This is a genomic window from Streptomyces sp. NPDC044063 (genome assembly GCF_056434285.1).
Genome location: NZ_JBWKFM010000024.1, coordinates 86149 through 138233, shown reverse-complemented (window position 1 = coordinate 138233; position 52085 = coordinate 86149). Strand labels below are relative to the sequence as shown.

The following is a 52085-nucleotide window of genomic DNA, read 5'->3' as shown; positions in this document are numbered from 1 at the left end:
CATCCATCGAGATGGACGGGGTGTCAACATATCTGGCGTTGACTTTTGGCACGCTGTTGAGTTCTCAAGGAACGGACGCTTCCTTTGTACTCACCCTCTCGGGCTTTCCTCCGGGCGCTTCCCTTCGTTGTTTCCAACCTTACCAGATCCGTTTTCCGCTCGTTTCCGATCGGAATTTCGTTTCCAGCGCCCTGTTGGACCGGGCTTCCCCGACTTTATCAGAAATCTTCGCGGCCGATTCACACCGGCTTTCCGATTCCAGAGGGAGTCGAGAGGCTTCGTCATTGAATTCTCTTCGCTGACCGAAGCAGGTCAGATACTAACCGTTGCTGTGGACCAGGTCCACCTCGTCGCAACCGTTCGAATCTACCTCCCCACCCATCCCGTGTCAACGGTCTGTGCGGGGCGAAGAGAACAGTACCAGGTTTACCGCCCCCCGAAGGACGACGGCGGGCTCTCCAGCTCCTCCAGTTCGATGCCGGGCGCCGAGAGCACCACGTCGCCGGCGATGTGGACCGCGTACCGCTCCCCCGTGTCCAGCTCGCTCACCTGGTACTCGTCCACCTCCAGCGGGCCGCTGTCCGTGGTGTGCGTCGTCCTGCCGGTCAGGGCCCAGGCCTGGTCGAGGGTGCGCGGGGCGAGGACGGGGGCCGTGAAGGAGACGAGGCGGACCCGGACCGCCGCGTCCCCGGGGTTCAGCCGGAGGAGGCGGGCGAGGGCCACGTAGAAGGCGGGGGACGTACCGGTGAAGGCGTGCGCGCGGACGTTGCCCTCCGTCGCGTGTTCGCCGGTGGGATCGGTGCGGACCCAGGTCATGCCGTCGATGGCCGCGCCGCGTACCTGCCAGTCCGCGCGCTGGAGCTGGAGGCGGATGGGGCGGCCCAGGTCGTCGACGGCGAGGTCGACCGAGCCGACGGGGCTCCCCGAGGGGCCGGTCAGCTGGGAGACGTAGCGCCAGCCGGAGGGTCCGGTGGCGCAGTGGAAGCGCTCGTCACCGAGGTGGGACCCGTCGTGGGTGTCGTGGAGCGAGTAGCGGCCGCGGGGCATGTGGAGTCCTTGACGCGAACGGGACAGGCCCCCGCCGTGGGGCGGGGGCCTGTCCACCGGTCACCGGGCGCGTGGCACCGGTGACCGCGGGAGCTGGCGCGGCCGTGGTGGCCGGCCGTGTCAGTAACGGTAGTGGTCGGGCTTGTACGGGCCCTCGACCGGGACGCCGATGTACGCCGCCTGCTCCGGACGGAGCACCGTGAGCTTGACGCCGAGGGCGTCGAGGTGGAGGCGGGCGACCTTCTCGTCCAGGTGCTTGGGCAGGACGTAGACGTCGGTCGGGTAGGCCTCCGGCTTGGTGAAGAGCTCGATCTGGGCCAGGGTCTGGTCCGCGAACGAGTTCGACATGACGAAGGACGGGTGGCCGGTGGCGTTGCCCAGGTTGAGCAGGCGGCCCTCGGACAGCACGATCAGGACCTTGCCGTCGGAGAAGGTCCAGGTGTGGACCTGGGGCTTGACCTCGTCCTTGACGATGCCGGGGATCTTCGCCAGGCCGGCCATGTCGATCTCGTTGTCGAAGTGGCCGATGTTCCCGACGATGGCCTGGTGCTTCATCCTGGCCATGTCCGAGGCCATGATGATGTCCTTGTTGCCCGTCGTGGTGACGAAGATGTCGGCGATCTCGACGACCTCGTCCAGCGTGGTGACCTGGTAGCCGTCCATGGCCGCCTGCAGGGCGTTGATCGGGTCGATCTCGGTGACGATGACCCGGGCGCCCTGGCCGCGCAGCGACTCGGCGCAGCCCTTGCCCACGTCGCCGTAGCCGCAGACGACGGCGACCTTGCCGCCGATCAGGACGTCGGTGGCGCGGTTGATGCCGTCGATGAGGGAGTGGCGGCAGCCGTACTTGTTGTCGAACTTCGACTTGGTCACCGCGTCATTGACGTTGATCGCGGGGAAGAGCAGCGTGCCGGCCTGCTGCATCTCGTAGAGGCGGTGGACGCCGGTGGTGGTCTCCTCGGTGACGCCGCGGATCTCGGACGCCAGCTGCGTCCACTTCTGCGGGTTCTCGGAGAGGGTGCGGTTGAGGAGGGTGAGGATCTGGGCGTACTCCTCACTGTCCGCGGTGGCCGGGTCCGGGGCCGCGCCGGCCTTCTCGAACTCGACGCCCTTGTGGACGAGGAGGGTGGCGTCGCCACCGTCGTCGAGGATCATGTTGGGGCCGCCGGTGGGGGTGTCCGACCAGGTCAGAGCCTGCTCGGTGCACCACCAGTACTCCTCCAGGGTCTCGCCCTTCCAGGCGAAGACCGGAACGCCCCGGGGGGCGTCGGGGGTGCCGTCGGGGCCCACGGCGATGGCGGCGGCCGCGTGGTCCTGGGTGGAGAAGATGTTGCAGGACGCCCAGCGGACCCGGGCGCCGAGCGCGACGAGGGTCTCGATGAGGACGGCCGTCTGGACGGTCATGTGCAGCGAACCGGTGATGCGGGCCCCGGCGAGGGGCTGGGCCGCGGCGTACTCCTTGCGGATCGCCATCAGGCCGGGCATCTCGTGCTCGGCGAGGGTGATCTCCTTACGACCGAAGGCCGCCAGCGACAGGTCCGCGACCTTGAAGTCCTGACCGGTGGTGGTAGTCATACGGGCTGCTCCTCCAGAGGGGCGAGCGGGCGTGGGTACGGCTGTGCACGCGGCCGGCCCCGCGCAGGCGCTGCCTCTGTGCCCACACAGATCCCCCGGCCGCAGCTCAGTCCGTCGGAGGCCCTCTCTCCCTCGGCCGGTCCGTCGTGCGAACCGCCCGACCGCCATCAGCAGCGACGTCTGGCTCTGGCACGAATCTACACCGGGGTGCCCGGCGAACCCCAGCCCCCTTGGCGCCCGTTCGGCCCCGTCGGTCCTGTGCCCCGGTCCCGCGTCTGTTGCAGGATGCGATGAGTGCCCCCTGCGGACGATCAGCGGGACGATCAGCAGTTGGTGAGGAGACCCCAGTGACACCCTCGGCCGATCCCGATCCCCCCGTTCCCGGTCCTCCCGTGGGCCCGGCGGCGAGCGGCCGGCGGCTCAGGCTGCTCGCCGTGACGGCCTGTCCGACCGGCATCGCGCACACCTATATGGCGGCGGAGAAGCTGGTGCAGGCGGCGGAGGCGCTCGGTCACGACATCAAGGTGGAGACCAGGGGGGCGATCGGGCCCGAGAACATCCTGTCGGACGACGACGTCAGGGATGCCGACGGGGTGATCATCGCCGCCGACACGGAGGTGGACCGGAACCGTTTCGCCGGTAAGCGGGTGCTGTCGGTGGGGGTGGCGGAGGGGATCCACCATCCCGAGCAGTTGATCGAGCGGGTGCGGGACGCGCCGGTGTACGAGCCGGTGGGCGGCGCGGGGGCCGGGGGGCACGTCACCGCCGCCGTCATGATCCCCGGCGGGGGCGGTCGGCGGGTCGTCTACCGGGCGCTGATGAACGGCGTCTCGTACATGATCCCGTTCGTCGTCGTCGGCGGTCTGCTGATCGCGGTGTCGCTGGCGCTGGGCGGTAGTCCGCAGCCGGACGGCGGGCTGGTGATTCCGGACGGGACGTTCTGGAAGCACGTCCACGACATCGGGAACATCGGCTTCACCCTGATGATCCCGATCCTGTCCGGCTACATCGCCTACGCCATCGCGGACCGTCCCGCTCTGGTGCCCGGCATGATCGGCGGCTGGATCGCCAATACCGGGGCGCTCTACGACTCGAGGTCGGGCGCCGGCTTCATCGGGGCGATCGTGACGGGCTTCCTCGCGGGGTACGTGGTCCTGTGGATCAAGCGGGTGCGGGTGCCGGGGTTCGTGCGGCCGGTCATGCCGATCATCGTGATCCCGGTCCTCGCGACCTCGGCCGTCGGGCTGTTCTTCATCTATGTGCTGGGCCGGCCGATCTCCTGGGTGTTCGAGCACCTCACGGACTGGCTCGCGGGGCTGACCGGTGCCGGTGTGGCGGGGCTCGGTGTGCTGCTGGGGCTGATGATCGCGTTCGACATGGGCGGGCCGGTCAACAAGACGGCGTTCCTCTTCGGCGCGGGGCTGGTCTCGAAGAACCCGGAGATCATGGGCATGTGCGCGGCCGCCATCCCGGTGCCGCCGCTGGGCCAGGGGCTGGCCACGCTGCTGCGGCGCGGGATGTTCGACGACGAGGAGCGGGAGGCCGGACTGGCCGCGCTGTTCATGGGCTTCTTCGGGCTCACGGAGGGCGCCATCCCGTTCGCGGCGGCGCGGCCGGCCCGGGTGATCCCGGCGAACATGGCGGGCGGCGCGGTGGCCGGTGCCCTGGCCGGCCTGGCGGGGGTCACCGACAGCGTCCCGTTCGGCGGTCCCATCGTGGCGGTGCTGGGCGCGGTGGGCGGGGTGCCGATGTTCCTGACCGCCATCGCCGTCGGGACGGTGGTGACCGCGCTGACGACGGTGAGCCTCATGGCGCTGGGCACCCCCGCGGCCCGCGCGCCGCTGCCCGTGCCCCGGCCCGCGGGCCGCGGGGCGGAGGTGCCGGGCGGGCCGGGCCCCGCCCCCGCGCCGGCCGGGCCTTCCTCCGGCGCCCTCTCCGGCTATCTCACCGAGCGGACCGTGCGTCAGGAGCTGGCCGCCGGGGGGAAGGAGGAGGCGATCCGGGAGATGGCCGGGCTGCTGGCCGCCTCCGGGGCGGTGCGGGACGTCGACGGGCTGGTGGACGCCGTCCTGGCCCGGGAGCGGCTCGGCACCACCGGCCTGGGCGAGGAGATCGCGATCCCCCATGCGAAGACGGACGCCGTGAGCGCCCCCGTCGTCGCCTTCGCGCGGTCGGCCGAGGGGATCGAGTGGGGGGCGCTGGACGGGACGCGGGCGCGGCTCGTGTTCCTGATCGCGGTGCCGGAGGACACGCCCGGGGAGGAGCATCTGCGCATCCTGGCGCTGCTGGCGCGCAGGCTGCTCGACTCCGGGTTCCGTGCGCGGCTGGCGGAGGCGGGGGACGTGCCCGCGGTCCTGCGGGTGCTGTCCGAGGTGGGCTAGCCGGGGTGGGCCGGCCGCGGCGGGCTAGCCGAGGTGGGCCGGCCGCGGCGGGCCGGCCGCGGCGGGCCGGCCGCGGCGGGCCGGTAAAAGGGCCGGGCCGCCGGTCAGGCCCCCGTACCGCCCGGGGTCGCCCTCGGGTCCTCGCCCGCGGCGGCCGCCTCCTCGCTGTAGATGTCCGGTTCGAGGTAGATCACCCGGGCGATGGGGACGGCGGCGCGGATGCGTTCCTCCGCCGCGTCGATCGCGCGGGCCACCTGCGCCGCGGTGTCGTCGTGGCGTACCGCGATCTTCGCGGCGACCAGCAGCTCCTCCGGGCCGAGGTGGAGGGTGCGCATGTGGATGACGCCGACGACGGTCTCGCCGTCGACGGCGGCGGCGCGGATCCTCGCCACCTGCTCGGGTCCGGCGGCCTCGCCCAGCAGGAGCGACTTGGTCTCGGCGGCCAGGACCAGCGCGATCAGCACCAGCAGCGCGCCGATGCACATCGTGCCGATGCCGTCCCAGACGGCGTCGCCCGTCAGCAGGGTGATGCCGACGCCGCCGAGGGCGAGGACGAGGCCGACGAGCGCGCCGAAGTCCTCCAGCAGGACCACCGGCAGCTCGGGCGCCTTGGCCGTGCGGACGAAGGAGGTCCAGGTCTGCTTGCCGCGCAGCTCGTTCGACTCGTTGACGGCCGTGCGGAAGGAGAAGCCCTCGGCGACGATGGCGAAGAAGAGCACGCCGACGGGCCAGTACCAGTTCTCGAGGGCGTGGGGGTGCTGGATCTTCTCGTAGCCCTCGTAGAGCGCGAAGACGCCGCCGATGGTGAACAGCACGATGGAGACGAGGAAGCCGTAGACGTAGCGCTCGCGGCCGTAGCCGAAGGGGTGTTCCTCGGTCGCCTTGCGCCGGGCCTTCCGGCCGCCGAGCAGCAGCAGCGCCTGGTTGCCGGAGTCGGCGACCGAGTGGACGCCCTCGGCGAGCATCGACGAGGAGCCGCTGAACGCGAAGGCGACGAACTTCGCCGCCGCGATGGCGAGGTTGGCGCCCAGCGCGGCGACGATGGCCTTGGTTCCGCCTGATGCACTCATGGTGCGGGGTGTCCCTTCCGCGACTCCGCGACTGCGGTCCGCCTGCTTTGCTGATCCTTTACCGCTTACGGCGGGTCATTGTGGCACCGAGGCACGGAAGAGGGTGCCCTGTCCGTCGGCCGTCACCCGCTCGCCGGCCGGTACGTAGGCGGACTCGCCGCGGGCGAGGGTCAGTTCGGTGCCGTCCGCGCCGCGCAGCCGGGCCGAGCCGGCGACGCAGAGCAGGATCTGCGGCGCTCCGGTGGCGAGCGGGTGGGGCGCGGAGCCGGCGGCGAGGGCGAGGCGGGAGAGGCGGAACTCCTCGGCGGGGGTCTCGTAGACCTCCGTGCCGTCGGGCTCGGCCTCGGGGCGCAGGACGTGGGGTTCGGTGGCCTCGAAGCGGACGACGCGGAGCAGTTCGGGGACGTCGACGTGTTTGGGGGTCAGGCCGCAGCGCAGGACGTTGTCGGAGTTGGCCATGATCTCGACGCCGAGGCCTTCGAGGTAGGCGTGGGGCACTCCGGCGCCGAGGTAGAGGGCCTCGCCGGGCTGGAGGCGGACGTGGTTGAGGAGCATGGCCGCGATGACGCCGGGGTCGCCGGGGTGGTGCCGGGCGAGGGAGGCGTAGGCGGCGTACGCGGCGCGGTGCGGGCCGGTGCCGGCGGCGAGCCGCTCGGCGGCGTGGGCGGCCTCGGTGACCGTCGCGGCGATGGCGTCGCGCTCGGCGCCGAGCACGGCGGTGAGCATCTCGCGGAGGGCGTCGGCCTCGGGGCGGGCGTGCAGCAGGTCGGCGTACGGCTTGAGGGAGTCGACGTCGAGGGCGGCGAGGAGCTCGGCGGTGGCGTCGGGGGCGCGGAAGCCGCACAGGCCGTCGAAGGGGGTGAGGGCGCAGATGAGCTCGGGCTTGTGGTGGGCGTCCTTGTAGGTGCGGTGCGGGGCGTCCAGCGGGATGCCGAGCAGCTCCTCGTCGGCGAAGCCGGCGGCGGCCCGTTCGCGGTCGGGGTGGACCTGGAGGGACAGCGGGTCGGCGGCGGCGAGGACCTTGAGCAGGAAGGGCAGGACCGGGCCGAAGCGGCCGGCGGTCGCGGCGCCGAGTTCGCCCATGGGGTCGGCGGCGATGACGTCGCCGAGCGGTACGGGGCCGGCGCCGCGGTCGACGCGGGAGGGGGCCGCGGGGTGGGCGCCCATCCAGAGTTCGGCCTGGGGCTCTCCGGTGGGCTGGGCGCCGAGCAGCTCGGGGATCGCGGTGGTGGAGCCCCAGGCGTAGGGGCGCACGGCGTTGACGAGGCGGTCCATGGGCTTTCCTGACTGTTGGTGCGAAGTCTCGGGTCGGCCGGTACTGCGGGTGGACTCGTACGTGCTGGCTCGGCCTGTTCCGCGGCCTGTTCTACGGGGTGGAGGCGAGCGCCAGGTACACGGCGGCGAAATCGGTGATGGCCAGGAGCTCAGCGGCGGTCTGGAGGGGGCTCTCGCCCTCGGACGCCTCCAGCTCGCTGACGGGGGTGTCGTGCTGGAGGGCCAGTTCGCGGGCGGCCGGGGAGGGCGAGGTGACGGCGGGCTCGCGCTCGCGCAGCAGGACGACGCGGGCGTGCAGCGCCTCGGGCTCCTCGACGCGGTCGCGGAAGAAGTCCTCGGGGTCGGCGCCGGCGGCGAGGGTCCCGGCGAGGACGGTGCCGTGGGCGGTGAGCGCCTCGGGGAGCTCGGCGGGGAGCGCGGGGCGGCCGGCGAGGGCGGCCAGGACGGTCGCGAAGCGGCGGCCGGCGGCGGCGGCGAGCTCGCCCTCGGTCCAGATGAGCGGGACGGTGTCGGCCAGCTCGGCGGCGAGGGTCTTGGCGGGGTTGCTGTACGTGGCGATGGCGGGGCCGCAGCGCTCGGCGATGTGGTCGAGGTGGTCGGCGAGGGCCTCCAGGGCCGCGGTCGGGGCGGTCAGCAGGCCGACCCGGTCGCCGAGGGCGAGCAGCGGGGTGATCAGCGACCACAGGGTGCCGGGGCCGGTGGGCAGGATGTTGTCGGAGGCGTCGCCCAGCATGCCGGTGCCGCTCTCGCCGCCCGCCACGGCGGCCTCGTACGGGGTGGCGGTCAGCGGGACGGCCAGGCCCCTGGCCTGGAGGGTGGCGTCGGCCAGCGGGGAGCCGGCGGGGGTGACGGTGACGACGGAGCAGCCGCGCCGGTAGGCCTGCTCGAGGAGGAGGGCGAGGCCGGGCTCGGTACCGTCCGGGCTGGCGACCAGCAGGAGGTCGAGCGGGCCGGTCCAGCCGGGCAGGGTCCAGCGCAGCGCGCCGGGCGCCGGGGCGACGCCGGAGGGGCGGATCAGGGTGACCGGGCAGGCGTCGCCGGCGAGGGCGGCGAGCAGGTCGGCGGTGGAACCGGCCGCGGGGCCGGGGCCGGCGACCAGGACGGTGCGCGGGCGGCCGTCGGGCCGCAGCTCCCCGACGCCCGCCTCGGCGGCGTTGCGCAGCGCCGTGCGGACCCGGGCGCCGGATTCGGCGGCGCCCCGGAGCAGGCCGTGGAGGTCGGCGCGGGAGAGGCCGTCGGGGTTATCGAGGAGTGACTCGTCGAACAACGTGGATCAGCCTCCGGTCGCCGTGCGGTACGGAATGCCCCCCGGCCGGGCGGCGGCCGGGGCGGGCGGGTCAGGCGGGGCGGCGCGCCTCGTCGACGAGCAGCACGGGGATGCCGTCGCGGACGGGGTAGGCCAGCCCGCAGCCCTCGCCCGCGCAGACCAGCTCGGGGGTCTCCTCGGAGGCGTTCTCCTCGCGGAGGGGGGCGTGGCACGCCGGGCAGGCGAGGATCTCCAGGAGGCCGGCTTCGAGCGGCATGGGGGTTCCCTTCGGGACGTACGGGCTCTTCGTGGTCAGCGTATAGCCCCGCGCGGGGCGGGGCCCGGGCGGACGTGCGAGGTCCCCCCGGGCGGGGGCGGGGTCAGGCCCGGACGATGGCCAGGACCTCGTCCCGGACCCGGGCGACGGTGGCGTCGTCGCGGGCCTCCACGTTGAGCCTCAGGAGCGGCTCGGTGTTGGAGGCGCGGAGGTTGAACCACCAGTCGGGGGTGCTGACGGTGAGGCCGTCGAGCTCGTCGAGGGTGGCGTCGGGCAGGTCCGCGTAGGCGGCCCTGACGGCGGCGGCGCGGCCGGCCTGGTCGGCGACCGTGGAGTTGATCTCGCCGGAGGCGGCGTAGCGGTCGTACTGGTGCACGAGCTCGGACAACGGGCCCGCCTGGCCGCCGAGGGCCGCGAGGACGTGGAGGGCCGCGAGCATGCCGGTGTCGGCGTTCCAGAAGTCGCGGAAGTAGTAGTGGGCGGAGTGCTCGCCGCCGAAGATCGCGCCGGTGCGGGCCATCTCCTGCTTGATGAAGGAGTGGCCGACGCGGGTGCGGACCGGGGTACCGCCGTGCTCACCGACGACCTCGGGGACCGACCAGGAGGTGATCAGGTTGTGGATGATCGTGCCGCCGGGGTGCTTGGCCAGCTCGCGGGCGGCGACCAGGGCGGTGATCGCGGACGGGGAGACGGGCTCGCCGCGCTCGTCGACGACGAAGCAGCGGTCGGCGTCGCCGTCGAAGGCGAGGCCGATGTCGGCGCCGGTCTCGCGGACCTTGGCCTGGAGGTCGACGAGGTTCTTGGGGTCGAGGGGGTTGGCCTCGTGGTTGGGGAAGGTGCCGTCCAGCTCGAAGTACATCGGCACGAGGTCGACCGGCAGGCCGTCGAGGACGGTGGGGACGGTGTGGCCGCCCATGCCGTTGCCGGCGTCCACCACGACCTTCAGGCGGCGGATGCCGCCGAGGTCGACGAGGGAGCGCAGGTGGGCGGCGTAGTCGGCGAGGACGTCCCGCTCGGTGACCGTTCCCGGTGTCGCGGCCGGAGCGGGGGCGCCGCTCGCGGACCACTCCTCGACGAGGGCGCGGATCTCGGTCAGGCCGGTGTCCTGGCCGACCGGTGCCGCGCCGGAGCGGCACATCTTGATGCCGTTGTACTGGGCCGGGTTGTGCGAGGCGGTGAACATGGCGCCGGGCAGGCCGAGTTGGCCGCTGGCGAAGTAGAGCTGGTCGGTGGAGCAGAGGCCGATCAGGGTGACGTCGACACCACGGGCGGCCGCGCCGCGCGCGAAGGCGGCCGACAGGCCGGGCGAGGAGGGGCGCATGTCATGGCCGACCACGATCGCGCGGGCGTCCGTGACCTGTGCGAAGGCGGCGCCGAAGAGCTCGGCCAGGGACTCGTCCCACTGGTCGGGCACCACGCCGCGCACGTCGTACGCCTTCACGATCTGCGACAGATCAGCCACAGCCAACCCCTCCTGGAGTCCGGTACGGGACAACAAACCTACCTGCCGTAACGGGCGCCGAGGACCGTGCCGAGGCCCGCACGGCCGTACGGGACGTCAGGAGTCGGGGGACCGCAGGACCCTGAGGTGGCCTCGGCGGGCGACCTCCATCGGATCGATCTGGCGTCCGCTGGGCGCGACGGCCCCGGGTGCGGGGGGCGGCGGTACCTGGCGCTCCTGCGGACGGGCGGCCTCGCGTACGGCATTGGCCAGTGCTTCGAGGTCGTCGCCGCTGGGGCGGGAGGGCCCGCTGTCCACGACGAGCCGGACCACGTCCCAGCCCCGGGGCGCGGTCAGGCGCTCGGAGTGCTCGGCGCACAGGTCGTAGCAGTGGGGCTCGGCGTAGGTGGCGAGCGGGCCGAGGACGGCGGTCGAATCGGCGTAGACGTACGTCAGCGTCGCGACGGCCGGGCGGCCGCACGCGGTGCGCGAACAGCGACGTACAGGGCTCACGAGGTGGGACGGTACCGCACTCTTGAGCGGGCCGCGACGACTCACCCCCGGCTCACCCCTCCGTGTCGTCCCGGTTCGTCCTGTGGACGCCGCCGCCGAAGTGCCCTGGTCGCCCTGCTCCGAGGCGGGCGGGGGCGGTTGTGACGGCGGAGGAAACTGTCACCACCAGGTACACATAGTGTCATTCGGCAGGCGAACGCCTCCTCAGGAGGTGACCTTAATTGATCGCATAGATGGCCGGAACGCTCATCGGGCGACATGCCGTGAGATGGGCGACTCCCGCGTGCGGACGGCCGCACGGCGGATACCCTCGGGAGTGATGGACAGCCCTGTACCTCCCCGACCGGACGGACCGCGACCGCGCCGCCGTGACCGCCACGGACGCGGCATGCGCGGACCGGTCGCACCCCCTCAGGTGCCCCTGTCGGTCAGCCGGGCCGAGGCGTTCGTCGACCTCGTCCAGGACTCCGCCGAGCGGCTCGAACGACGCTGGCCGCAGCTGGCGTCGGTGGAGTTCCTGGTGCTGGAGGTGCCCGTCAGCGGCGTCCCGGACGGGGCCACCGGGGCGGCCCTCCTCGACGGCGACTCCGTCCCCCTCGGCCGGTACGTCGCCGCGCGCGGTGACGAGCCCGACCGGATCGTCGTCTACCGCCGTCCGGTGGAGATCCGTACCAAAACGCGTGACGAACGCGCGCTGCTGGTTCACGAGGTCGTGGTGGAACAGGTCGCCGAACTCCTGGGACTCGCGCCCGAGTCGGTGGACCCGCGCTACGGGCAGGACTGACCCCGGCCGGTCCGCCTCACCCGGTCCGTCTCGCCCGGTCCGCCTCATTCCCCGAGCACCGACAGGTCCTCCTCCACCTCCGGCACCGCCACCGTGGAACGGTCGTCGGGCACGGGCTGGATCGTGAACATCGGCACACCGTCCCGCGGCAGCGCCAGCGTCCGCGCCGCGTACACCGGACCGCCCGAGACCCGCTCCACGGTCAGCGCGTACACGCCGCCCCCGCCACCGCGCGGCCGCGGCGGCCCCACCGCCAGCGTCCCGCCCGCCGGCACCGTGTACGTCCGCGACACCGGGGCCCCTCCCCCGCTCCCCGCCGACGCCGTGACCCTCACCCGCGCGGCCGCGCCGGGGGCGACGAGCGACAGGGTGCCGCCCTCGGGACGGTTGTCGGCGACAGTGCCGCGCGGCGCGAGGGCGGGAGTGGCGGGTACGAAGGCCGTCTCCCGCGCGTCGCCCTTGCCGCGGACCACCCGCAACGCGGCCACCACAGGGCCGCCGCCACGCTCCGCGGTCAGCAGCAGGGAGCCCGCCTCGCCCCGGGTGACGTCCCCCAGGTCCACCGCCTCCGTCGTGCCGCTGCGCACATGCAGCGCCTCGTGCCCCGCCGGGCTGATCGAGCCGCCGGGACCGGCCAGCCGCACCGCGACGTCGGCGTCCCGCGCGCCCGGCGCGAACGCGTAGAGCCGCACGGACGTGGCGTCCGCGGGGATGCCCGGCAGCACCACCGTCCGCGCCGGGTCGGCGGACGGCGGCAGCCAGTCGCCGCCCAGCCGCTCGTCCGACGACTGCACGGCCGCGCCCACCCGGCCGGAACGGGCGGCCACGTGGAGCGTGAGGTCCTCGCGGGGGGTGTCCGTCAGTGACGACAGCAGCACCGGCACGGTCGACCGGGGCGGGACGCTGACGCCATCCTCCGCCGGGGTGCCGATCCGGCCGTCCCCGTCGTAGAGCTCCAGGTCGACGACGGCCGCCGCGCCGTCCGGATTGGTGAGGTGGACGTAGTCCTGGCGGCCCTTGGCGGTGCTCGCGCCGGGGAACCAGAACGAGGTGTCGGGCGCCGCGCAGGCCAGACCATGGAGACCGCGTCCGCCGCCCGAGGCGACCACCGTGGTCTGCTGGGCCGCCCAGCCGGGGGCCAGCTCGCCGTCGGCGGTGCCGAGGAGGGCCGGGGCGTCGGAACGGTCCGTGGTGACGACGGCGGGCCGGCCGGGCTCCCGCAGGGACAGTACGGGCCGGTCCGCGCCCGCGCCGCTCGCGGCCCGCCGCGCCCGGGCGGCCCCGCCCGCGTCCTTCCCGGCGCCGTCGCGCCCCGGACCCGCCGCCGGCAGCAGCACCGCGGTCGCGCCGCCGGGGCCCGCGGTGGGGCCGGTCCGGGGCGTGAAGGCGGCGTACGTCGTCCCGCCCCCGTCGGAGGCCACCGGTGCCGGGCACACCAGCGTGGACCGCTGGACGGGCAGCCGGAGGGCGCTCGTCCGGCCCGTGCCGGACCCGCCGGACGGGGGGTCGAGCGCGGCGACGCCCGCCACGACGGCCAGCGCCGCCGTGGCGGCGAACAGGGACAGGGTGGTGCGCTTCACTGCCGCTCGCTCCCGTCGTGGCCGTAGGGGTCGTACGGATCGGGGGCGCCGCCCGCGCGGGGTTCCGCCGGGTGCGCCGCGTGCCGCCCGCGCCGGGCGGCCGGGCCCGTGGCGGCCCGGTCCCGCGGCACGACCGCGTACGGGTCGGCGGTGGGCGGAGGTGGTGTGCCGCCCCCGGCGGCGGCCCGCAGCCGGCGCGCCCGGCGCCCCTCGCCCGCCACGGCCTGCGCCGGTACGGTCCCGGCCGCCCGCTCGGGCAGGTCGTCGTCCACCGCGCGCCGGCGGCCCGGCAGCGCGAGCACGACCAGGACCGCCGCGAGCAGTCCCTGCGCCCATAGCCAGGCGGTGCGGGCGGCCGACGGCTCGTAGGACAGGGCGAGCCGGCCGCCACCGGTCGGCAGCGCGAAGCCCTGCGCCCAGCCGTCGAGCGTGCGCCGCTCCAGCGGCCTGCCGTCGAGCGTGGCGCGCCAGCCGGGGGCCGCCCGGTCCGCGACCCGCAGCGTCCGTCCGGCGGGGCCGGGCGGGAGCGCGGCCCGGGCCCCGACCGGGCCGGCGGCGACGGGCGCGGGACGGTCGGCGCCGCCGACCACGGTGACGCGGGCGACCTGCCGGTCGACCCGCCACAGCGCCCGGTGATCCTGCCGGCTGAGCCGGGTCAGGCCGGGGGTGGCGTCCAGGACGCGGGCGGTCGGGCGGCGGCCGCCGGCGGGGGCGGCGAGCGCGGCCGCGTCGTCGTGGAGGAGGACGTAGCCGACGGCGTAGTCGCCGAGGCGGTCCGCCTGGTCGGCGCCGGAGCCCGCCACGAGGTGGGCGACGACGGAGTCGAGGCGGGCGTCCCGCCCGGCGGCGGCCGCCGGTTCGGCGTCGCCCAGCCGGGCGCCCGAGCCGCGGACGAGCGCGTACGCGACGCGGTCGCCGCGCCCGCCGAGGACGAGGGTGCGGGCCCGGTCCCGGGTGCCCGCCTCCTCGGCCACGAAGGCCGGCACCTGCACCGGGTCGCGGCGCTGCAACGGCCCGCCGGCGCCGCCGGCCGTCCACAGCAGGGCCGCGGCGACGGGCGCCGCCCCCGCCCCCAGCGCGATCAGGCCCGCCAGCGGCTGGCGCCAGCCGAAGCCGTGGGCGGCGAGGCGCTCGCGCGCCCCCTCGGCGCCGACGACGGCCGCCGTGACGAGGGCCGCGCAGGCCACCAGGGTGGTGGGGCCCGGCCAATCCCGGCCGGCGGTCAGGGCGGCGCAGAGCAGTCCGGCCACGGCGACGGCCCAGGCGGTGCCGAGGGCGCGCCGCCGGTCCGGGCGCAGCAGCGCGGCGAGCGCGGCCAGGACGAGGCCGGCCGGCAGCGGCCAGCCGGGGGTGCCCGGGCCGCCGGGGTCGCCGGTCAGCAGCCCCAGCGGGGAGGCTCCGGCGCCGTGGCCGGCCGGCCCCGCCACCCCCGCCTCCGCGAGGAGGCGCCCGGGGTGGGCGAGGAGCCCGAGGGACCAGGGGGCGAGCACGACGAGGGGGGCCGCGGTCACGGCGAGCACGCGCGGGGCGAGCGCGGCCGCGCGGGCCGGGCCCCCGTCCGCCAGGGCGTGCGCCAGTGCGCCGAGCCCGAGGACGAGGGCGAGCGGCCACACCACGGGCGTGAAGGCGGTGGTGACGGTGAGCAGCAGGGCGTACGTCCAGCAGGCGCGCCAGGCGGTGGCGCCCCGGTCGCCGGGCGCCGGCGGCCGGCCCCAGGCGGCGACGGCGGCCCGGGCGGCCGGCGGGAGGAGGACGGCCAGTACGGCGGTGCCGAGCCTGCCGGTGGCCAGGGCGCCGGTGACGGCGGGCAGCAGGGCGTAGGTGGCGCTCCCCCAGGCGCGCAGCGGCCGGGAGTCGGTGAGCGGGCGGGAGGCGAGGTAGGCGCTGAGGCCGGCGAGGGGGACGCAGCAGATCAGCGGGAGGGTGACCGCGGCGTCGGGGGAGCCGAGGAGGAGCGTGGCCAGGGCGGCGAGGAGCGCGAGGTAGGGCGGGGCGCCGGCGGTGGTGCCCGTACCGACGGGGTGCCAGTCGGCGGTGTAGGCGTGCCACAGGTCCCCGGCGTGGGCGGGGGCGGGCAGCAGGGCGCCGCCCGCGAGCGAGCCGCCGCCGATCAGGTCGCGGCAGGCGAGGGCGGAGACGAGCGGCAGGAGGGCGAGGAGGACGGGGGCCGGCCGGCGCGTGACGCGGCGGAGCCGGGCGAACCGCTCGGCTCCGGGGTGGTCCGCCGTGCCGCCGGCGGGCCCCGCCTCGGCGGCGCCGTGGCGTCCGGCGCCGGCGTAGCGGTCGTCGGCGCGGCCGCCGATGTCGCCGAGGAGCTGTTCGACGGCGGCGCGGAGGGTGGCGCCGGGCGGCGGGAAGAGCGGCCGGAGGGCGCGGGGGTCGGCCTCGGGGTGCGCGCGGCGTTTACGGGCCGCGCGGACGCGCCCGGGGCGCAGGAGGACGCCGACGAGCCCGGCGGTCTCGTCGAGCGCCGGTCCGGGCGCCTTGCCGAGGAGGTAGCCGAGGGCGCGCAGCAGGGTGCCGAGGACGAGCCGGAGCAGGACGTAGGGCAGGAGCGGGCCGCGGGTGTTGGCGAGCAGGGTGTGGACGGAGCCCGCCTTGTCGACGCGGTGCGGGTTGACCCGGCGGCGGCCAGCGCAGTCGACGGGGCGGCGTTCGCGGGTGGCGGCCTCTGCGTGGCGCAGCACGGCGTCGGGGGCGACGAGGACCCGGTGGCCGGCGGCGTGGGCGCGCCAGCACAGGTCGACGTCGTCGCGCATGAGCGGCAGGCGGGGGTCGAAGCCGCCGAGCCGCCGGTAGACGTCGCGGCGGACGAGCATGCCGGCGGTGGAGACCGACAGCACCGGCCGGACCCGGTCGTGCTGGCCCTGGTCCTGTTCGCGGCGTTCCAGGCCGGTCCAGCGGCGGCCGCCGCGGGCGATGGAGACGCCGGCTTCGAGCAGGTGCCTGCGGTCGTACCAGCCGCGGATCTTGGGGCCGATGACGGCCGCGTCCGGTTCGGCCTCGGCGACGCGCAGCAGTTCGTGGAGGGCGGCGGGCTCGGGGGCGCAGTCGTCGTGGAGCAGCCACAGCCAGTGGACGGGTTCGAGGTCGGCGCGGTCGGTGCCGGGGGCGTCCTCGGTCCAGCCGCGGCTGACGGGGTCCCAGCCGCTGGAACGCCTGAGGTAGGGCAGGTCGTCGGCGGTGTGCTCGGGGGCGGTGCGGACGGCCTCCTCGACGGCCGTGCCGAAGCCGGAGCGGCGGGCGAGGTGGAGGACGTGGTCGGCGCCGAGGGCGTCGGCGAGGAGGCGGCGCGAGTCGTCGGTGCTGCCGGTGTCGGCGGCCACGGCGTGCTGCACCGGCCGCTCCTGGCCGAGCAGTCCGGCGAGGGCGTCGGGGAGCCAGCGGGCGCCGTCGTGGGCGACGAGTACGGCGGTGACGACGTGCCGGGGGAACGCGGGCGGGACGGTGGGGTCGAACAACGCGGGGAGGGTGGGGTCGAACATGGCAGGCGCGGGCCCCGGTTCGGTCGAGTCTGTGCGTGACGTCGGGCCCGGGGAGGCTACCGGCCGCGGGACGGGCGTCGCCGGGCGTTGGCGGGGGCCTCACCCTCGTGGTGGTAAAAACGACGATCCGCCTCTCGCCCGTGGAAGGCGGGAGACGGATCGTGGGCTATGGCGCGGGTGCGTGGACCGGAGGGTTGACGCCGGTTCCTCAAACCGCCGCCTTCTTCAGGCGACGGCGCTCACGCTCCGACAAACCGCCCCAGATGCCGAAGCGTTCGTCGTTCGCGAGAGCGTATTCAAGGCACTCGGAGCGGACTTCGCACGCCAGGCAGACCTTCTTGGCCTCGCGCGTGGATCCGCCCTTTTCGGGGAAGAAGGACTCGGGGTCGGTCTGAGCGCACAACGCGCGCTCCTGCCAGCCGAGCTCCTCGTCCGCCTCCTCGACCAGCAGTTGCTGGAACAGCTCGGTCATGTGCGCCCCTCGTCTGATCGCGTCCCCGTGTGCTGCCGCGCGTCGGGTGCGGCAGAACGACACGAGTGAAATTACAAGTGCGGCGATCCGGGCCAGTCAAGCCGGGATCTGCTATTGAGCCCCTTATTCACTCTGCGGAACCAAGGCCGAGCGGAAAGTTGCCAAACCGCCACAAGAGTGGACACATCCCTCAGTCGTCACAAGCGACCCGTCCTTCCCACTTGTATGAGGAAGACGCGGTCCGCGACGGAACCGTTGCCGTTCCGGAGGGGCACGAAACGATGTTTACGACCGCACCCGCCGCCCCACTGTCCGCACACACCGCAAGACAAACCTTTGACCCCACTCTCTAACCGCAGGAGTGAAAGAAGACACCAAAACGGACATGCGGTTGACAGGCGCACGGTCCGTTCGGTCTCCTTGGTGCCATGCCAGCGACTTCCGTCCCCCTGGCCACCGCCCTGGGGAACCTCAGCCTGACCCGTGCCTACGGGTCCCGCTGTGCTGTGCACGCGCGCTGTCGCTGTTCCAGCTGTTGATGCCTGATCGCTTCCGCTCCAGCTGATTCCTCCGGCCTTTCCGACGCCGTTCCCCCTTCGGGATCCCGGCTTTCGGCGTACGGCCGCACCCCGCCGCACAGCACATCCGTCTTAGGAACCCCATCCATGAACAGCGACGTCCAGATCGCCGGCGACCCGCTCGCCATCCCGCACCTGATGCCGCCGCCCCCCGCCCACCCCTCCACCGTCGCCGGATTCGCGGGCCTCGCCCGCACCATCGCCGCCGACACCGCCTCCTGGGCCCCGCTCGTCCGCTACGACGCCGTCACCCGCTGGTACCACCGGCTGCGCACCGGCCCCGGCTACGAGGTCTGGCTGCTCAGCTGGGTGCCCGGCCAGGGCAGCGGGCTGCACGACCACGGCCGCTCCTCCGGCGTGATGACCGTGCTGCGCGGTGAGCTGTCGGAGCACACCGGGGGCTCGCGCCGCGTGCTGGGCGCCGGGACGCAGCGGGTCTTCGCGCCCGGGTACGCCCACGAGGTGGTCAACGACGCGCTCGAGCCGGCCGTGAGCCTCCACGTCTACTTCCCCGGCCTCACCGAGATGCCGATGCACCGGGCCCCCGAGGTCCACTGCGGCCTGGCCCCGCGCCCGGACGCCCAGGCGGAGGCGGCCCGCGCGCGCTAGGCCCTCTCCAGGGGGCCGCCCTTCTTCAGCAGCGTGTTCCTCTGCTGACAGACTGCGGTCATGCGCATTGTGGTTCTGGCCGGCGGGATCGGGGGCGCCCGCTTCCTCCGCGGCCTCAAGTCAGCAGTCCCCGACGCGGAGATCACCGTCATCGGGAACACCGGCGACGACATTCATCTCTTCGGGCTCAAGGTCTGCCCCGACCTCGACACCGTCATGTACACGCTTGGCGGCGGCATCCACGAGGAGCAGGGCTGGGGGCGGACCGGCGAGACCTTCGCGGTGAAGGAGGAGCTGGCCGCCTACGGCGTCGGGCCCGAGTGGTTCGGGCTCGGTGACCGCGATTTCGCGACGCACATCGTGCGGACGCAGATGCTGGGCGCGGGCTATCCGCTGAGCGCCGTCACCGAGGCGCTCTGCGCGCGGTGGAAGCCGGGCGTACGCCTCCTGCCGATGAGCGACGACCGCGTCGAGACCCACGTCATGATCGACGACCCCGACGGCCCGGCGGGCGCCGAGGCCGGCCGCAAGGCCGTGCACTTCCAGGAGTACTGGGTGCGGCTGCGGGCCTCGGTCCCCGCCCACGCCGTCGTGCCCGTCGGCGCCGAGCGGGCCAAGCCGGCGCCCGGCGTGCTGGAGGCGATCGCCGCCGCCGACGTCATCCTCTTCCCGCCGTCCAACCCCGTCGTCAGCGTCGGCACGATCCTGTCCGTCCCCGGCATCCGGGAGGCCGTCGCCGACGCGGCGGCGCCCGTCGTCGGCCTCTCCCCCATCGTCGGCGACGCGCCCGTGCGGGGCATGGCCGACAAGGTCCTCGAAGCCGTCGGCGTCGAGTCCACCGCCACGGCCGTCGCCCGGCACTACGGCTCCGGGCTGCTCGACGGCTGGCTCGTCGACACCGTGGACGCCGGCGCCGTCGCCGACGTCGAGGCGGCCGGCATCCGCTGCCGGGCCGTGCCGCTGATGATGACCGACGTGGACGCCACGGCCGCCATGGCCCGCGCGGCGCTCGACCTGGCCGAGGAGGCCCGCCGGTGAACGACACCTCCGCGCCCGGCGCCCCCGCCTACCGCGTCTGGGCCCTCCCCGGCATCCCCGAGGTGCGCCCGGGCGACGACCTGGCGAAGGTCATCGCCGGCGCCGCCCTCGGCGAGGGCCTGCCGGGGCTGGCCGACGGCGACGTCCTCGTCGTCACCTCGAAGATCGTCAGCAAGGCGGAGGGCCGGCTCCGGCACGCCGCCGACCGCGAGGCCGCGATCGACGAGGAAACGGTACGGCTCGTGGCCCGGCGCGGCACGCTGCGCGTCGTCGAGAACCGGCTGGGCCTCGTGATGGCCGCGGCCGGCGTCGACGCCTCCAACACGGAGGCCGGGACCGTCCTGCTGCTGCCCGAGGACCCCGACGCGTCGGCCCGGCGCATCCGGGAGGGCCTGCGGGACGCGCTCGGCGTCGACGTCGGCGTCGTCGTCACCGACACCGCGGGGCGGCCCTGGCGCAAGGGCGTGACCGACTTCGCCATCGGCGCCGCCGGCGTCCGCGTCGCCGACGACCTGCGCGGCGGCGTCGACGCCTACGGCAACCCGCTCGTCGCGACCGTCGTGGCCACCGTGGACGAGCTCGCCGCCGCCGGCGACCTGGTCAAGGGCAAGGCCGGCGGCCTGCCGGTGGCCGTGGTGCGCGGCCTGCCGCACGTGGTCACCGAGGCCGGTGGTGCCGACGAGTACGAGGGCGCGCGGTGGCTCGTACGGTCCGCGGTCGACGACATGTTCCGGCTCGGGACCTCGGAGGCCGTCAAGGAGGCGGTGTCGCTGCGGCGGACCGTCCGGGAGTTCACCGACGACCCCGTGGACCCGGGAGCGGTACGGCGCGCCGTCGCCGCCGCCGTCACCGCGCCGGCCCCGCACCACACCACGCCCTGGCGGTTCGTGCTGCTGGAGAGCGAGGAGTCGCGCACCCGGCTGCTCGACGCCATGCGCGACGCCTGGATCGCCGACCTGCGGTCCGACGGCCTCTCCGAGGAGCGGATCGCCCGGCGCGTACGCCGCGGCGACGTCCTGCGGAAGGCGCCGTACCTGGTGGTCCCCTGCCTGGTCATGGACGGCTCCCACACCTACCCGGACGCCCGGCGCTCGACCGCCGAGCGGGAGATGTTCGTGGTGGCGATGGGCGCCGCCGTCCAGAACTTCCTGGTGACGCTGGCGAGCGAGCGGCTGGGGTCGGCGTGGGTGTCCTCGACGATGTTCTGCCGCGAGGTGGTGCGGGGGGTTCTGGACCTGCCGGAGGGGTGGGATCCGATGGGGGCGGTGGCGGTGGGCCGTCCGGCGGCCGAGCCCTCTGCGCGGCCGGGGCGCGACGCGGAAGCGTTCGTGACGGTCCGGTAGCCGGAACGACGGGCCGCGCCCGAACGGCTTCGTGCCTGGGTGCGGCCCGGTGGTCGGTTTGTGCCCACCCGTCCCGCCGTGCGGGACGATTGCCCACAAACAGGCCACCTACATGCGCGAGAAATCCGGCACCGTGAACCGCGGCCCCCGCCGCGGCGGGGTGACCCCGCTCAGCAGGATCAGGCGGCAGGCCCGGTGCCGCTGGCCCTCGTACGGGGCCAGCAGGTCGAGCATCGCCTCGTCGTCCGCTCCGCGGAACCCGGTCAGCGCGTAGCCCACGATCCGCGGCAGGTGGAGGTCGCCGAGCGTGACCGCGTCGGGGGCTCCGTTGCTGCGTTGGAGGGTCTCCGCCGCCGTCCAGGGGCCGATGCCGGGGAGGGCCTGGAGGCGGGTCGCCGCCCGGGAGGCTTCCATGGCCGCCGCCTCCTCCAGGCGGGCGGCGGCACGTGCCGCGCGGACGATCGTCGCCGAGCGTTTGGCGTCCACGCCGGCCCGGTGCCATTCCCAGGAGGGGATGAGGGCCCAGGCGCGGGGTTCCGGCATCACGCGCAGGCCGGCGGGGGCGGGGCCCGGCGCCGGTTCCCCGTGGCGGGTCAGCAGCAGGCGCCAGGCGCGGTAGGCCTCGTCGGCGGTGACCTTCTGTTCGAGGACCGACGGGATCAGGGATTCCAGGACCAGGCCGGTGCGGGCCAGCCTGAGGCCGGGGTGGCGGCGGTGCGCCGCGTGGACCAGGCGGTGGCGCGGGGTGAACGCCGCGGGGTCGTCCGTGGCGCCGAGGAGGGTGGGGAGCCGGTCGAGGAGCCAGTCGGCGCCGGGGCCCCAGGCCTCCGCCGCCACCTCGCCCGCGGACACGGTCAGCCGGAGCGTGCCGGGCCCTTCCGGGGTGCGGCTCGCCCGCCAGATCGCGCCGTCCGGGGCCACCCGGTAGGCGGGGTCGCCGGGGCCGCGCGCCAGGACGCACAGGGTGCGTTCCAGGTCGTACGGGCCGCCACCGGGCGGGGCCCACGTGCGGGTGGCCATTCGGCCAGCGTACGTCGTCCTGCGGGTCGGGGTCCTACTGGTCGGACGAGAAGCGGATCGCGCTGCGCGGGATGTCCGCGCCGCACCAGATGCGGGCGCCGTCGAGCAGCTCGTTGTCGGGGCCGATCCGGGCGTGGTCGCCGACGACCGCTCCGTTGAGGACCGTACGGGCGCCGATGCGGGCGCCGACGCCGATGAGGGAGTCGCGGACGACGGCGCCCTCCTCGATGACGGCGCCGTCCAGGATCGTGCTGCCGTCGACGCGGGCGCCGGACTCGACGCGGGCGCCGGCGCCGACGACCGTGCCGCCGGTGAGCTTGGCGTCGGGGGCCACGACGGCGCCGTCGAGGATCAGGCGGTCGCCGCGCCGGCCGGGGACGGCGGGGGACGGGGCGCGGCCCATGACGAGGTCGGCCGAGCCGCGGACGAAGGCCTGGGGGGTGCCCAGGTCGAGCCAGTAGGTCGAGTCGACCATGCCCTGGAGGTGGGCTCCGGAGGCGAGGAGTCCGGGGAACGTCTCCCGTTCCACGGAGACCGGTCGGCCGGCGGGGATCTCGTCGATCACCGAGCGGTTGAAGACGTAGGCGCCGGCGTTGATCTGGTCGGTGACGATCTCCTCGGGCGTCTGGGGCTTCTCCAGGAAGGCCTGCACCCGGCCGGTGGCGTCGGTGGGGACCAGGCCGAAGGCCCGGGGGTCCGCCACCCGGGTGAGGTGGAGGGAGACGTCCGCGCCCGTGGTGCGGTGGGTGTCGACCAGGGCCTCGATGTCGAGGCCGGTGAGGATGTCGCCGTTGAAGATCAGGACCGGGTCGTCGGGGCCGGAGCGCAGCCGGGAGGCCACGTTGCGGATGGCGCCGCCGGTGCCCAGGGGTTCCACCTCGGTGACGTACTCGAGGTGGAGGCCCAGGGACGAGCCGTCGCCGAAGTAGGGCTCGAAGACCTCGGCCAGGTAGGACGTGGCGAGGACGATGTGCTCGACGCCCGCCGCGCGGGCCCGGGCCAGCTGGTGGGTCAGGAAGGGCACGCCCGCCGCGGGGACCATCGGCTTGGGGGTGTGCACCGTCAGCGGGCGCAGACGGGTGCCCTTGCCACCGACCAGGAGGATCGCTTCTGTCACCTTGTCGTCTCTGCTTCCTGCTGGGGCCGGGCCGTGATCGGCGGCCAGTGTATGCAGAACGTACGGCTCCGGCCGCGCCCGGTCAGCGGCCCTGGAGGCGGGCGGCCTCCGCGCGGGCGGTGCCGAGCCGCTTGTAGAGGCGCTCTCCGGGGCATTCGGTGGAGTAGCCGTCGCGGTGTCCGGAGATCACCTTGAGCCTCACGGAGGTGCCCTTCTTGTAGAGGTTTCCGCCTCCGGAGACCAGCGTGGTGCTGCCCGCCGGATTGACGTCGTAGAGCCCCAGCTTCCACGCGGTGAGCATCGCCACGGCGTCGACGGAGGCCGCGGACGGATTGGCCTTCCCGAACGATCCGAGCACGGCGATCCCCATGCTGTTGGTGTTGAAACCGAGAGTATGGGCGCCTCTGACGGGTTTCGCCACACCGCCTGCCCGGCCTTCGTACACCGTGCCGCACTTGTCGATGAGGAAGTTGTAGCCGATGTCCCGCCATCCGCTGCTCACCACGTGGTAGCGGTAGATCCCCCGGATGACGGAGGCGGACTGCGAGCAGCTGGGGGTGTTTCCGGAGGCGGTGTGATGCACGAACGCGGCCCGCACGGTCTTGTTGTACAGGAAGCCGCGTTCGCGGATCGATTCGTCGGCGCCCCAGCCGGCCCGGGTGACGATGCGCGGACGCGGGCCGACGTAGTACCCGGGTACGGCGTCGGCCTCGTCCTCGCCCCCCTCGGGGGCGTCCGGGGGGTCGGGGGGCGCCGGGGGCGCGCCGGGCTGCTGTTCGCCGTCGTCGCCGTGGTCCTCGGGGTCGGTGCGCTTGGGGTCGGCGGCGGCCTCGGCCGCCGGGTCCACCTGGGTGGCCGTGATGTCGCGGGCGGATTCGGGCCGGGGCAGGGCGGGGATCTCGGTGGCGCCCAGCGGGGCCAGCGGCATGTTGGCCGCGGAGGCGGTGTTGTCCTCCTCGGCGGGCGCGGGGGCCGCGGCGCGGCGGGCGGGGCGGGCCGCCGGGTCCTTGCCGGGGTCGACGAGTTCGACGCGGAGGCCGGCGGGGAGCGGCGGGGCGGCGGTGGCGCGGCCGGCGGGGGCCTCCGGGCGGACCCTGACCTCCACGGCGTCGGAGGCGCCGACCCACAGGGGCGCGGTGGAGCCGCGCAGGGTGCCGCCGCGGGCCTCGGGCGAGCCGAGGTCGGGGCGGTCGTCGTCCTGGGTCTCGACGTCCTGCCAGCCGGTCCACTCCTTGCCGCCCACCGGGCGGGTGCGCACCTGGGCCTTCGCCTTGAGCTCCCGGGCGGCGTCGTCCCAGACGATGCCGACGAGGGAGAAGGGGTCCACCTCGCGGGGCGGCAGCCCCCGCTCGGCCCGGGTGCCGTCGGCGGTGCGGCGGGCGGGGGCCAGCGGCACGAGGGGCAGCGAGTGGGTGGAGCCCGGGACGGTGGTGGGGGCGGGGCCGGGCGTGGTGCCGGGTGCGCTGGCTCCGGAGGGGGTGGCGAGGAAGGGCAGGGTCAGGGCGGCGCAGGCGGCGACGGCCGAGGAGACAAGGATTCCGCGCATACCTGAAATCCTGGGCATATCCGTCTGAATCTGTCCATTCGTGAGCTGACGGCGAGTCGGCCCGGAGGGCTCCCCGGAGGCCCTCGGCCGACTGCCCGTCAGGGTGCGGGGCGCGTACGCTGACGGCGATGAACGCCACCGATCGCACCCCCGCCGACCTGCTGCGTTCCGCGCTCGCCGCGGACCCGGCCCGCCCGCTCGTGACCTTCTACGACGACGCCACCGGCGAGCGCGTGGAACTGTCCGTGGCCACCTTCGCCAATTGGGTGGCGAAGACCGCCAACCTGCTCCAGGGCGACCTCGCCGCCGCCCCCGGCGACCGGCTCGCCCTGCTGCTCCCCGCGCACTGGCAGACCGCCGTCTGGCTGCTCGCCTGCTCGTCCGTCGGCGTCGTCGCCGAGATCGGCGGCGACCCGGCCGGTGCCGACCTGGTGGTCAGCGGGCCGGACACGCTGGAGGAGGCGCGAGCCTGCTCCGGGGAGCGGGTGGCGCTGGCGCTGCGCCCCCTGGGGGGCCGTTTCCCCCAGCCGCCCGCGGGCTTCGCCGACTACGCGGTCGAGGTGCCGGGCCAGGGCGACCGCTTCGCCCCCTTCGTACCCGTGGACCCCGACGCCCCGGCGCTGGTCGTGGACGGCACGGAGCTGACGGGCGCGCAGGTCGTCGAGCGGGCCCGCGCCGAGGCCGGGCGGCTGGGCCTGGACGCGGGCGGGCGGCTGCTGTCGGGCCTGCCGTACGACGGCTGGGAGGGTCTCGCGGCGGGGCTGTTCGCGCCGCTGGCCGCGGGCGGCTCCGTGGTGCTCTGCCGCAACCTCGGCGAACTGGCCGAGGACGGCCTGGCCAAGCGGCTGGAGAGCGAGCGCGTCACCGTGACGGCCCTCTGACGCTGCCGTCGCGGCCGTCCCGGGCGATGATCGGCGGGTAGCCCGTACTCCGTCGAGGAGGGACGCAGCGCCGCCGTGAACCGCATCCCTGGCCCGCCCGCGTGGCCGGACGACTTCTTCGCCGAGGAGCCGCCCGGGCAGGAGCCCGCGCCCCCGCGGCGCGGGCGGCGCTGGCTGCGCCGGCTGGCCCTGGGCATGTCGTTCCTGGTGCTGGTGGTGGCCGGGGTGGGCTGGGTGCTCTACGAGCGCCTCAACGACAACATCACCACCGACACCGAGACCGCGGAGGAGCTGCGCCGCTGGGAGAAGGAGCGGCCCAGCGCGCTGGTCGCCGGCGCCCAGAACATCCTCATCATCGGCTCGGACACCCGCAGCGGGCCGGGCAACCGCTACGGCAGGGACAGCGGGACCCAGCGCTCGGACACCACGATCCTGCTGCACGTGGCCGCCGACCGGAGCCGCGCGACGGCCGTCAGCCTGCCCCGCGACCTGATGGCGACGATCCCCACCTGCCGGCGGCCGGACGGCACGTACACCCACGAGCGCTTCGCGCAGTTCAACTGGGCCTACTCGCTCGCGGGCACCGCCTGCACCATCCGTACCGTCGAGAACATCACCCACATCCGTATCGACCATCACATCGTGCTGGACTTCAACGGGTTCAAGGGCCTGGTGGACGCGATCGACGGGGTGGAGGTCTGCCTGAAGCGGCCGGTGGACGACCGCGAGGCGCGGCTGAGGCTGCCCGCGGGCCGTCAGGTCCTGCACGGGGAACAGGCGCTGGGCTACGTCCGGGCCCGCTACAGCCTCGGGGACGGCAGCGACACCGAGCGGATGGGGCGTCAGCAGGAGTTCATGGGCTCCCTGGTGCGGGAGATGCAGAGCGACGGCGTGCTGCTCAACCCGGCCCGGCTCTACCCCGTGCTGGACGCCGCCACCAAGTCCGTCACCACGGACTCCGGGCTCGACTCGATCAAGAAACTCTACGACCTGGTGCGCACGGTACGGAACATCCCCACCGAACGGGTGCAGTTCCTCACGGCGCCGCGCCGCCCCTACCCGTACAACAGCGCCCGCGACGAGCTCGTCCAGCCGGACGCGGACCAGCTCTTCCAGCAGCTGCGGATGGACCGTCCGGTGGCGGTGAGCGCGCACGTGCGGGCGACCGACGGCAAGCCGCGCCCGCCACGCCGGGAGCCGGGGCCGGGGCCGGGGCCGGAGGAGGACCCCGAGTTCACGGAGGGCGTGCAGCGGTCGGCCGCGCCCGTGTCGCCGGCGCCCGTGCCGTCCGCCGCGCCGTCCGCGGCACCCCCGTCCGCGCCCCCGGCCGCGCCGGCGCCGTCAGCGGCGTCCGTCGCGCCGTCGCCCTCCGTGCAGCCCACCACACCGCCGACGTACGAGGGCACCACCGCCGCCCGGGGGATCTGCGGCTGACACGGGGCGTACATCCACGAGAAACCCCCTAAAAGGTACGATCATCATTTCGCGCCGGTGTTCGTCATGACCTTCTCCCCGCGAAGGGATTGGGCAGATTGCCCAGTTGTAGGGGAGTGCAATTTGTCACGGGCGTCGCTTGACGCTGAACTGGGCGGATAGTGTGAGCGATCCGGTGCGCACGGCCGGGCTGACCGCGCACTGCAAGATGACATGATCGAGCGCCTCGGGGGGGTAGGCGCCGCGTGGCACCGACGGAGGATTCAAGCGACCGTGGACGCGCAAGGCCGTGGGCGAGCGGGCGATATCGACCCCGCCGACCAGTGGGTGTTCGACCCTGAGACCGGCAGCTATGAGCTGCGCCTGGACCAAACCGGGGAGCCGGTGACGGCGACCGGCCCCACCCCGGCCGCACCGCCCTCCCCCGCTCCCAGGAAGCAGGCCTCGGCCTCGGCCGCGCCGCGGCCCAAGCCGAAGACCGGTCCGGGCGGCGGCTCGGGCGGCGGCGGGCGGGCGGTGCCGGGCCAGCGCGGTGGCGCTGCCGGCGGCGGGCGGCGGGCTGCCGCCAAGGCCGCGGCCGCCGGGCGGCGCAAGCCCAAGCCGAAGAAGACCGCCAAGAAGAAGGTCCTGATGTGGACCGGTGGCACGGTCGGGGTGGTGCTGGTCGTCGTCACGGTCGGCGGTTACCTGCTCTACCAGCACCTGAACAACAACATCGACAAGGTCGACGTCGGCATCAACAACGGTGCCGTCACCAAAGGCCCCGTCAACATCCTGGTCATCGGCACGGACAAGCGGTCCGGCAAGGGCAACACCGGTTACGGCGACGCCGGCAGCGTCGGCCACGCCGACACCACCCTGCTCTTCCATGTCTCCGAGGACCGGTCGAACGCCACCGCGCTCTCCATCCCGCGTGACATGATCACGGACATCCCGGACTGCCCCACCAAGCAGAAGAACGGGTCCGTCAAGACCATCCCGGGCTCCAAGGGCGTGCGCTTCAACGAGAGCCTGGGCCAGGAGGAGCGCGACCCCGGCTGCACCTGGCGGACCGTGGAGCAGCTGACGGGCCTGAAGGTCACCCACTTCATGATGGCGGACTTCAACGCCGTCAAGGAGCTGTCCTCGGCCGTCGGCGGTGTCGAGGTCTGCGTGGCCAAGGACATCAACGACCGCGACTCGCACCTGAAGATGACCAAGGGCCGGCACGTCGTGGAGGGCGAGGACGCCCTGGCGTTCGTCCGGACCCGGCACTCGGTGGGCTTCGGCGGCGACCTCAGCCGGATCGAGCTGCAACAGCAGTTCCTCAGCTCCATGATCCGGAAGATGAAGTCCGGTGACACCCTCACCAACCCCAAGAAGCTCTACGACCTCAGCGACGCCGCGACCAACTCGCTCACCGTCGACACCGGCATAGGATCGATCAGCAAGCTGACCGCGCTGGCCAAGGAGCTCAGCAAGGTCAACCTGAAGAACATCACCTTCGCCACGGTCCCGGTCGTCGACAATCCGAACGAGGGCAAGGTCCACAAGACGGTCGTGCTGGACAAGCCCAAGGCCGACCCTCTCTTCGCCATGGTCCGTCAGGACGTCTCCCTCACCGAGGTGAAGGAGAAGGAGGAGAAGGCGAAGGAGAAGGAGGAGAAGGCCAAGGAGGAGGCCGACGCCAAGCAGGCCGCCCTCCTCAAGGGCCCGCGCGCCACGCCCGCGACCGTCAGGGTCAAGGTGCAGAACGGCAGCGGCCGGATGGGCGCCGCGCAGGAGACCGTCGTCTGGATGCAGAACACCAAGGGCATGCGCCTGGCCTCCAACGGCGGCAACGCCTCCGGCGGCAAGAAGGACAAAACGACGCTGGAGTTCGCGCCCAACCAGGCCGACCAGGCGCGCCGGCTGGCCGACGAGATGGGCCTGCCCGCCGACGCCCTGAAGCAGACCTCGGGCACCGCGGCCCCCACCGCGGAGATGAAGCTCGTCCTCGGCGAGGACTTCAAGGGCACCGGAATCCCGGTCTCCGCCCCGAAGAAGGCCCCTGAGGGCATTCAGAAGGTCGAAGCGGACGACGAGAACATCTGCGCGAAGTGAACCCCCCTGCCGGGCTTTCGCATCTCATTACCCAGTAAGACTCATTAGGTGAACCATGCCTGCCCATCGGGCCGGACGCACCATTTCAGGGGAGGCCCGATGCGGCAGAGCAGCGGCGTGCGGAAAGAGCAGGCCGCGCGGTCCAAGGGCGACGCGCCCAAGGACGAGGGGTCCGGGGAGACCCCGGACCCGAAGGACACGAAGAAGGACGCGGAGCAGGACGCGGGGCAGGACGCGAAGCGGGACGCCTCGGACAAGGACGCCGGGAAGGGCAAGGACGCCGAGAAGGGCGCGAAGGCCGGGAAGCGCGCGAAGGCCGCCCCGGACAAGGGCGCCCCGGCGAAGGGCGCCAAGGACTCCATAGCCGGCGGCCGGCGCCGTCGTCTCGGGCGAATAGCCCGCTGGACGGCGCTCGGCCTCGCCGTGCTCGTCCTCGGCGTCTCCGCCGCGGGGTACCTCTACTACGAGCACCTCAACGGCAACATCAAGAAGAACAAGCTCAACCTCGGCGACAAGCAGCTCGACCGCAGCGCCGCGAACGCCGCCGGCCAGCGCCCCCTGAACATCCTGCTGCTGGGCTCCGACAGCCGCGCCAGCAAGGAGAACCAGCAGCTCGGCGGCGCCCGCGAGGACGCCGACCGGCCGGCCCTGGCCGATGTCCAGATGCTGGTGCACGTCTCGGCCGACCGCAGCAACATGTCGGTCATCAGCGTCCCCCGCGACACCCGGGTGACCATCCCCAAGTGCACGGACCCCGAGAGCGGCAAGGTCTACCGGGAGACCAACCGGCAGATCATCAACACCAGCCTGGGCAACGGCGGACCCGGCTGCACCGTGGCCACGTGGGAGGAGCTCACCGGCGTCCCCATCGACCACTTCATGATGATCGACTTCGCGGGTGTGGTGAGCATGGCCGACGCCGTGGGCGGCGTCCCGGTCTGCGTCGACAGCAACATCTACGACGACAAGTCCGGCCTCCGCCTGCTCAAGGGCAGCCAGACGGTCAAGGGCGAGCAGGCCCTGCAGTGGCTGCGCACCCGGCACGGCTTCGAGGACGGCAGCGACATCGGCCGCACCCACGCCCAGCACCTCTACATGAACGCGATGGTCCGTCAGCTCAAGTCGGGCACCAAGCTCTCCGACCCCGGTCAGCTCACCGACCTCGCCGAGGCCGCCACCAAGGCGCTCACGGTCGACAAGGACCTCGGCTCGGTGAAGAAGCTCTACGACCTCGCCGACGACATCAAGCGCGTGCCCTCCGGCCGGATCACCATGTCGACCATGCCGTGGGTCTCCGACCCGCAGAACCCGGACGCGCACGTCATCCCCAAGCCCGGCGACGCCGACAAGCTCTTCTCGCTCGTCCGCAACGACATCGCGCTGGACGGCAAGGACCCGAAGAAGGACGCCAAGTCCCTTCCGTCCGCGCCGCCGGCCGCGCCCAGGAAGGACATCGCCGTCACCGTCTTCAACGGCACCGGCACCGTCGTGGAACCGCCGGTCACCGGCCGCGGCTCCGACATCGCGGCCATCCTGGTCAAGCGGGGCTTCACGAAGACCACGTCCGACTCCACGCCGCGCGCCCAGGCGGACACCACGCTCACCTATCCGCGGGCCACGCAGCGCGGCGACGCCCTGGCGGTGGCCAAGGCGCTGGGCCTGCCGGAGACGGCGGTGCGGCACTCGCCCGAGGTCCAGCAGATCACGCTGGTCGTCGGCGGCGACTGGAAGGGCGGCGAGAGCTACCCGAAGACGGAGGGCGCGGACGAGTCCGGCGCCGAGCCGTCGGGTTCCCCGTCCGCGCAGGACGGCGGCAGCGGCGCGAAGGACGACGCCAAGGCCGGCGACAAGGACGGCAAGGGCGACAAGGACGGCAAGAAGGACGACGGCAAGGGCGCCAGGAAGTCCGACGACAACAAGGCCCCCGAGAGCTCGGACCCCCTCAACGGCGACGACCGGTCGGCCTGTATGAAGGTCAACCCGCTCAACCGCTTCTGAAAGACCCCGGCAGGCGGTCGGGGCCCGCGGCCGCACCGGCCGCGGGCCCCGATCGGCGCCGTAGGAGCTGTCAGCCCGCCCGGACGGCCGGGCGGCGGCTGGCGATGACCTTCCGCGCCAGCGAACGGGGGCTGGTGAGGAAGCCGACGCCCCACGACATGTGCATCGTGGCCAGCGCCACCGGGACGCGCAGCCGTGCCGCGAGGGGCAGGCCCTTGCCCGCGGGCACCGAGCCGGCCGTGATCGCGGCCAGGTAGCCGGCGGGCACGACCAGGCCCCACGGGGTGACGGTGGCACCGGCGACCAGGCCGGCCGCGATGGCGACCACGGCGGTCGGGGCCGCGAGGTAGCGCAGGTTGATCGAGCCCTGGTGGTAGCGGGCGACCACGTGCCGCCAGCGGCCGTAGTCCTTGTACTGCTTGGCCAGGGCCTTGACGTTCGGGCGCGGGCGGTAGGAGACCAGCAGTTCGGGCGAGAACCAGATCAGCCCGCCGGCCTCGCGGATGCGGAAGTTCAGCTCCCAGTCCTGGGCGCGGATGAACTCCTCGTTGTAGCCGCCCTGCCGCTCCAGCGCCTCGCGGCGGAAGACGCCCAGGTACACGGTCTCGGCGGGGCCGGCGGCGCCGCCGGTGTGGAAGGCCGCGTTGCCCACGCCGATCCGCGAGGTCATGGCGGCGGCGACGGCCCGCTCCCAGTCGTTCTCGCCCTCGGCGTGCATGATGCCGCCGACGTTCTGGGCGCCGGTCTCCTCCAGCAGCCGCACCGCGGTCGCGATGTAGTTCGGCGAGAGCATCCCGTGACCGTCGACGCGTACCACGATCGGGTGACGTGATGCCTTGATCGCGGCGTTCAGCGCGGCGGGCGTGCGACCCGTGGGATTCGGCACCGTATGGACCCGGGAGTCCTCCCGGACGAGCTCCGCGGCGATCTCGTCGGTGCGGTCGGTGGACGGCCCGAGGGCGATGACCACCTCCAGCTCACCGGCATACTCCTGCTCCAGGATGTGCCGCACGGAGGTGCGCAGATGCCGCTCTTCATTGAGCACCGGCATGATCACGGATACGGCTGGCGGCTGCTGATCGTGCATGGTTCCTCGGAGGTACGGGGGTCGGGGTCACCCCGCGGCGGACGGCTGTCTCGTCTGCTTCGCCGGCCGTGTCGGCCGGGCCGGCGTACCCGGTCACGTTACCGCCAATGGGGGACGCGCCTCCGCCCCGGCCGGGTGGCGGGGGCGCTGGCGACGGCGTGGGGCCGCAGACAGCTCATCGTATGGACCTACGGTGTTCCCGGTTCTTCCCCCGCCGGGGGCCCGATCGTCGCGGAGGTCTCGCCATGACCGCACCGTCCCGTTCGTCCGGGCCCCGACCGGCCCCGCGGCCGCCCGCGCCGGGCCGCCGCCCCCGCTGGGGCATGCGGACGGCCACCGGCGTCGCGGCGGTCGTCCTGTGCGCGGGCGGCATCGGGCACGCGGTGGTGCACGGCATCGACGGCGGCATGGGCCGGGTGGACCCCTTCGCGGGACTGTCGAACCGGCCCGACGGCGGGCGCGGCATGAACGTCCTGCTCGTCGGGACCGACGGCCGGGACAAGATCACCAAGGATGAGCGGCAGCGCTACCGCCTCGGCGGCGTCCCCTGTCACTGCACCGACACGATGATGCTCGTCCACCTGTCCGCCGACCGCGACCGGGCCACCGTGGTCGGTCTGCCGCGCGACACGTACACCGAGATCCCCGAGCACCCGGACGGCACCGGCGGCATCCGCCCCGCCCACCCGCTCAAGCTCAACGCCGCCTACGCCGAGGGCGGCCCCAGCCTGACCGTACGCTCCGTCGAACGCCTCACCGGCGTCCACGTCGACCACTACATGGAGGTCGACTTCACCAGCTTCATGGAGACCGTCGACGCCGTCGGCGGAGTGCGGGTGTGCACCGTACGGCCGCTCAAAGACGCCTACACCGGTCTCGACCTCCCCGCCGGCACCACCAACCTCGACGGCGGGCAGGCCCTCCAGTACGTGCGCTCCCGCCATCTCGACGGGGCGGCGGACCTGGGCCGGATGCAGCGGCAGCAACGATTCCTCGCCTCGCTGATCCACCAGGCGGCCGACGGCGGGGTGCTGCTCAACCCGGTGAAGTTCCGGGAGGTCGCCTCGTCCGTCGTCGGCTCGGTCCGCGCCGACCGGGGCTTCGGCAGCAACGAGCTGGTCGAGCTGGGCAAGGCGCTGCGGAACCTCACCCCGGCCTCCGCCGAGTTCACCTCCGTGCCGATCGCCGTCGCGGACTTCCCCGTCCCGGGCATCGGCTCCACCGTGAAATGGGACGAACCGGCCGCGGGCAAACTCTTCCAGGCGCTGCGCGACGACCGCCCGGTCAACGCCGCACCGCGCGCCCCGCACCGCGCCCAGGACGCCAAGCCGCCCGGCGGCGACCCCCGGGTGAAGACCGTGGACGTGGCGCCCGAGCGGATCCGGGTGCAGGTCCTCAACGGCAGCGGCCGCGACGGGCTGGCCCGCACCACCGACCGGGCGCTGCGCGCCACCGGCTTCGTCACCACCGGCCGGCCCGTCGACGCCCCGCACCCGACGGGACACACCGTGATCACCTACGACCCGCGCTGGGACCGCTCGGTCCGCTCGCTGGCGGCCGCCCTGCCGGGCGCCGAGCTGCGGCCGGTGACCGGGCAGGGGCCGGTGATGACGGTCACGCTCGGCAAGGACTTCACCGAGGTGCGCCCGGTGCGCGCCGAGACCCCACCGCAGGAGCCCGGGCACATCCCGGTGGTCACCGGGGACCAGGTGGTCTGCCCGGAGCGAACCTGAGGGCACGGGCCGCCGGGGTCAGTCCTCGATGCCCTCGGCGGCGCGCCGCTCGCGCAGGTCCATGATCGCGCGGCGCCGGGCGAGCCGGTGGGTGCGCCGGATCTGCGCCTCCTGGTAGCGGCGGCGGTCCCGCTCGGTCTCGGGGAGCACCTGCGGGACGCGGCGGGGCTTGCCCTCCCCGTCCACGGCGGCGAAGACGAGGTAGGCGCTGCCGACCTGGACGGCGGGCGTCGACTCGTTCCAGCGCTCGGCGAGCACCCGTACGCCGATCTCCATCGAGGACCGGCCGGTCCAGTTGACCTGCGCCTTCACATGCACGAGGTCACCGACGCGGACCGGCTCGAGGAACGCCATCTCGTCCATCGAGGCGGTGACCGCCGGGCCGCCGGAGTGCCGGCCGGCCACCGCGCCCGCGACGTCGTCCACCAGCTTCATGATCACGCCGCCGTGCACGGTTCCCAGCAGATTGGTGTCGTTGCCGGTCATGATGTGGGAGAGCGTGGTGCGGGAAGCCGAGGTGGGCTTGCCGGATATCTCCGCCTCGGGGCTCCGGTCCTGATTGGTCATGCCCACCACTGTATGCGGGGCCGGGACCGGCGGGCGGGTTTGCATCAGCTCTGCAACAGCACCGCCACGGTCCCGTCCGTGCCCCGTGTCCCCGCGCGTCCCCCGGGGCACACTCGATGGCATGAACGATTGGCCCGAAGGGCGGACCCACGACCGCCGTGACCGCTACGGACGCGGCAGCGGCAGCACCAGCGCGGAGCCCGAGGGCCCCCGCGCCATGCCGCACGTCCGCCCCGGTGGACCCCCGCCGCAGTACCGACCGCCCCAGGGCTACGACGCCGCCCCCGCGCCCCGCGGCGGCGGCGCGGCCGGCGACGGCTACAGCACGGGCCGGGTCTACGGGCACGGCGCCGGCGGTCCGGGTGGTCCCGGTGCCCCGGGCGGTCCGGCCGGGCCGGGCGCCCGCGGCCGGGCCCCGCGCGCCGGGGCGCCGGACTGGCGCAATCGCCTCAAGATCGGGGCGATCGTCCTCGTCACCGGGCTGCTGGTCGTCGGCGGCGGCACCTATTTCTGGGCCGACGGGAAGATGCGCCGCGAGGTCGACCTGGGCGCGGTGAAGGACCGCCCGGCGGCCGGATCGGGCACGAACTACCTGATCGTCGGCTCCGACAGCCGCGAGGGCCTGTCCGAGACGGACAAGAAGGACCTCCACACCGGGTCGGCCGACGGCAAGCGCACCGACTCGATGATGATCCTCCACACCGGCGACAACGGCACCACCATGCTGAGCCTGCCGCGCGACTCGTACGTGACCATCCCCGCCTTCACCGGCAAGGAGTCCGGCAAGCGCTTCCCCGCGTCCACGCACAAGCTCAACCAGGCGTACTCGGACGGCGGCGCCGAGCTGCTGGCACAGACCATCGAGTACAACACCGGGCTGCGCATCGACCACTACGCGGAGATCGGCTTCGGCGGCTTCCGCAATCTGGTCGACGCGCTCGGCGGGGTGGAGATGTGCCTGGACAAGCCGCTGAAGGACCGGGACTCGGGCGCGGACTTCAAGGCCGGCTGCCAGGAGCTGAACGGCGCCCAGTCGCTGGCGTTCGTCCGCCAGCGCCACCAGGAGGCCGACCAGGACCTGGGCCGGATGCGCAACCAGCAGAAGTTCCTCAACACCCTCGCCAAGCAGGCCGCCTCCCCGGCCACGATCCTCAACCCCTTCCGGCTCTACCCGGTGATCGGCTCAGGGCTCGACACGCTCATCGTCGACAAGGACATGGGGCTGTGGGACCTGATGGACATGTTCTGGGCGATGAAGGGCGTCACGGGCGGCGACGGGCAGCAGATGACCGTGCCCATCGCCAACCCCAACCTCCCCACGCGCTCCGACGGTGTGGCCGTGAAGTGGGACACCACGAAGGCGAAGCAGCTCTTCGACCAGCTGAGGAAGGACGAGAAGGTCACCGTCTCCGGCCCGTGACGACAGGCGCGCGGGCCGCGGGCCGTCAGCCGGTCTCGGCGTCCGGCGACGGCCCCGTCGCGTTGATGATCGCGAAGACCGCGCCCTGCGGGTCCTGGAGGACGGCCATCCGCCCGGCGATCATGTCGAAGGGCGGCTTGAGGACGTTGCCGCCGGCCTTGACCAGCGCGTCGGTGGTGCTGTCGGTGTCGTCGACGGAGAAATACGTCAGCCAGTGCGAGGGTGATCCGGGCGGGGAGTTCTCCAGCCCCTGCATGCCGCCGACCACGCGGCCCCTCGCCTTGAGGGAGAGGTAGGCGGGCATCTCCTCGAAGGGCTCGGCCGTGAGGTCCAGGGCGGCCGAGTAGAAGGCGCCGGCCTCGTCGGTGTTCGCGGTGTTGAGCTCGTTCCACACCACCGAGCCGGGTTCGTTGACGACCTGGGACCCGGCGAAGTCCTTGGCCTGCCAGATCCCGAACACGGCGCCCGTGGCGTCGGCCACGATGGCCATGCGGCCGAGCGTGAGCACGTCCATGGGGTCCGCCAGGGACGTCCCGCCGCTCGCCTTGATCTTCTCCATCGTGGCGTCGGCGTCGCCGACCGCCAGGTACGTCGTCCAGGCCGGCGGCGGCTTGGAGCCGCCCTCCTGGGCCATCGACGTCATGATCCCGGCGACGGCCTTGCCGTTCAGGCTGCAGACGGCGTAGCCCCCGGTCTCGGGGGGCCCGGGCTCGCCCTGCCAGCCGAAGAGGTCCCGGTAGAAGTCCAGCGCCTCGCGCTGGTCGGGGACCACGAGATCCACCCAGCAGGGCGTCCCGGGCACATAGGGCTTCGTTACCTCGGGCATGACGCGCGCCTTTCCGACCGTACGGACACCCCCGCGACCACCTTCACCCGGCGGTCGGCGGCCCGCCACCGGAGAAACGGCGAACGGCCCCCGGCGGACCGTCGCCGGGGGCCGTTCGCGCGCTGCCGACGCGCGGCGCGTTACGGGAGGTTGCGGGCCATGACGATCCGCTGGACCTGGTTCGTGCCTTCATAAATCTGCGTGATCTTGGCGTCGCGCATCATGCGCTCGACCGGGTAGTCACGGGTGTAGCCGTAGCCGCCGAGCAGCTGGACGGCGTCCGTGGTGACCTCCATCGCGACGTCCGAAGCGAAGCACTTGGCGGCGGCGCCCTGGTAGGTCAGGTCGGCGTCGAGGCGCTCCGAGGCGGCGGCGGCCTGGTAGGTGAGGGCGCGGGCCGCGGAGATCTTCATGGCCATGTCGGCGAGCATGAACTGGATGCCCTGGAAGTCGGCGATCGCCTTGCCGAACTGCTTGCGCTCCTGGACGTAGCCCTTGGCGTAGTCGAGGGCGCCCTGGGCGATGCCCAGCGCCTGGGCGGCGATGGTGATGCGGGTGTGGTCCAGGGTCTTCATGGCGGTGGCGAAGCCCGTGCCCTCCGCGCCGATCATGCGGTCGGCGGGGATGCGGACGTTGTCGAGGTAGACCTCGCGCGTCGGGGAGCCCTTGATGCCGAGCTTCTTCTCGGGGGCGCCGAAGGAGACGCCCTCGTCGGCCTTCTCGACGACGAAGGCGGAGATGCCCTTGGAGCGCTTCTCCGGGTCGGTGACGGCCATGACCGTGTAGAAGTCGCTGACGCCGGCGTTGGTGATCCAGCGCTTGACGCCGTTGAGGACCCAGAAGTCGCCGTCGCGCACGGCGCGGGTCTTCATGCCGGCCGCGTCGGAGCCCGCGTCGGGCTCGCTGAGGCAGTACGAGAACATCGCGTCGCCCTTGGCGAGCGGGCCCAGGTACTTCTTCTTCAGCTCCTCGGAGCCGGAGAGGGCGACCGGGAGCGAGCCCAGCTTGTTGACCGCCGGGATCAGGGAGGAGGAGGCGCAGACGCGGGCGACCTCCTCGATCACGATGACCGTGGCGAGCGCGTCGGCACCGGCGCCGCCGAAGGCCTCGGGCACGTGCACCGCGTGGAGGTCGGCGGCGACGAGCGCGTCGAGCGCCTCCTGCGGGAAGCGGCCCTCCTCGTCCACCTCCGCGGCGAACGGCGCGATCTTCGCCTCGGCGAGCGAGCGCACGACCTTACGGAGCTCGATGTGCTCCTCGGACGGCCGGTACAGGTCGAAGTCCTTGTTTCCCGCCAAGGCGTACTCCCCAGAGAGTTAACTACCGTTTAGTAACCACGATTCTAGGGTCGGCGCCGCGGCCGGGGATACGTGAGCTTGCCGACAGCCGTTGATCACCCCGGATCCTTCCCGTCCGCTCCCGCGACTATGCTCGGGCAACGCAATCCGGCCCGGCGGCCTTATAAAGACAGAAGGTCCCCGCAGTGGGACGCCGGCCGCCCCGTCAGCACCTGGAGCACCGCATGGCCCTCAAGATCACCGTGATCGGCACCGGTTACCTCGGCGCCACCCACGCCGCGGCCATGGCCGAGCTCGGGTTCGAGGTGCTGGGCCTGGACGTCGTCCCCGAGAAGATCGAGACGCTCTCCCGCGGCGAGGTCCCGATGTACGAGCCGGGCCTGGCGGAGCTGCTGCGCAAGCACGTCGCCGGCCTGGAGGGCTCCACCGGGCGGCTGCGCTTCACGACCTCCTGGGAGGAGGCCGGCGAGTTCGGCGACGTCCACTTCATCTGTGTGAACACTCCGCAGAAGCACGGCGAGTACGCCTGCGACATGTCGTTCGTCGAGAGCGCCTTCGGCTCGCTGGCGCCGTGGCTGCGCCGCCCGGCGCTCGTCGTCGGCAAGTCGACCGTCCCGGTGGGCAGCGCGGCCCGGCTGGCCGGGCTGCTGACCTCCCTGGCCCCGGCCGGCACGGACGTCGAGCTCGCCTGGAACCCCGAGTTCCTGCGCGAGGGCTTCGCCGTCCAGGACACCCTCCACCCCGACCGCATCGTCGTGGGCGTCGCGGGCGAGCGCGCCGAGAAGCTCCTCCGCGAGGTCTACGCCACCCCGGTCGGCGAGGGCTCCCCCTTCGTCGTCACCGACTACGCCACGGCCGAGCTGGTCAAGGCCGCCGCCAATTCCTTCCTCGCCACGAAGATCTCCTTCATCAACGCCATGGCCGAGGTCTGCGAGGCCGCCGGCGGCGATGTGGTGAAGCTGGCCGAGGCCATCGGGCACGACGAGCGCATCGGCCGGAAGTTCCTGCGGGCCGGCGTCGGCTTCGGCGGCGGCTGCCTGCCCAAGGACATCCGGGCCTTCATGGCCCGCGCCGGCGAGCTGGGCGTCGACCAGGCCCTGACGTTCCTGCGCGAGGTCGACTCGATCAACATGCGCCGCCGCACCCACATGATCGAGCTCGCCCGCGAGAGCGTGGGCGGCAGCTTCCTCGGCCGCCGTGTGGCCGTGCTCGGCGCCACGTTCAAGCCCGACTCGGACGACGTCCGCGACTCCCCCGCGCTCAATGTCGCCGGCCAGATCCACCTCCAGGGCGGCCAGGTCACGGTCTACGACCCCAAGGGCATGGAGAACGCCCGCCGGCTCTTCCCCACCCTGTCCTACGCGGACAGCGCGCTGGAGGCCTGCCGGGGCGCCGAGGTGGTGCTGCACCTGACGGAGTGGGCCGAGTTCCGCGAGCTGGACCCGGCGCTGCTGGGCGAGGTCGTCGCGGAGCGCCGCGTGCTCGACGGCCGCAACGCCCTCGACGCCGCCGCCTGGCGGGAGGCCGGCTGGGCCTTCCGCGCGATGGGCCGCCCGCGCGCCTGACGCCGCGGGACGGCACCCGGCGCCGGCCGAGGCGCGGCGCCGGGCTCGTGGATCAGACCGCGGGCCCGTCCAGCTGGTCGATGGTGGCGATCGACGGGCCGCGGCTCGCGGACGCCTCCCGGGCGACGTCCTCCGCCGCCCGCAGCACGCGCACCGCGTTCCGCCAGGTGAGCTTGGCGAGGTCGGCGTCGGACCAGCCGCGCCGCAGCAGTTCGGCGATGAGGTTGGGATAGCCCGCCACGTCCGCCAGGCCGTCGGGGGTGAAGGCCGTGCCGTCGAAGTCGCCGCCGATGCCGATGTGGTCGATGCCGGCGACCTCGCGCATGTGGTCGAGGTGGTCGGCGACGGTGGCGGCCGTGGCCCGCGGCCGGGGCCGCGTCGCCTCGAAGGCACTGTGCACGGCCATGGCCCCGGGGGTGGTGTCCAGGGGGTGGAGGCCGTGCGCGCGCATGTTCTCGTCCGCCGCCCTGGTCCACGCCACGGCCTCGGGCAGGATGAACTTCGGGACGAAGGTCGCCATGGCCACGCCGCCGTTGGCGGCGAGCGCGCCGAGCACGTCGTCCGGGACGTTGCGCGGATGGTCGCAGACGGCGCGCGCCGACGAGTGCGAGAAGATCACCGGCGCCTCGCTGACCCGCAGCGCGTCGCGCATGGTGGTGGCGGCCACATGGGAGAGGTCGACGAGCATGCCGAGGCGGTTCATCTCCCGGACGACCTCCTCGCCGAAGCGGGTCAGGCCGCCCACGGCCGGCTCGTCGGTCGCCGAGTCCGCCCACGGGATGTTGTCGTTGTGGGTGAGCGTCATATAGCGGACGCCCAGCCGGTGGAGGGCGCGGAGGGTGGCCAGCGAGCAGTTGATGCTGTGCCCGCCCTCGGCGCCCATCAGGGAGGCGATGCGGCCGTCGGCGCGGGCCGCCTCCATGTCGTCGGCGGTCAGGGCGAGCCGCAGCTCGCCCGGGTGGCGGTCGACGAGCCGGCGTACGACGTCGATCTGCTCCAGCGTCGCGCTGACCGCGTCGTCGCCGGCCATGTCCGCGCGCACGTACACCGACCAGAACTGCGCGCCCACGCCGCCCGCGCGCATCCGGGGCAGGTCGGTGTGGAGGCCGGCGGCGCTCTGGTCGGTGGCGATGTCCCGCCGGTCGAGGTCGTAGCGGACCTGCTGGCGCAGTGCCCAGGGGAGGTCGTTGTGGCCGTCGACGACGGGGTGCGCGGCGAGCAGCTCCCGGGCGCGGATCAGCTCGTCCACGGCGCTCAGCCCCCGAATCCGAAGCCGGCGGGGTTCTGGACCTTGGCGCGCAGCCGCCGGCCCTTCTCGGTGGCCTGCTCGTTCAGCTCGTCCTGGAAGCGGCGCATGCGGGCGAGCAGGTCCTCGTCGTGCGCCGCGAGCATCCGGACGGCCAGCAGGCCGGCGTTGCGGGCGCCGGCGACGGAGACGGTGGCGACGGGCACGCCGGCCGGCATCTGGACGATGGAGAGGAGGGAGTCCATGCCGTCGAGGTACTTCAGCGGCACGGGCACGCCGATGACCGGCAGCGGGGTGACCGAGGCGAGCATCCCGGGCAGGTGGGCCGCGCCGCCGGCACCCGCGATGATCGCCTTGAGGCCGCGGCCGGCGGCCCGCTCCCCGTACTCGACCATCTCGCGCGGCATGCGGTGCGCGGAGACGACGTCGACCTCGTAGGGGATCTCGAACTCGGCGAGCGCCTGGGCGGCGGCCTCCATGACGGGCCAGTCCGAGTCGGAGCCCATGACGATGCCGATGAGGGGGGAGCCGGGAGAACTCATTCGGTGATCGTTCCTCGCAGGTATCCGGCGGCGTGGCGGGCGCGCTCGAGCACGTCGTCCAGGTCGTCGCCGTAGGTGTTGACGTGTCCGACCTTGCGGCCGGGCTTGACGTCCTTGCCGTACATATGGATCTTCAGTCCGGGGTCGCGTGCCATGCAATGCAGATACGCGTAGTACATGTCCGGATAGTCGCCGCCCAGAACATTGGCCATCACGGTCCACGGGGCGCGCGGGCGGGGGTCGCCCAGCGGCAGGTCCAGTACGGCCCGGACGTGGTTGGCGAACTGCGAGGTGGTCGCGCCGTCCTGGGTCCAGTGCCCGGAGTTGTGCGGGCGCATCGCCAGTTCGTTGACGAGCACCCGGCCGTCGCGGGTCTCGAACAGCTCGACGGCAAGGTGGCCGACGACGCCGAGCTCCTTGGCCACCCGCAGGGCGAGCTCCTGGGCGTGGGCGGACAGCTCGGGGGACAGACCGGGGGCGGGGGCGATGACGGTGTCGCAGACACCGTCGACCTGAATGGACTCGACGACGGGGTACGAGACGGCCTGGCCGTGCGGGGAGCGGACGACGTTGGCGGCGAGCTCGCGGACGAAGTCGACCTTCTCCTCGGCGAGCACGGGCACGCCGGCCAGGAAGGGCTGCTCCGCCTCCTGGGCGTCGCGGACGACCCAGACGCCCTTGCCGTCGTAGCCGCCGCGCACGGTCTTGAGGACGACGGGGAAGCCGTCGCCCTCAGCGGCGAAGGCCTCCACGTCGGCGGGGTCCGTCACGAGGCGGTGCCGGGGGCAGGGCACGCCGATCTCCGTGAGCTTCGCCCGCATCACGCCCTTGTCCTGGGCGTGCACCAGGGCGTCGGGCCCGGGGCGGACGGGGATGCCGTCCGCTTCGAGGGCCCGCAGGTGCTCGGTGGGCACATGCTCGTGATCGAAGGTGATCACGTCGCAGCCTTGTGCGAACGCACGAAGGGTGTCCAGGTCGCGGTAGTCGCCGATGACGACCTCGCTGACCACCTGGGCCGCCGAGTCCTGTGGGGTATCGCTGAGCAGCTTGAATCTGATGCCGAGGGGGATGCCCGCCTCGTGGGTCATACGGGCGAGCTGGCCGCCGCCGACCATGCCGACTACCGGGAACGTCACGCCCCCAGGGTATCCGTACGCACGAACCATCCCTACCGCCTATGGATGTTCCTCCAAGCTTGGAGGGTTTCCCTCCCCCGACGATCCGACAACGATCCGGGGGCGATAAGGGCTGAAAAGCGCGCGTTCGCCGTTCGTTCACCAACTCTCCAGAGGGGCCGCCCGGCCCTCTCGTTAGCATGAACGTCATGACTCAACGGCGCACGGTGCGTTCCCGGCTGGAGCGACTGGCCCACGAAATCGCGAAATTCGGCGCCGTCGGCGCCATCGGGTTCGTGGTCAACTTCATCGTCTTCAACATCTGCACCAACGGCCTCGGCCTTGCCGTGGTGCGCTCCGGCGTCATCGCCACCGCCGTCGCGATCGGCACCAACTACATCGGCAACCGCTACTGGACCTACCGCCACAGCGACAAGAACCGCCGCAGCCGGGAGCTCTCCCTCTTCCTGCTCTTCAGCGGCATCGGCCTGGTGATCGAGAACGGCATCCTGGCCCTCTCCCACTACGGACTGGGCCTGACGTCCTCGCTCGCGGACAACATCGCCAAGAACGTCGTCGGCCTCGGCATCGGCACCGTCTTCCGCTTCTGGTCCTACCGGACCTGGGTGTTCCGGGCACTGCCGGCCCGTGCGGCGGTGGAGACCGCCGAATCGTTCCTGGCCGAGCCCCCGCAGCGGCCCGAGCACGCGACCGCCGTCAGTCGTCCGGGTCCGCCTCGCGGCTGAGGAACAGCGCGAACACCGGCGGGTACTGCTGGAGCAGCTCCAGCCGGCCCCCGTCCGCCTCCGCCAGATCACGGGCGACGGCCAGACCCAGGCCCGTGGAGTTGCGGCCGCTGACCGTCCGCTCGAAGACCCTCGACCCCAGATCGGCCGGGACGCCCGGACCCTCGTCGGAGACCTCGACCACCGCCTGGTTGCCGGTGACACGGGTCCGCAGGGCGACCGTGCCGTCGCCGTGCATCAGCGAGTTCTCGATCAGCGTCGCCAGCACCTGCGCGACCGCGCCGGGCGTGCCCACCGCGCGCAGCCCCTGCTTGCCGGAGCGCACCAGGGCCCGGCCCGCGGTACGGGTGGCGGGCCGCCACTCCTCGATCTGCTGCTTGACGACCTCGTCGAGGTCGAAGGTGACCGCGGAGCCCGTCTGCGGGTCGCGGGAGTTGGTCAGCAGCCGCTGGACGACGTCGGTGAGCCGCTCCACCTGGGTGAGGGCGATGGTCGCCTCCTCCTTGACCGTCTCCGGGTCGTCGGTGGCGGTGATCTCCTCCAGCCGCATCGACAGCGCGGTCAGCGGGGTCCGCAGCTGGTGGGAGGCGTCGGCGGCGAGCCGCCGCTCCGCCGTGAGCATCCGGGCGATGCGCTCGGCGCTGGCGTCCAGCACGTCCGCGACCCGGTCCAGCTCGGGGACGCCGTAGCGGCGGTGCCGGGGGCGGGGGTCGCCGGAGCCCAGCCGCTCGGCGGTCTCGGCGAGGTCGGTGAGCGGCGCGGTGAGCCGGTTGGCCTGCCGCACCGCCAGGAAGACGGCGGCGACCACGGCCAGCAGGGCCACCGCGAGGATCACCAGCAGGGTGCGGCCCACCTCGCGGCTGACCGCGGAACGGGACTCCTCCACGCGGACGGTCGCGCCCTGCTCGCCCTTCTGCGTGGCGGCGATGACGCCGCCCTCGGGCCGGGTGCCGATCTCGATCGACTGCCGGCCGGGGATGTCGACGCGCGCGTACCGCTCGGGGGTGATCTGCTCGCGCAGCACCTCCGACTCCACCCGCTCGCGGCCCGCCAGCCGGCCGTCGACGATGCTCACCAGCCGCACCACCTCGGACTGCACGCTCTCCTGGGCGCTGCTCTCGATCGTGCGGGTCTCGACGATGACGAGCGAGACGCCGAAGACGGCGATCACGACGAGGACGACGGCGAGCGTGGAGTTGATGAGTCGGCGGCGCACGGTGCGCGTCAGCTCTTCTCGAAGCGGAAACCGACGCCCCGGACGGTGGCGATGTAGCGCGGGTTCGCGGCGTCGTCGCCGAGCTTCTTGCGGAGCCAGGAGATGTGCATGTCGAGGGTCTTGGTGGAGGACCACCAGGTGGTGTCCCAGACCTCGCGCATCAGCTGGTCGCGCGTGACGACCCGGCCCGCGTCGCGGACCAGCACCCGCAGCAGGTCGAACTCCTTCGCCGTCAGCTGCAGTTCCTCGTCGCCCATCCAGGCGCGGTGCGACTCGACGTCGATGCGCACGCCGTGGGTGGCGGGCGGCTGCTGGTGGTTGTCGGCGGTGCCGCGCCGCAGCAGGGCCCGTACCCGGGCGAGGAGTTCGGCCAGCCGGAACGGCTTGGTGACGTAGTCGTCGGCGCCGGCGTCCAGGCCGACCACGGTGTCCACCTCGTCGGCACGGGCCGTCAGCACCAGCACCGGGAAGCCCAGACCCTCCGTACGCAGTCTGCGGCAGACCTCCAGACCGTCCATACCGGGCAGCCCGAGGTCGAGGACGAGCAGGTCCACGCCTCCCTGAAGGCCGGCGTCCAGCGCCGTGGGCCCGTCTTCGCGTACCTCCACCTCATACCCTTCGCGACGCAGGGCGCGTGCGAGCGGCTCCGAGATGGAGGCGTCATCCTCGGCGAGCAGTACTCGGGTCATGGGGTGATGGTAGTCCGCTCGGGCGCACGTCAGAGGTGTACCGAGGGCTACCTAGGGCAACACTTCACCGAAAGTGCTATCACCTTCGAATCCCTGTGTACGGTTCCGGAAAACCGTGTGATCCATGTCTCAACGGCTTCCATTCCGGGGCAGGGTGTGACGTATGGTGACCCGACGTCTGAAGCACTACCGAGGGACCTTCGGCTTGTCCGACGCGCCGAAGGTCTCTGTCGTGCACAGGGCTGGAACCCCAGTCTTGTTTCAGAGTGAATGACCTGTCGGCCGGGTCCGTCGCGCGAAGGTGCGCGGGGGCGTGGATCCCGGTGTGCGGCCGTCCTGCCGGCCCCTCGCACGAGGGACCGAACCCCCGGGCGTGGGGGCGGGCGGGACGCAACCGGTGCCGGCCAACCCCCACCCGGGCGCGCATCACGCTCCACCGCGCGTCACGAGACACAAGGATTGACCATGGCGTCCAGCCTGACGAAGGGCACGACGGAGCAGGAGAAGACCTCTCCCGGCTCCGGAAAGACGTTCTTCGGCCACCCGATCGGACTGGCCCCCCTCTTCCTGACGGAGATGTGGGAGCGCTTCAGCTACTACGGCATGCGCGCCCTCCTCGTCGTCTACCTGATCGCCGGCGGCCCGGACGCCAAGCCCGACAGCCAGGGCGGCGGTCTGGCGATGCCCGAGGCCAGCGCGGTGGCCATCTACTCCGTCTACGTGGCGATGGTCTACCTGCTCGCCATGCCCGGCGGCTGGTTCGGCGACCGCGTCTGGGGTCCCCGCAAGACGGTGACCGTCGCGGCCTCCACGATCATGGCGGGTCACCTGGCGCTGGCGATCCCGGGCAAGCCGTCCTTCTTCGCGGGCCTCGCGCTCGTGGCGATCGGCTCCGGTCTGCTGAAGGCCAACATCTCCACGATGGTCGGCCACCTCTACGACGGCCCGAAGGACCCGCGCCGGGACGGCGGCTTCACGCTGTTCTACATCGGCATCAACCTCGGCGCCTTCTTCGCCCCGCTGGTCATCGGCACGATCGGCCAGAAGGTCAACTGGCACCTGGGCTTCAGCATCGCCGCCGTCGGCATGGGCATCGGCCTGCTCTGCTTCCTGTGGGGCACCCGTCACCTGGACCCGAAGAGCAGCGTCGTCCCGAAGCCGCTCACGGACGCCGAGAAGAAGTCGACGCTCGCCAAGGGCGCGCTGTGGCTGGCCGTCGCCGCCGTCTTCTACGGCATCGTCGGTGGCACCGGTCACTTCACGCTCAACTGGGCCCTGGTCCCGATCGCCCTGCTGGGCATGGTCATCCCGATCACCGTCCTGACCCGCATCAAGCGGGACAAGGAGCTGTCGGCCACCGAGCAGACCAAGGTCAGCGGCTACATCTGGTTCTTCGTCGCCGCCGCCGTGTTCTGGATGATCTTCGACCAGGCCGGCTCGACGATGTCGACCTTCGCCGAGAAGAAGACCGCGGACAACGTCTTCGGCCTGAGCTTCCCGTCCACCTGGTTCCAGTCGGTGAACCCGCTGTGGGTCATGGCCCTCGCCCCGGTCTTCGCCTGGCTCTGGGTGTACCTGGCCCGCCGTGACCGCGAGCCCACCACCACCGTGAAGTTCGCGATGGCCATGGTCGGCATCGGCGCCTCGTTCTTCGTCTTCGCCGTCCCGATGTCGATGGCGAGCGACGGCAGCACGGTCAGCCCGGCCTGGCTGCTGATGATCTACATGATCCAGACCATGGGCGAGCTCTGCCTCTCCCCGGTGGGTCTGTCCCTCACCACGAAGATGGCGCCGCAGAAGTACGCCAGCCAGATGATGGGCGTGTGGTTCCTCGCCGTCACCGCCGGCGACTGCACCATGACCCTGCTGGCGACGGCGGGTGTGGACCTCAACGGCACCAGCGTGATCGTGGCCCAGGCCGCGGCCGCCACGCTGGCCGGCTTCGCGGTGTGGATGTACCGCAAGAAGATCGAGGCCCTGATGGGCGACGTGCACTGACGATCGGCTGAACGATCGACTGAACGATCGGCTGGACGTGAGAAGTGCCCCCGGCGCAATGGCGCGCCGGGGGCGCTTCGCTTTTCAGCCCCCTCTCAGCGCCCTTTCAGCGCCCTTTCAGTCCCCCGTTCCGTCTCCCCGCGGCCCCGTCCCCGGGCGCGGGTCCGTGGCCGGCGTGAACCAGGGCAGCGGGGCCGGGCGCTCGGGGCCCTCACCGGAGGTGGTGACGGGCGGCCGGGGCCGGACCCGGTCGACGACCGCCATGCCGGCCCGGAAGACGGCCAGCGGCACCACCACGCACAGCAGGATCCAGAAGAGCGTCACGCCCCAGGGCCGGCCGACCGCCCACGGCTGCTCGACGAGGACCGTGTCCCCGTAGGCCAGCGAGACGGTGTGGTCCCCGTACGCGCCCGCCGCCAGCTCGACGTCCAGCGCCACCCGCCGTCTGCTCCCGGCGGGCACGGTGTCGCGCCAGGGCCGCTCCTCCCACGAGGGGGCGAGGACGCCGCCGGCCACCCCCACCCGGAAGACCGGATTTCGCGCCGGCGCCGGGCCCAGGTTCGCCACCGTGACGACCAGGCGGCGCCGGGCCGGCGCCCCGAACCACGTCAGCAGCCCGCTCGACCCCTCCAGCCGGGCGTCCAGCGCGCTCAGCCGCTCGCCGCCGGGCCGCTCCGGCAGCGCGGCGACCGGATGGCCCGTGACGGCCAGCGCCGCGTCCGCCGCCGCCGGATCGCCGGTCACCGTCGCGACGTGGACGACGCACGGGCAGGGCCGGGGCGGGGCGACGACCGGGAGCTCCCGGCGGAAGGTCCCGCCGGCGCCGGCCGTGACCGCCCGGCCGTCGGCGTTCGCACAGACGTTCGTCCCGCCGATCATGTTCTGCCCGCACAGCAGCAGCGTGAGCAGGGCCCCGGGCCGCCACCCCGCGCCGGTCACGGTGACCGTGCCGCCGAGAGGGGCCTCACGGGGTTCCACGGCCGCGGAGGGCGCGGCCGGGGCTTCGGAGGCGGCCGGGGCCGTCCCGGGCGCCAGGAGCGACGGGAGCGCCAGGAGCAGTGCCGCGAGGGCGGCCCGGGCCGGCCGCGCGCCCCTCACGATCCGCTCCGGGCCCGCCGGCGCCGTACGAGGCGGACGGCCGCGCCCGCCGCCGCGAGGCCGCCGAGCGCGGCGAGGGCCGGGCCGAGCCACGGCAGGGGCGCGTACGAGCCGGTCGCGGCGGCCCGGGTGCCGTCCGGGGCCGTGGCGGTGACCCGGACCGCCACCCGGTCCAGGCGCGGGGCCCCCGGCCACCGCTCCTCCAGCCGTACGGTCCGGCCCGGCGGGAGCTCGGCCGGCACCCCGGTCGCCGGGCGGTCGAGGAGCTCGCCGAAGAGGCCCTCGGCGTGGACGGTCAGCCGGGGGGCGAGGGTGGTGTTGCCGCGGTTGACCAGGGCGTAGCGGATCACCGCCGCCGGGCCCGTACCGCTGACGCGCACCCGCTCCACCGAGAGCGCGGACAGCGCCGGGCCGCCGACCCGTACGGACATCGGCACCCGGACCAGGCGGCCGTCCCCGGTGGCGACGACGGCCGCGGAGCGGTCGCCGGGCGGGGTACCGGCCGGGACCGTGACGGTGAACGGGACGTCCGCGCGGGTGCGCGGCGGCACCTCCACCCGGCGGGCGGCCAGGGTGATCCAGGGGCCCGTACCGCGCAGGTCGACGGCCCGCGGCCGGTCGCCGGGGTTGAGGACGGACAGGGTGTCCTCCAGGACGGCTCCCGGGACGCCTTCGAGGTAGAAGGCCGACCGGCCGTCCCGCGTCCGCGCGGCCGCGGTCCCCGCCCCGTCCGCGCGGCCGGGCACGGGCACCGCCGTCCACGGCGCCGGCTCCGCGGCCGCGACGGTGCCGCCCGGCAGGACGGCGAGGACGGCGAGCAGGGCGGGGACGGCGGCGCGGGTACGGGGCGTCATCGGCGGCTCCCTGGATGGGCGGTGGGCGCGCGGGGGATCAGCCGGCGGTACGGCGCCTCCGAGTGAGCCAGAGGGTGCCGGCGACGCCCGCGAGGAGCACCGTGCCGCCGAGCGTGCCGAGGGCGACGGCGGAGTCGGAGGGCCCGGTCTGCGGGAGCTGCCCGCCCCCGGTGGCGGACCCGCCGCCCGTCGTCCCCGTGGAGCCGGAGGTCGAACCGGACGTCGAGCCGGAGGTCGAGCCGGACGACGTACCGCCTGTGGAGCCGGCCGTGGAGCCGGAGGTCGAGCCTCCGGTGGATCCACTGGTGGAACCGCCCGTGGAACCGCCCGTCGAGCCGCCCGGCTCCTTGACGTCGAGGGTCAGCGAGGGCTTCGGGTTGTTGGTGGGGGTGCAGGTGGTCGTGGTGCCCAGGGCGAGGATCGTGAGGGTCCCGGCCGTGAACGTGACCTGGCCGGCCTTCTTCGGGCTGTACGTCCCCGAGAGGTCACTGATCTTGATGGGCGTGTTGGGCGGTACCGGCTCGGCGTTGGGGGGTCCGGAGACCTCCACCGTGCCGGAGTCGGCGCCGCCCACCTTGATCACCGCACTTGGCTTCATCACGCCCTTGCCGAGCTCCACGGGGCTGGAGGAGACGCCCTTCTGGAAGGACATGGTGAGCTTGTACGCGTCACCGCTCGCGACGGCCTTGATGTCGATGGGCGAGACGGCGCTCTTGTCCCCGATGGGGGTCTTGCAGGCATAGGCGACGTCGACGACGTCGGCGTGCGCGACGGGGGCGACCAGCAGGAGCGTGCTGCCGGCCAGGGCCGCGGAGGTGATGAGCGCGCCGGCGCGGCGCGCGGAACGGCGTGGTGTGTGGGACACCCGGTGCTCCCCTCTCGTCCGGTGCCGCCACCGAAGGAACCTGACGACACATCAGATCGGACGCCGAAGGTACGCCCGGGACCGTGGAGAGGGAAGACGAAGAACCGGCTTCTCGGGGTCGGGACGGCGCGGGACCGGGACGCGCCCGGGATCAGGCCGGGGCGGCCAGCTCGGCCCAGACGGTCTTGCCCACGCCGCCCTCGCGGCGCACGACGCCCCAGTCGAGGCAGAGCCGCTGCACGATGAACATCCCGTGCCCGCCGGGACGCCCGGCGCGGTGCGGGGTGCGCGGGGCGGGCGTGCCGGCGCCGAGGTCGGCGACCTCCAGCCGCAGCACCTTGCCGGACCGGATGACGCACAGCTCCTCGGGGCCGTCGGCGTGGAGGCAGGCGTTGGTGACCAGCTCGGAGACGACCAGCAGGACGTCCTCGGCGGCGGCGCGGTGGTCGGCGGTGACGGCGGGAAGCCAGCCCCAGTCGTGGAGCGCCTGCCGGGTGAAGTCGCGGGACATCGGCACGGCGCCGCTGACCCCCACCAGACGCAGCCGGCGGCTCTGGGCGCCCGGCGGCGGTGAGCCGGCGGAGGCGGCGTCCCCAGCCCCCGGACCGGAGCCGTCCGGCGGGGGGAACGCCCGGGTGGTGCTCATCAGCGCTTCACCTCACCGATTCACCGATTCGTACACGAACATCTTCCACGGTTTCAGCGGACTCCTGCCCGGCGAAAGCGCGGGAACACCCACGGATTGGGCAGGGGGCCTGTGACACAGGCAACTGACGCCCGCGATGCGGTTCAGCCGGCCAGCGCCGACGCGAGGGTGTCGTGCACGGTGAAGACGGCGCCCGCACCTGTGATCTCGAACACCCGGGCGACGACCGGGGTCATCGCGGCGAGGTGAATCGCGCCACCCGCGGCCTCCGCCTTCAGACGGGCGCCGAGGAGGACGTTCAGTCCGGTGGAGTCGCAGAAGTCCAGGCGGGAGCAGTCGACGACGACGCGCGCGTCGCCCTCGCGGATGCATCCCTCGAGCGGCTCGCGCAGCAGATCGGCCGTGTGGTGATCGAGCTCACCCGCCGGCGATACGACGGAGCTCACACCGTGACGCCGGACCTCCACCTGCAGCCGGCCCGTGCTCGCGTTGCCGACCATCCCGCGATCCATGCGCTTCCCTTCGTGCCCTTCGTAGTTGTGCCCACGTGGCGCACGCGAAACCCTACGCCTTCCTGACGCCCGCCCGGAAGCCGAACCTCCGCCAATCATGTAGATATACGGACATATTGGACTTGCCTTGGAGCGGGAAACCCGGGTAGGGCTAGTAGGGACACGTCCACCACGAACGGCTTCGGAGGCGCCGCACACCGCAGCGAAGGTCATGGCATCGGCTGCCTACGCCGAGAAATATGGAGGAGACCATGTCACCCCGGCTCGACGAGAAGCGTTCCCTCACCTCCCCCGAGGACCACGAGACCGCGTCGTCGGCAACCCCGCCCGAACACATCGACCCCGGCCTGCCCGGCCTCCCCGAGATCCCGCCGTACGAAGCGGTGGGAGCGGTGGACGCGCGCGCTCTGTCCAAGACGCTCTTCGCGCGCCTCACCGAACTCGAGGAGGGCACCCACGAATACGCCTACGTCCGCAACACCCTGGTCGAACTGAACCTCGCCCTGGTGAAGTTCGCGGCCTCCCGGTTCCGCACCCGCAGCGAGCCGATGGAGGACATCATCCAGGTGGGCACCATCGGCCTCATCAAGGCCATCGACCGCTTCGAGCTCAGCCGCGGCGTCGAGTTCCCGACGTTCGCCATGCCGACCATCATCGGCGAGATCAAGCGCTTCTTCCGCGACACCAGCTGGTCCGTGCGCGTCCCGCGCCGCCTGCAGGAGCTGCGGCTCGACCTGGCCAAGGCCGGCGACGAACTCGCCCAGCGCCTCGACCGCTCCCCCACCGTCTCCGAGCTGGCCGAACGGCTGGACCTGACGGAGGACGAGGTCCTGGAGGGCATGGCCGCGAGCAACGCGTACACCGCGAGCTCGCTGGACGCCCAGGCCGACGAGGACGAGAGCGAGGGCGCGCTCACGGACCGCATCGGCTACGAGGACCACAGCCTCGAAGGCGTCGAGTACGTGGAGTCCCTCAAGCCGCTGATAGCCGAACTGGGGCCGCGCGACCGCCGGATCCTCTCGTTGCGCTTCGTGGCGAACATGACCCAGTCCGAGATCGGCGACGAGCTGGGCATCTCCCAGATGCACGTCTCGCGCCTGCTCTCCCGCACCCTGGTCCGGCTGCGCCGGGGACTGCTGAGCGAGGAGTAGCGGCGGGCCTCACCGCCGGCCACGACGAACGCCGCGGGGGGGGGGGGGGGGGGGGGGGGGGGGGGGGGGGGGGGGGGGGGGGGGGGGGGGGGGAGGGGGGGGGGGGAAGGGGGGGGGAG

44 protein-coding genes are annotated in these 52085 nt (G+C 73.3%); 16 read left to right on the top strand and 28 right to left on the bottom strand.

The genetic code is table 11. The features are described from left to right. A partial coding sequence (locus tag AC07BS_RS26305) for a hypothetical protein (RefSeq protein ID WP_478650106.1) occupies positions 1 to 302 on the top strand: 302 nt, incomplete at its 5' end. A gap of 124 nt (positions 303 to 426) precedes the next feature. Here AC07BS_RS26305 and AC07BS_RS26300 read toward each other — a convergent pair. Both AC07BS_RS26300 and ahcY read right to left on the bottom strand, forming a co-directional pair. Continuing rightward, positions 427 to 1047, bottom strand: a complete 621-nt coding sequence (locus tag AC07BS_RS26300) for a hypothetical protein (protein ID WP_478934683.1) — start codon at positions 1045 to 1047, stop codon at positions 427 to 429. A gap of 120 nt (positions 1048 to 1167) precedes the next feature. Beyond that, entirely contained in the window at positions 1168 to 2622 is a 1455-nt protein-coding gene (ahcY, locus tag AC07BS_RS26295; protein WP_478650100.1) for an adenosylhomocysteinase, read from the bottom strand. 434 nt (positions 2623 to 3056) lie between these two features. On the opposite strand from ahcY, the gene AC07BS_RS26290 reads away from it, so the two are divergent. Then, positions 3057 to 5003, top strand: a complete 1947-nt coding sequence (locus AC07BS_RS26290; protein WP_478650097.1) for a fructose-specific PTS transporter subunit EIIC — start codon at positions 3057 to 3059, stop codon at positions 5001 to 5003. A 104-nt stretch (positions 5004 to 5107) separates the two neighbouring features. Here the strand turns inward: AC07BS_RS26290 and AC07BS_RS26285 are convergent, their stop codons facing one another. The 6 genes from AC07BS_RS26285 to AC07BS_RS26260 form a co-directional block, all read right to left on the bottom strand. After that, positions 5108 to 6073, bottom strand: coding sequence for a cation diffusion facilitator family transporter (locus tag AC07BS_RS26285; protein WP_478650095.1), 966 nt, complete (start codon positions 6071 to 6073; stop codon positions 5108 to 5110). A gap of 75 nt (positions 6074 to 6148) precedes the next feature. Beyond that, a complete protein-coding gene (gene manA / locus AC07BS_RS26280) occupies positions 6149 to 7348 on the bottom strand; it encodes a mannose-6-phosphate isomerase, class I (RefSeq protein ID WP_478934682.1) in 1200 nt (399 codons plus the stop codon). A 91-nt stretch (positions 7349 to 7439) separates the two neighbouring features. Further along, positions 7440 to 8615, bottom strand: a complete 1176-nt coding sequence (locus AC07BS_RS26275) for an SIS domain-containing protein (RefSeq protein ID WP_478650089.1) — start codon at positions 8613 to 8615, stop codon at positions 7440 to 7442. Positions 8616 to 8685: 70 nt separating this feature from the next. Beyond that, positions 8686 to 8871, bottom strand: a complete 186-nt coding sequence (locus tag AC07BS_RS26270) for a Trm112 family protein (RefSeq protein WP_478650086.1) — start codon at positions 8869 to 8871, stop codon at positions 8686 to 8688. A gap of 103 nt (positions 8872 to 8974) precedes the next feature. After that, positions 8975 to 10333: a phosphomannomutase/phosphoglucomutase gene (locus AC07BS_RS26265; RefSeq protein ID WP_478934681.1), complete on the bottom strand. Its 1359-nt coding sequence runs from the start codon at positions 10331 to 10333 to the stop codon at positions 8975 to 8977. A gap of 96 nt (positions 10334 to 10429) precedes the next feature. Beyond that, positions 10430 to 10870 carry a DUF3499 domain-containing protein gene (locus tag AC07BS_RS26260; RefSeq protein WP_478650081.1) on the bottom strand — a complete coding sequence of 147 codons (441 nt, stop codon included), beginning with the start codon at positions 10868 to 10870 and terminating at the stop codon, positions 10430 to 10432. 274 nt (positions 10871 to 11144) lie between these two features. On the opposite strand from AC07BS_RS26260, the gene AC07BS_RS26255 reads away from it, so the two are divergent. Then, complete coding sequence (locus tag AC07BS_RS26255; RefSeq protein WP_478650079.1) at positions 11145 to 11609, top strand: metallopeptidase family protein; 465 nt, start codon at positions 11145 to 11147, stop codon at positions 11607 to 11609. A 44-nt stretch (positions 11610 to 11653) separates the two neighbouring features. Here the strand turns inward: AC07BS_RS26255 and AC07BS_RS26250 are convergent, their stop codons facing one another. The 3 genes from AC07BS_RS26250 to AC07BS_RS26240 all read right to left on the bottom strand — a co-directional run bounded on the left by AC07BS_RS26250 (position 11654) and on the right by AC07BS_RS26240 (position 17146). Continuing rightward, a complete protein-coding gene (locus AC07BS_RS26250; protein ID WP_478934680.1) occupies positions 11654 to 13189 on the bottom strand; it encodes a DUF5719 family protein in 1536 nt (511 codons plus the stop codon). After that, positions 13186 to 16674 (bottom strand): glycosyltransferase family 2 protein, encoded by a 3489-nt coding sequence (locus tag AC07BS_RS26245; protein ID WP_478650074.1) that lies wholly within the window; start codon positions 16672 to 16674, stop codon positions 13186 to 13188. Before AC07BS_RS26245 ends, AC07BS_RS26250 begins: the two co-directional genes overlap by 4 nt. Before the next feature lie 208 nt (positions 16675 to 16882). Beyond that, a complete protein-coding gene (locus AC07BS_RS26240; protein WP_004952403.1) occupies positions 16883 to 17146 on the bottom strand; it encodes a WhiB family transcriptional regulator in 264 nt (87 codons plus the stop codon). A gap of 665 nt (positions 17147 to 17811) precedes the next feature. Between AC07BS_RS26240 and AC07BS_RS26235 the strand changes: the two genes are divergently transcribed. From AC07BS_RS26235 to AC07BS_RS26225, 3 genes are read left to right on the top strand one after another with little or no spacing between them, the layout of a single operon-like run. Further along, on the top strand, positions 17812 to 18333 hold the full coding sequence (locus AC07BS_RS26235; RefSeq protein WP_478650070.1) for a cysteine dioxygenase: 522 nt from the start codon (positions 17812 to 17814) through the stop codon (positions 18331 to 18333). Positions 18334 to 18393: 60 nt separating this feature from the next. Beyond that, positions 18394 to 19371: a 2-phospho-L-lactate transferase gene (gene cofD, locus AC07BS_RS26230; RefSeq protein WP_478934679.1), complete on the top strand. Its 978-nt coding sequence runs from the start codon at positions 18394 to 18396 to the stop codon at positions 19369 to 19371. Further along, positions 19368 to 20714, top strand: a complete 1347-nt coding sequence (locus AC07BS_RS26225; RefSeq protein ID WP_478934678.1) for a coenzyme F420-0:L-glutamate ligase — start codon at positions 19368 to 19370, stop codon at positions 20712 to 20714. Before cofD ends, AC07BS_RS26225 begins: the two co-directional genes overlap by 4 nt. A gap of 108 nt (positions 20715 to 20822) precedes the next feature. Here the strand turns inward: AC07BS_RS26225 and AC07BS_RS26220 are convergent, their stop codons facing one another. From AC07BS_RS26220 to AC07BS_RS26210, 3 genes are all read right to left on the bottom strand, one after another. Beyond that, positions 20823 to 21734, bottom strand: a complete 912-nt coding sequence (locus AC07BS_RS26220) for a DNA-3-methyladenine glycosylase family protein (RefSeq protein WP_478934677.1) — start codon at positions 21732 to 21734, stop codon at positions 20823 to 20825. A gap of 34 nt (positions 21735 to 21768) precedes the next feature. Then, complete coding sequence (manB, locus tag AC07BS_RS26215; RefSeq protein WP_478650059.1) at positions 21769 to 22851, bottom strand: mannose-1-phosphate guanylyltransferase; 1083 nt, start codon at positions 22849 to 22851, stop codon at positions 21769 to 21771. Positions 22852 to 22933: 82 nt separating this feature from the next. Further along, positions 22934 to 24397, bottom strand: coding sequence for a peptidoglycan recognition protein family protein (locus tag AC07BS_RS26210; RefSeq protein ID WP_478934676.1), 1464 nt, complete (start codon positions 24395 to 24397; stop codon positions 22934 to 22936). A 128-nt stretch (positions 24398 to 24525) separates the two neighbouring features. Between AC07BS_RS26210 and AC07BS_RS26205 the strand changes: the two genes are divergently transcribed. From AC07BS_RS26205 to AC07BS_RS26190, 4 genes are all read left to right on the top strand, one after another. After that, positions 24526 to 25278: a TIGR03089 family protein gene (locus tag AC07BS_RS26205; RefSeq protein WP_478934675.1), complete on the top strand. Its 753-nt coding sequence runs from the start codon at positions 24526 to 24528 to the stop codon at positions 25276 to 25278. An 84-nt stretch (positions 25279 to 25362) separates the two neighbouring features. Then, the gene (locus AC07BS_RS26200) at positions 25363 to 26712 is read left to right on the top strand and encodes an LCP family protein (protein ID WP_478934685.1); all 1350 of its coding nucleotides are present in this window, start codon (positions 25363 to 25365) and stop codon (positions 26710 to 26712) included. A gap of 273 nt (positions 26713 to 26985) precedes the next feature. Next, complete coding sequence (locus AC07BS_RS26195; protein ID WP_478934674.1) at positions 26986 to 28794, top strand: LCP family protein; 1809 nt, start codon at positions 26986 to 26988, stop codon at positions 28792 to 28794. 99 nt (positions 28795 to 28893) lie between these two features. Beyond that, positions 28894 to 30792, top strand: a complete 1899-nt coding sequence (locus AC07BS_RS26190) for an LCP family protein (protein ID WP_478934673.1) — start codon at positions 28894 to 28896, stop codon at positions 30790 to 30792. Between the two features lie 70 nt (positions 30793 to 30862). Here the strand turns inward: AC07BS_RS26190 and AC07BS_RS26185 are convergent, their stop codons facing one another. Beyond that, positions 30863 to 31879, bottom strand: coding sequence for a glycosyltransferase family 2 protein (locus AC07BS_RS26185; protein WP_478650048.1), 1017 nt, complete (start codon positions 31877 to 31879; stop codon positions 30863 to 30865). A gap of 245 nt (positions 31880 to 32124) precedes the next feature. Between AC07BS_RS26185 and AC07BS_RS26180 the strand changes: the two genes are divergently transcribed. Continuing rightward, on the top strand, positions 32125 to 33612 hold the full coding sequence (locus AC07BS_RS26180; protein ID WP_478934672.1) for an LCP family protein: 1488 nt from the start codon (positions 32125 to 32127) through the stop codon (positions 33610 to 33612). 18 nt (positions 33613 to 33630) lie between these two features. Here AC07BS_RS26180 and AC07BS_RS26175 read toward each other — a convergent pair whose 3' ends face one another. Then, entirely contained in the window at positions 33631 to 34179 is a 549-nt protein-coding gene (locus tag AC07BS_RS26175) for an acyl-CoA thioesterase (RefSeq protein WP_478650043.1), read from the bottom strand. 121 nt (positions 34180 to 34300) lie between these two features. Here AC07BS_RS26175 and AC07BS_RS26170 point away from each other — a divergent pair, with 121 nt between their 5' ends. Then, a complete protein-coding gene (locus AC07BS_RS26170) occupies positions 34301 to 35599 on the top strand; it encodes an LCP family protein (RefSeq protein ID WP_478934671.1) in 1299 nt (432 codons plus the stop codon). A 25-nt stretch (positions 35600 to 35624) separates the two neighbouring features. On the opposite strand, the gene AC07BS_RS26165 is transcribed toward AC07BS_RS26170, so the two are convergent. Then, positions 35625 to 36425, bottom strand: a complete 801-nt coding sequence (locus tag AC07BS_RS26165; RefSeq protein ID WP_478650038.1) for a VOC family protein — start codon at positions 36423 to 36425, stop codon at positions 35625 to 35627. A gap of 140 nt (positions 36426 to 36565) precedes the next feature. Beyond that, positions 36566 to 37723 (bottom strand): acyl-CoA dehydrogenase family protein, encoded by a 1158-nt coding sequence (locus tag AC07BS_RS26160; RefSeq protein ID WP_478650036.1) that lies wholly within the window; start codon positions 37721 to 37723, stop codon positions 36566 to 36568. 224 nt (positions 37724 to 37947) lie between these two features. Here AC07BS_RS26160 and AC07BS_RS26155 point away from each other — a divergent pair, with 224 nt between their 5' ends. After that, positions 37948 to 39288 carry a UDP-glucose dehydrogenase family protein gene (locus tag AC07BS_RS26155; protein WP_478650034.1) on the top strand — a complete coding sequence of 447 codons (1341 nt, stop codon included), beginning with the start codon at positions 37948 to 37950 and terminating at the stop codon, positions 39286 to 39288. Positions 39289 to 39340: 52 nt separating this feature from the next. On the opposite strand, the gene AC07BS_RS26150 is transcribed toward AC07BS_RS26155, so the two are convergent. The 3 genes from AC07BS_RS26150 to AC07BS_RS26140 are packed head-to-tail and all read right to left on the bottom strand — an operon-like array spanning position 39341 to position 42242. Then, positions 39341 to 40537: a dipeptidase gene (locus AC07BS_RS26150; RefSeq protein ID WP_478934670.1), complete on the bottom strand. Its 1197-nt coding sequence runs from the start codon at positions 40535 to 40537 to the stop codon at positions 39341 to 39343. Positions 40538 to 40542: 5 nt separating this feature from the next. Then, the gene (gene purE, locus AC07BS_RS26145) at positions 40543 to 41076 is read right to left on the bottom strand and encodes a 5-(carboxyamino)imidazole ribonucleotide mutase (RefSeq protein WP_478934669.1); all 534 of its coding nucleotides are present in this window, start codon (positions 41074 to 41076) and stop codon (positions 40543 to 40545) included. After that, complete coding sequence (locus tag AC07BS_RS26140; RefSeq protein ID WP_478650028.1) at positions 41073 to 42242, bottom strand: 5-(carboxyamino)imidazole ribonucleotide synthase; 1170 nt, start codon at positions 42240 to 42242, stop codon at positions 41073 to 41075. Before AC07BS_RS26140 ends, purE begins: the two co-directional genes overlap by 4 nt. Positions 42243 to 42400: 158 nt before the next feature. On the opposite strand from AC07BS_RS26140, the gene AC07BS_RS26135 reads away from it, so the two are divergent. After that, entirely contained in the window at positions 42401 to 42937 is a 537-nt protein-coding gene (locus AC07BS_RS26135) for a GtrA family protein (RefSeq protein ID WP_478934668.1), read from the top strand. Here AC07BS_RS26135 and AC07BS_RS26130 read toward each other — a convergent pair. Continuing rightward, positions 42909 to 44153, bottom strand: coding sequence for an ATP-binding protein (locus AC07BS_RS26130; RefSeq protein WP_478650022.1), 1245 nt, complete (start codon positions 44151 to 44153; stop codon positions 42909 to 42911). The genes AC07BS_RS26135 and AC07BS_RS26130 overlap by 29 nt on opposite strands. A gap of 8 nt (positions 44154 to 44161) precedes the next feature. After that, on the bottom strand, positions 44162 to 44842 hold the full coding sequence (locus AC07BS_RS26125; protein ID WP_478650020.1) for a response regulator transcription factor: 681 nt from the start codon (positions 44840 to 44842) through the stop codon (positions 44162 to 44164). Between the two features lie 465 nt (positions 44843 to 45307). Here AC07BS_RS26125 and AC07BS_RS26120 point away from each other — a divergent pair, with 465 nt between their 5' ends. Beyond that, complete coding sequence (locus AC07BS_RS26120) at positions 45308 to 46840, top strand: peptide MFS transporter (protein ID WP_478650018.1); 1533 nt, start codon at positions 45308 to 45310, stop codon at positions 46838 to 46840. 117 nt (positions 46841 to 46957) lie between these two features. Here the strand turns inward: AC07BS_RS26120 and AC07BS_RS26115 are convergent, their stop codons facing one another. The 5 genes from AC07BS_RS26115 to AC07BS_RS26095 all read right to left on the bottom strand — a co-directional run bounded on the left by AC07BS_RS26115 (position 46958) and on the right by AC07BS_RS26095 (position 50815). Next, the gene (locus AC07BS_RS26115; RefSeq protein WP_478934684.1) at positions 46958 to 47941 is read right to left on the bottom strand and encodes a hypothetical protein; all 984 of its coding nucleotides are present in this window, start codon (positions 47939 to 47941) and stop codon (positions 46958 to 46960) included. Further along, a complete protein-coding gene (locus AC07BS_RS26110) occupies positions 47935 to 48792 on the bottom strand; it encodes a COG1470 family protein (RefSeq protein WP_478650015.1) in 858 nt (285 codons plus the stop codon). Before AC07BS_RS26110 ends, AC07BS_RS26115 begins: the two co-directional genes overlap by 7 nt. A 37-nt stretch (positions 48793 to 48829) precedes the next feature. Beyond that, on the bottom strand, positions 48830 to 49657 hold the full coding sequence (locus AC07BS_RS26105) for an LPXTG cell wall anchor domain-containing protein (RefSeq protein ID WP_478934667.1): 828 nt from the start codon (positions 49655 to 49657) through the stop codon (positions 48830 to 48832). A gap of 151 nt (positions 49658 to 49808) precedes the next feature. Continuing rightward, complete coding sequence (locus AC07BS_RS26100) at positions 49809 to 50303, bottom strand: ATP-binding protein (RefSeq protein ID WP_478650010.1); 495 nt, start codon at positions 50301 to 50303, stop codon at positions 49809 to 49811. Between the two features lie 143 nt (positions 50304 to 50446). Then, positions 50447 to 50815, bottom strand: a complete 369-nt coding sequence (locus AC07BS_RS26095; protein ID WP_478650007.1) for an STAS domain-containing protein — start codon at positions 50813 to 50815, stop codon at positions 50447 to 50449. Between the two features lie 251 nt (positions 50816 to 51066). Between AC07BS_RS26095 and AC07BS_RS26090 the strand changes: the two genes are divergently transcribed. Beyond that, positions 51067 to 51966: an RNA polymerase sigma factor SigF gene (locus tag AC07BS_RS26090; protein ID WP_478650114.1), complete on the top strand. Its 900-nt coding sequence runs from the start codon at positions 51067 to 51069 to the stop codon at positions 51964 to 51966. Positions 51967 to 52085 lie beyond the last annotated feature (119 nt).

What these genes read in the sequence shown, in the direction of transcription:
- AC07BS_RS26155 (WP_478650034.1), top strand. Translation starts at nt 37,948, where the DNA reads ATGGCCCTCAAGATCACCGTGATCGGCACCGGTTACCTCGGCGCCACC.
- AC07BS_RS26095 (WP_478650007.1), bottom strand. Translation starts at nt 50,815, where the DNA reads ATGGATCGCGGGATGGTCGGCAACGCGAGCACGGGCCGGCTGCAGGTG.
- AC07BS_RS26165 (WP_478650038.1), bottom strand. Translation starts at nt 36,425, where the DNA reads ATGCCCGAGGTAACGAAGCCCTATGTGCCCGGGACGCCCTGCTGGGTG.
- AC07BS_RS26140 (WP_478650028.1), bottom strand. Translation starts at nt 42,242, where the DNA reads ATGGTTCGTGCGTACGGATACCCTGGGGGCGTGACGTTCCCGGTAGTC.
- cofD (WP_478934679.1), top strand. Translation starts at nt 18,394, where the DNA reads ATGCGCATTGTGGTTCTGGCCGGCGGGATCGGGGGCGCCCGCTTCCTC.
- AC07BS_RS26255 (WP_478650079.1), top strand. Translation starts at nt 11,145, where the DNA reads ATGGACAGCCCTGTACCTCCCCGACCGGACGGACCGCGACCGCGCCGC.
- AC07BS_RS26285 (WP_478650095.1), bottom strand. Translation starts at nt 6,073, where the DNA reads ATGAGTGCATCAGGCGGAACCAAGGCCATCGTCGCCGCGCTGGGCGCC.
- AC07BS_RS26120 (WP_478650018.1), top strand. Translation starts at nt 45,308, where the DNA reads ATGGCGTCCAGCCTGACGAAGGGCACGACGGAGCAGGAGAAGACCTCT.
- AC07BS_RS26300 (WP_478934683.1), bottom strand. Translation starts at nt 1,047, where the DNA reads ATGCCCCGCGGCCGCTACTCGCTCCACGACACCCACGACGGGTCCCAC.
- AC07BS_RS26175 (WP_478650043.1), bottom strand. Translation starts at nt 34,179, where the DNA reads ATGACCAATCAGGACCGGAGCCCCGAGGCGGAGATATCCGGCAAGCCC.
- AC07BS_RS26210 (WP_478934676.1), bottom strand. Translation starts at nt 24,397, where the DNA reads ATGCGCGGAATCCTTGTCTCCTCGGCCGTCGCCGCCTGCGCCGCCCTG.
- purE (WP_478934669.1), bottom strand. Translation starts at nt 41,076, where the DNA reads ATGAGTTCTCCCGGCTCCCCCCTCATCGGCATCGTCATGGGCTCCGAC.
- AC07BS_RS26240 (WP_004952403.1), bottom strand. Translation starts at nt 17,146, where the DNA reads ATGACCGAGCTGTTCCAGCAACTGCTGGTCGAGGAGGCGGACGAGGAG.
- AC07BS_RS26220 (WP_478934677.1), bottom strand. Translation starts at nt 21,734, where the DNA reads ATGGCCACCCGCACGTGGGCCCCGCCCGGTGGCGGCCCGTACGACCTG.
- AC07BS_RS26135 (WP_478934668.1), top strand. Translation starts at nt 42,401, where the DNA reads ATGACTCAACGGCGCACGGTGCGTTCCCGGCTGGAGCGACTGGCCCAC.
- AC07BS_RS26185 (WP_478650048.1), bottom strand. Translation starts at nt 31,879, where the DNA reads ATGCACGATCAGCAGCCGCCAGCCGTATCCGTGATCATGCCGGTGCTC.
- AC07BS_RS26180 (WP_478934672.1), top strand. Translation starts at nt 32,125, where the DNA reads ATGACCGCACCGTCCCGTTCGTCCGGGCCCCGACCGGCCCCGCGGCCG.
- AC07BS_RS26090 (WP_478650114.1), top strand. Translation starts at nt 51,067, where the DNA reads ATGTCACCCCGGCTCGACGAGAAGCGTTCCCTCACCTCCCCCGAGGAC.
- ahcY (WP_478650100.1), bottom strand. Translation starts at nt 2,622, where the DNA reads ATGACTACCACCACCGGTCAGGACTTCAAGGTCGCGGACCTGTCGCTG.
- AC07BS_RS26205 (WP_478934675.1), top strand. Translation starts at nt 24,526, where the DNA reads ATGAACGCCACCGATCGCACCCCCGCCGACCTGCTGCGTTCCGCGCTC.
- AC07BS_RS26235 (WP_478650070.1), top strand. Translation starts at nt 17,812, where the DNA reads ATGAACAGCGACGTCCAGATCGCCGGCGACCCGCTCGCCATCCCGCAC.
- AC07BS_RS26125 (WP_478650020.1), bottom strand. Translation starts at nt 44,842, where the DNA reads ATGACCCGAGTACTGCTCGCCGAGGATGACGCCTCCATCTCGGAGCCG.
- AC07BS_RS26110 (WP_478650015.1), bottom strand. Translation starts at nt 48,792, where the DNA reads ATGACGCCCCGTACCCGCGCCGCCGTCCCCGCCCTGCTCGCCGTCCTC.
- AC07BS_RS26190 (WP_478934673.1), top strand. Translation starts at nt 28,894, where the DNA reads ATGCGGCAGAGCAGCGGCGTGCGGAAAGAGCAGGCCGCGCGGTCCAAG.
- AC07BS_RS26245 (WP_478650074.1), bottom strand. Translation starts at nt 16,674, where the DNA reads ATGTTCGACCCCACCCTCCCCGCGTTGTTCGACCCCACCGTCCCGCCC.
- AC07BS_RS26170 (WP_478934671.1), top strand. Translation starts at nt 34,301, where the DNA reads ATGAACGATTGGCCCGAAGGGCGGACCCACGACCGCCGTGACCGCTAC.
- AC07BS_RS26270 (WP_478650086.1), bottom strand. Translation starts at nt 8,871, where the DNA reads ATGCCGCTCGAAGCCGGCCTCCTGGAGATCCTCGCCTGCCCGGCGTGC.
- AC07BS_RS26100 (WP_478650010.1), bottom strand. Translation starts at nt 50,303, where the DNA reads ATGAGCACCACCCGGGCGTTCCCCCCGCCGGACGGCTCCGGTCCGGGG.
- manA (WP_478934682.1), bottom strand. Translation starts at nt 7,348, where the DNA reads ATGGACCGCCTCGTCAACGCCGTGCGCCCCTACGCCTGGGGCTCCACC.